The sequence below is a fragment of the Amycolatopsis minnesotensis genome, assembly GCF_039529815.1.
Lineage (GTDB): Bacteria > Actinomycetota > Actinomycetes > Mycobacteriales > Pseudonocardiaceae > Amycolatopsis > Amycolatopsis minnesotensis.
In genome coordinates this window covers 115,344-173,014 of the sequence record NZ_BAAANN010000015.1, presented here as the reverse complement: position 1 = coordinate 173,014, position 57,671 = coordinate 115,344, and the positions used below count along the sequence as shown (strand labels likewise).

At 70.8% G+C, this 57,671-nt stretch carries 39 protein-coding genes and 1 pseudogene (1 of these 40 only partly in view); 16 read left to right on the top strand and 24 right to left on the bottom strand.

Annotated features, from left to right (window positions below):
• Window positions 1-52 precede the first annotated feature (52 nt).
• Window positions 53-1,531 (bottom strand): aminotransferase-like domain-containing protein, encoded by a 1,479-nt coding sequence (locus tag ABD256_RS20440; protein WP_344420907.1) that lies wholly within the window; start codon window positions 1,529-1,531, stop codon window positions 53-55.
• Window positions 1,532-1,843: 312 nt separating this feature from the next.
• On the opposite strand from ABD256_RS20440, the pseudogene ABD256_RS20435 reads away from it, so the two are divergent.
• From ABD256_RS20435 to ABD256_RS20405, 7 genes and pseudogenes are all read left to right on the top strand, one after another.
• Window positions 1,844-10,918, top strand: a pseudogene (locus tag ABD256_RS20435) (amino acid adenylation domain-containing protein); the annotation flags it as partial.
• Window positions 10,915-11,127, top strand: a complete 213-nt coding sequence (locus ABD256_RS20430) for an MbtH family protein (RefSeq protein ID WP_344420901.1) — start codon at window positions 10,915-10,917, stop codon at window positions 11,125-11,127. The pseudogene ABD256_RS20435 and the gene ABD256_RS20430, both read left to right, overlap by 4 nt.
• A gap of 32 nt (window positions 11,128-11,159) precedes the next feature.
• On the top strand, window positions 11,160-12,782 hold the full coding sequence (locus tag ABD256_RS20425; protein WP_344420898.1) for an MFS transporter: 1,623 nt from the start codon (window positions 11,160-11,162) through the stop codon (window positions 12,780-12,782).
• Between the two features lie 28 nt (window positions 12,783-12,810).
• Complete coding sequence (locus tag ABD256_RS20420) at window positions 12,811-13,869, top strand: MupA/Atu3671 family FMN-dependent luciferase-like monooxygenase (protein WP_344420895.1); 1,059 nt, start codon at window positions 12,811-12,813, stop codon at window positions 13,867-13,869.
• Between the two features lie 521 nt (window positions 13,870-14,390).
• Window positions 14,391-15,278 (top strand): carbohydrate-binding protein, encoded by an 888-nt coding sequence (locus ABD256_RS20415; RefSeq protein ID WP_344420892.1) that lies wholly within the window; start codon window positions 14,391-14,393, stop codon window positions 15,276-15,278.
• Between the two features lie 75 nt (window positions 15,279-15,353).
• A complete protein-coding gene (locus ABD256_RS20410) occupies window positions 15,354-16,214 on the top strand; it encodes a p-hydroxycinnamoyl CoA hydratase/lyase (RefSeq protein ID WP_344420889.1) in 861 nt (286 codons plus the stop codon).
• Window positions 16,215-16,247: 33 nt separating this feature from the next.
• Window positions 16,248-17,744, top strand: coding sequence for an acyl-CoA synthetase (locus ABD256_RS20405; protein WP_344420886.1), 1,497 nt, complete (start codon window positions 16,248-16,250; stop codon window positions 17,742-17,744).
• 13 nt (window positions 17,745-17,757) lie between these two features.
• On the opposite strand, the gene ABD256_RS20400 is transcribed toward ABD256_RS20405, so the two are convergent.
• Both ABD256_RS20400 and ABD256_RS20395 read right to left on the bottom strand, forming a co-directional pair.
• Entirely contained in the window at window positions 17,758-18,252 is a 495-nt protein-coding gene (locus ABD256_RS20400; RefSeq protein WP_425546479.1) for a MarR family winged helix-turn-helix transcriptional regulator, read from the bottom strand.
• 27 nt (window positions 18,253-18,279) lie between these two features.
• Window positions 18,280-19,839, bottom strand: a complete 1,560-nt coding sequence (locus ABD256_RS20395) for a nitrilase-related carbon-nitrogen hydrolase (RefSeq protein ID WP_344420880.1) — start codon at window positions 19,837-19,839, stop codon at window positions 18,280-18,282.
• 109 nt (window positions 19,840-19,948) lie between these two features.
• Here ABD256_RS20395 and ABD256_RS20390 point away from each other — a divergent pair, with 109 nt between their 5' ends.
• Window positions 19,949-20,386 (top strand): MarR family winged helix-turn-helix transcriptional regulator, encoded by a 438-nt coding sequence (locus ABD256_RS20390; RefSeq protein ID WP_344420877.1) that lies wholly within the window; start codon window positions 19,949-19,951, stop codon window positions 20,384-20,386.
• Between the two features lie 29 nt (window positions 20,387-20,415).
• Here ABD256_RS20390 and ABD256_RS20385 read toward each other — a convergent pair whose 3' ends face one another.
• Window positions 20,416-22,854, bottom strand: a complete 2,439-nt coding sequence (locus tag ABD256_RS20385) for a phosphocholine-specific phospholipase C (protein ID WP_344420874.1) — start codon at window positions 22,852-22,854, stop codon at window positions 20,416-20,418.
• Window positions 22,855-23,231: 377 nt separating this feature from the next.
• Between ABD256_RS20385 and ABD256_RS20380 the strand changes: the two genes are divergently transcribed.
• The 5 genes from ABD256_RS20380 (at window position 23,232) to ABD256_RS20360 (ending at window position 29,450) form a co-directional block, all read left to right on the top strand.
• Entirely contained in the window at window positions 23,232-24,989 is a 1,758-nt protein-coding gene (locus ABD256_RS20380) for an RICIN domain-containing protein (RefSeq protein WP_344420871.1), read from the top strand.
• A 324-nt stretch (window positions 24,990-25,313) separates the two neighbouring features.
• Complete coding sequence (locus ABD256_RS20375) at window positions 25,314-27,125, top strand: APC family permease (RefSeq protein ID WP_344420868.1); 1,812 nt, start codon at window positions 25,314-25,316, stop codon at window positions 27,123-27,125.
• 42 nt (window positions 27,126-27,167) lie between these two features.
• Window positions 27,168-27,512, top strand: coding sequence for a PadR family transcriptional regulator (locus tag ABD256_RS20370; RefSeq protein ID WP_344420865.1), 345 nt, complete (start codon window positions 27,168-27,170; stop codon window positions 27,510-27,512).
• Window positions 27,509-28,483, top strand: a complete 975-nt coding sequence (locus ABD256_RS20365) for a hypothetical protein (RefSeq protein WP_344420863.1) — start codon at window positions 27,509-27,511, stop codon at window positions 28,481-28,483. The genes ABD256_RS20370 and ABD256_RS20365 overlap by 4 nt, the downstream gene beginning before the upstream one ends.
• A 70-nt stretch (window positions 28,484-28,553) precedes the next feature.
• Window positions 28,554-29,450: a hypothetical protein gene (locus ABD256_RS20360; protein WP_344420861.1), complete on the top strand. Its 897-nt coding sequence runs from the start codon at window positions 28,554-28,556 to the stop codon at window positions 29,448-29,450.
• Window positions 29,451-29,503: 53 nt separating this feature from the next.
• On the opposite strand, the gene ABD256_RS20355 is transcribed toward ABD256_RS20360, so the two are convergent.
• On the bottom strand, window positions 29,504-29,647 hold the full coding sequence (locus ABD256_RS20355; protein ID WP_344420858.1) for a hypothetical protein: 144 nt from the start codon (window positions 29,645-29,647) through the stop codon (window positions 29,504-29,506).
• Window positions 29,648-29,860: 213 nt separating this feature from the next.
• On the opposite strand from ABD256_RS20355, the gene ABD256_RS20350 reads away from it, so the two are divergent.
• Window positions 29,861-30,070 carry an RGCVC family protein gene (locus ABD256_RS20350; RefSeq protein WP_344420855.1) on the top strand — a complete coding sequence of 70 codons (210 nt, stop codon included), beginning with the start codon at window positions 29,861-29,863 and terminating at the stop codon, window positions 30,068-30,070.
• A gap of 32 nt (window positions 30,071-30,102) precedes the next feature.
• On the opposite strand, the gene ABD256_RS20345 is transcribed toward ABD256_RS20350, so the two are convergent.
• Entirely contained in the window at window positions 30,103-31,188 is a 1,086-nt protein-coding gene (locus tag ABD256_RS20345) for an HNH endonuclease signature motif containing protein (protein ID WP_344420853.1), read from the bottom strand.
• 368 nt (window positions 31,189-31,556) lie between these two features.
• Between ABD256_RS20345 and ABD256_RS20340 the strand changes: the two genes are divergently transcribed.
• Entirely contained in the window at window positions 31,557-32,174 is a 618-nt protein-coding gene (locus tag ABD256_RS20340) for an SMI1/KNR4 family protein (RefSeq protein WP_344420850.1), read from the top strand.
• A 4-nt stretch (window positions 32,175-32,178) separates the two neighbouring features.
• Here ABD256_RS20340 and ABD256_RS20335 read toward each other — a convergent pair whose 3' ends face one another.
• From ABD256_RS20335 to ABD256_RS20275, 13 genes are all read right to left on the bottom strand, one after another.
• Complete coding sequence (locus ABD256_RS20335) at window positions 32,179-32,817, bottom strand: hypothetical protein (protein WP_344420847.1); 639 nt, start codon at window positions 32,815-32,817, stop codon at window positions 32,179-32,181.
• A gap of 31 nt (window positions 32,818-32,848) precedes the next feature.
• Window positions 32,849-34,339, bottom strand: a complete 1,491-nt coding sequence (locus ABD256_RS20330) for an alpha/beta fold hydrolase (protein WP_344420844.1) — start codon at window positions 34,337-34,339, stop codon at window positions 32,849-32,851.
• A 141-nt stretch (window positions 34,340-34,480) separates the two neighbouring features.
• Window positions 34,481-35,620, bottom strand: a complete 1,140-nt coding sequence (locus ABD256_RS20325; RefSeq protein WP_344420841.1) for a mandelate racemase/muconate lactonizing enzyme family protein — start codon at window positions 35,618-35,620, stop codon at window positions 34,481-34,483.
• Entirely contained in the window at window positions 35,617-36,993 is a 1,377-nt protein-coding gene (locus tag ABD256_RS20320; protein ID WP_344420838.1) for an aldehyde dehydrogenase family protein, read from the bottom strand. Before ABD256_RS20320 ends, ABD256_RS20325 begins: the two co-directional genes overlap by 4 nt.
• On the bottom strand, window positions 36,990-37,544 hold the full coding sequence (locus ABD256_RS20315) for a thiamine pyrophosphate-dependent enzyme (protein WP_344420834.1): 555 nt from the start codon (window positions 37,542-37,544) through the stop codon (window positions 36,990-36,992). The genes ABD256_RS20320 and ABD256_RS20315 overlap by 4 nt, the downstream gene beginning before the upstream one ends.
• 3 nt (window positions 37,545-37,547) lie before the next feature.
• On the bottom strand, window positions 37,548-38,090 hold the full coding sequence (locus ABD256_RS20310; RefSeq protein ID WP_344420831.1) for a thiamine pyrophosphate-binding protein: 543 nt from the start codon (window positions 38,088-38,090) through the stop codon (window positions 37,548-37,550).
• A gap of 105 nt (window positions 38,091-38,195) precedes the next feature.
• Window positions 38,196-38,918, bottom strand: a complete 723-nt coding sequence (locus tag ABD256_RS20305; RefSeq protein ID WP_344420828.1) for a GntR family transcriptional regulator — start codon at window positions 38,916-38,918, stop codon at window positions 38,196-38,198.
• An 85-nt stretch (window positions 38,919-39,003) separates the two neighbouring features.
• On the bottom strand, window positions 39,004-40,332 hold the full coding sequence (locus tag ABD256_RS20300) for an MFS transporter (RefSeq protein ID WP_344420825.1): 1,329 nt from the start codon (window positions 40,330-40,332) through the stop codon (window positions 39,004-39,006).
• A gap of 241 nt (window positions 40,333-40,573) precedes the next feature.
• The gene (locus ABD256_RS20295; protein WP_344420822.1) at window positions 40,574-41,791 is read right to left on the bottom strand and encodes a cytochrome P450; all 1,218 of its coding nucleotides are present in this window, start codon (window positions 41,789-41,791) and stop codon (window positions 40,574-40,576) included.
• A gap of 173 nt (window positions 41,792-41,964) precedes the next feature.
• Window positions 41,965-42,531 (bottom strand): YciI family protein, encoded by a 567-nt coding sequence (locus tag ABD256_RS20290; RefSeq protein ID WP_344420819.1) that lies wholly within the window; start codon window positions 42,529-42,531, stop codon window positions 41,965-41,967.
• Window positions 42,532-42,576: 45 nt separating this feature from the next.
• The gene (locus ABD256_RS20285; RefSeq protein WP_344420816.1) at window positions 42,577-42,981 is read right to left on the bottom strand and encodes a type II toxin-antitoxin system VapC family toxin; all 405 of its coding nucleotides are present in this window, start codon (window positions 42,979-42,981) and stop codon (window positions 42,577-42,579) included.
• On the bottom strand, window positions 42,974-43,252 hold the full coding sequence (locus tag ABD256_RS20280; protein WP_344420813.1) for a type II toxin-antitoxin system Phd/YefM family antitoxin: 279 nt from the start codon (window positions 43,250-43,252) through the stop codon (window positions 42,974-42,976). Before ABD256_RS20280 ends, ABD256_RS20285 begins: the two co-directional genes overlap by 8 nt.
• A gap of 81 nt (window positions 43,253-43,333) precedes the next feature.
• Window positions 43,334-44,026 carry a TetR/AcrR family transcriptional regulator gene (locus ABD256_RS20275; RefSeq protein WP_425546480.1) on the bottom strand — a complete coding sequence of 231 codons (693 nt, stop codon included), beginning with the start codon at window positions 44,024-44,026 and terminating at the stop codon, window positions 43,334-43,336.
• 96 nt (window positions 44,027-44,122) lie between these two features.
• On the opposite strand from ABD256_RS20275, the gene ABD256_RS20270 reads away from it, so the two are divergent.
• Window positions 44,123-44,986 (top strand): NmrA family NAD(P)-binding protein, encoded by an 864-nt coding sequence (locus tag ABD256_RS20270; RefSeq protein ID WP_344420807.1) that lies wholly within the window; start codon window positions 44,123-44,125, stop codon window positions 44,984-44,986.
• Here the strand turns inward: ABD256_RS20270 and ABD256_RS20265 are convergent.
• The 5 genes in view from ABD256_RS20265 to ABD256_RS20245 are tightly spaced (at most 8 nt apart) and all read right to left on the bottom strand, a layout consistent with a single transcriptional unit that may run on beyond the window.
• Window positions 44,953-46,128: a glycosyltransferase gene (locus ABD256_RS20265; protein ID WP_344420804.1), complete on the bottom strand. Its 1,176-nt coding sequence runs from the start codon at window positions 46,126-46,128 to the stop codon at window positions 44,953-44,955. The genes ABD256_RS20270 and ABD256_RS20265 overlap by 34 nt on opposite strands.
• Window positions 46,129-46,941, bottom strand: a complete 813-nt coding sequence (locus tag ABD256_RS20260) for an alpha/beta fold hydrolase (RefSeq protein WP_344420801.1) — start codon at window positions 46,939-46,941, stop codon at window positions 46,129-46,131.
• Entirely contained in the window at window positions 46,938-47,267 is a 330-nt protein-coding gene (locus tag ABD256_RS20255; RefSeq protein ID WP_344420798.1) for an acyl carrier protein, read from the bottom strand. Before ABD256_RS20255 ends, ABD256_RS20260 begins: the two co-directional genes overlap by 4 nt.
• Window positions 47,264-51,622: a beta-ketoacyl synthase N-terminal-like domain-containing protein gene (locus tag ABD256_RS20250; RefSeq protein WP_344420795.1), complete on the bottom strand. Its 4,359-nt coding sequence runs from the start codon at window positions 51,620-51,622 to the stop codon at window positions 47,264-47,266. The genes ABD256_RS20255 and ABD256_RS20250 overlap by 4 nt, the downstream gene beginning before the upstream one ends.
• A gap of 8 nt (window positions 51,623-51,630) precedes the next feature.
• Window positions 51,631-57,671, bottom strand: partial view of an SDR family oxidoreductase gene (locus ABD256_RS20245; protein WP_344420792.1) — the 3' portion only. Its footprint extends 634 nt past the window's final position; only the last 6,041 of its 6,675 coding nucleotides appear in the window; the start codon falls outside the window, past its right edge — the gene reads right to left on this strand; its stop codon occupies window positions 51,631-51,633.

Genomic DNA, 57,671 nt, shown 5'->3' with positions numbered 1-57,671 from the left:
AAACGGCACGAGGCCGCCGCCCCGGCGCAGATACATCATCTTTTCACTATTTTCAGATGATCGGCTGCATTAGCCCGGTGGCGGGACCGTGCCGTTGCAGTTCCAGCCACGCCCTGCTCAGCCTGCCGACCAGCTCGGTCAGCACCTCGATCGGGAAACTGCACGGCAGGCGCACGTAGTTGTCGTGCGCCCCGGTCGGATCCGTCGACGATCCCGCGACGACCTCGACGCCGTGGCGCAGGGCGACCTGCGCGAAAACCTGCGCGTTGGTGTCCGGCAGCTCGACCCACAGCGCGGAACCGCCGTCGGGGCTACGCCACCGCCAGGACGGCAGGTGCTCGGTGAGCAGCTCGCGCAGGTGGTCCATCCGCGACTGCAGGATGCCGGCACGGGCGCGCGCGATTTCGCCGATGTCCGGGAGCAGGCGCGCGGCCAGTGCCTGGTCGAGCACCGGCGTGCCGAGATCGGCGCGGACCTTGTACCTGGCCAGCCGTTCGATGATCTCGCCAGGCCCGCGCGCCCAGCCGATGCGCAGCCCCGCCCACACCGCCTTGGCCAGCGAGCCGACGGTGAGCACCTCGGCGGCAGGCGGCGCGAACGCCGCGATCGGCGGCGGCACCGACCCGCCGCACGACGAGCTCGTGGCGTAGGCGTGGTCCTCCAGCAGTGACACGTTGAACCGCACGCACAGCTCGGCGACCCGCTTGCGCCGCGCCGCAGACATCAGCGTGCCGGTCGGGTTGTGGTAGGTCGGCATGACGTAGAGCAGCACCGGCTGGTGTTCCGCGAACGCCTGCGCGAGCAGGTCGGGGCGGATGCCCTCCTCGTCGAGGGGGACGCCGACGAGCCGGGCGCCCGCCGCGCGGAACAGGTCGAGGAAACCGGGCCAGCTCGGCGATTCGACGACCACCGCGCACCCCGGCCGCAGGTACATCTGCGCGACGAGGCCCATCACCTGCTGCGCGCCGGTGGTGACCAGCACCTGGTCCGCGGCGGTGGGTAGCTCGGCGGCCGTGTAGTAGTCGGCGACGGCCCGGCGCAGCGGCGGGAAGCCCCGCGGGTGGTACCCGATGTCGGCGAGCAGGTCCGGCAGATCGGTGCGGACGAGTTCGCGCACGGCGTCGCCGAGTTCCGGCACCGCGGGCTCGATGGTCATCGCCAGCGAGATCAGCTCGCTCGGCCCGTCGACCATGCGCTGGAAGATCGACGTGGCCCTGCCACCGGGAACCCTGCCGTCCGCGGCGAGCGTCCTCGGCCGGACCGCGGCGGTGACGCGCGTGCCGCTGCCCCGCTGGCTGTCGATCATCCCGCTGCCGCGCAGCTCGTCGTAGGCGGCGACGACCGTCGCCCTGCTGATCGCCAGCCGCTGCGCGAGCTCCCGCTCGGACGGCAGCCGTTCGCCCGCGCGCAGATCGCCGGCGCGGATCGCCCGTTCCAGCGCGCGGGCCAGCTTCCGGTACAGCGGCGCCCTCGACACGGTCCAGTCACCGAGCAGGTCCACCACGGCCCCGAGGTCACCAGAGCGGTCCACTTCATCGCCCCACTACGCGATTGGCCTGTCTCCATGGATGCGCGGCGCACCTCGCCGTCGCCATCCCCGTCCGCCAGAAGGTAGCGCCTTTTCCCGCGGTACCGGCCTTTTTCCCACCAGAAGCACCAACCCAGTCCACCTTCCCCGCCATTGGACCGGGACTGGCGGCGGTGCGGTGGGAAAGCATGAAGCGGTGCAACCAGTCCACACAGGGGTATGGACTGGTCCGCGACTGCTGGAGGATCTCGCATGGGGGCATCCGACGTGACCGGCCAGGACCTCGACCGGCTCATCGCCGACTGGAACGACACCGCGGCCGCCGTGCCCGGCACGACACTGCCGGACCTGTTCGCCGAACAGGTCGTGCGCACGCCACGAGCGCCCGCCGTCGTCTTCGAAGGCGAAGAGCTGACCTACGCGCAGCTCGCCCGCCGGGTCGGCGATCTCGCCGCGGCACTCCGCGCCCGCGGCGCGGGGCCCGGCCGGATCGTCGCCATCGCGGTGCCGCGCTCGCTCGAACTGATCGCCGGGCTGCTGGCGGTGCTGGAAACCGGTGCCGCGTACCTGCCGATCGACCCGGACTACCCGGCCGACCGGATCGCGTTCATGCTCGCCGACGCCGAGCCCGTGCTGGTGCTGAGCACCATGGCCGCCGGCGTGGTGTTGCCCGGCGGCACCGAAAAGATCCTGCTGGACCGGATCGACCTGACCGCGGCGCACCCGAACGGGCACCGGCACCGGCGGCCGACACCGCACGACGCGGCGTACGTGATCTACACCTCCGGTTCGACCGGGCGGCCGAAGGGCGTCGTCGTCTCGCATCGCGGCATCGTCAACCGCCTGCTGTGGATGCAGGCCGAGTACCGGCTCGGCGCGGACGACCGGGTGCTGCAGAAGACCCCGTCCAGCTTCGACGTTTCCGTGTGGGAGTTCTTCTGGCCGCTGATCGTCGGTGCCACCCTCGTGGTGGCCCGCCCGGACGGCCACCGCGACACGGCCTACCTCGCCGAGACGATCCAGTCCGCGGGGATCACCACGATCCACTTCGTCCCGTCCATGCTGCAGGTGTTCCTGACCGAGCCGGCGGCCGCGGCCTGCACCGGGCTCCGCCGGGTGATCTGCAGCGGCGAGGCGCTCCCGGCCGACCTCGCGCAACGGTTCCGCGACACGGTCGGCGTCGGCCTGCACAACCTGTACGGCCCGACCGAGGCATCGGTCGACGTCACCTACTGGGAGTGCGCCGAAGAGCCGGGGCAGACCTCGGTGCCGATCGGCCGTCCGGTGTGGAACACCCAGGTGCACGTGCTGGACGCGAACCTGCGCCCGGTCCCGGTCGGCGAGATCGGCGAGCTCCACCTCGGCGGTGTCCAGCTCGCGGACGGTTACCTGCGGCGAAGCGCGCTGACCGCGCAGCGGTTCGTGGCCAGCCCGTACGGACCGGCCGGTTCCCGGATGTACCGCACCGGTGACCTGGCGAGATGGCGCGAAGACGGCGTGCTCGACTACGCCGGCCGCGTCGACCACCAGGTGAAGATCCACGGCCAGCGGATCGAGCTCGGCGAGATCGAGGCGACGCTCGCCGACGATCCCGCGGTCGCGCAGGTCGCCGTGACACTGCGGGAAGACCGCGAGGGCAGTCACCGCCTCGTCGCCTACGTGGTCCCCGCGGCGGGCGACCCGGCCGAGTTCGACGTGGTGCGCCTTCGCCGCCACGCCGCCGATTCGCTGCCGGCGCACATGACTCCCGCGGCCGTCGTGGTGCTCGAAGCGTTCCCGCTGTCGCCGAGCGGCAAGCTGGACCGTGCGGCACTGCCCGCGCCGCCCAAGACCGCGCCGGAGCAAGGCCGTGCCGCGACCACCCCGGTCGAGCGGGCGCTCTGCGAACTCGTCGGCGAGGCGCTCGAAGTCACCGGAATCGGTGTGGACCACGACTTCTTCGACCTCGGCGGCGACAGCATCACCGCGATCCGCCTGGTGAGCGCCGCACGCAGGCGCGGGCTCGCGTTCACCCAGCGCGACGTCTTCGCACAGCGCACCGTCGAACGGCTCGCGCTGGTGGTTTCCCAGGCCGGAACCGGCGCACTCCCCCAACTGTCCTCTGTGGACAACGAGAGCACCGGAGGCCTACCGGACGGCACCGTCGCGTGGCCGCTCACGCCGCTGCAGGAAGGGCTGCTGTTCCACGCTTCCCTCGATTCGGACGCTCCCGACGTCTACACCATGCAGCTGACCTTCGAGCTGCACGGCGAGGTGGACACGGCCGTGCTGCGCGCTTCCGCGGAGGCGTTGCTGCACCGGCACCCGAACCTGCGCGCCGGGTTCCCGCACGACCGCTCCGACCGGCCCGTCCAGGTGATCGCGGAGCACGTCGACCTGCCGTGGACCGAAATCGACCTCACCGGGACACCCGAGGCCGAGCGCGACGCCGAGGCCGACCGCCTGGCCGAGGCCGACGCCGCCGTCCGGTTCGACCTCGCCGCGCCACCGCTGCTGCGGTTCACCCTGCTCCGGCTCGGCGCGCGGCGGTGGCGGGTGCTGGTCGCCCACCACCACATCCTGATCGACGGCTGGTCCACGCCGACGCTCGTGCGCGAATGGCTGTCCGGTGAAGCCACCGCGGGCGCCTCGCCGTACCAGCACTACCTCGGCTGGCTCGCCGGTCTCGACCGGCAGGCGGCCGAACGCGCCTGGTCCGAGACCCTCGACGGGATCGACGAGCCGACGCTGGTCGCCGCGCCCGGCAGCAGCCGCGAACCCGGCGAGACCGAGCATCTCGTCACCGCGCTGTCAGCGGAGTCGACTTCGGCGCTGAGCGCGGCCGCCCGCCGGCACGGGTTCACGATGAACACCGTCGTGCAGGCGGCATGGGCGATGCTGGTCGGGCAGCTCACCGGCCGCCAGGACGTCGTGTTCGGCACCACCGCCTCGGTGCGCCCGCCCGAGTTGCCCGGCGCCGGGTCGATGATCGGGTTCTTCCTCAACACCACGCCGGTGCGCGTCCGGCTGGACCCGGCCCGGTCGCTGGCGAACCTGCTCGCCGCGGTGCAGGACCAGCAGTCGAGGATGACCGAGCACCAGTGCCTCGGGCTGTCCGACCTGCACCGGCTCACCGGTCTGGACGAACTGTTCGACACGCTCACCGTGTTCGAGAACTTCCCAGCGGAGCCGGTCTCCCCCAGCGACGCGATCCGGGTCGGCGAGCTGAACACCACCTACCCGAGCAGTTACCCGCTCAGCCTGTACGCGATCCCCGGCCAATCGGGCGCCGTGGGGGGTGGTGGCCTGCGCCTGCGGTTGTGCTTCCGGCCGGAGGTGTTCGACCGCGCCGATGCGGAAGCGCTGGGCCTGCGGCTGCTGCGCGTGCTCGAGGCGTTCACCGAGGACGCGCACCAGCCGGTGGGCAGGCTGCGCCTGCTCGGCGAAGAAGACCTGGCGCTGGCGGTCTCCGGCCGCAACCAGACCGCCCACCCGCTGCCCGGCGGCGATCTCGTGGACCTGTTCGAACAGGCCGTGGCGGCGACGCCGGACAACGTCGCGGTGCTTTCCCCGGCGGAGAGCCACACCTACGCCGAGCTGAACGCGCGCGCCAACCGGCTGGCCCGCGTGCTGCTCGCCGAAGGCGCGGCACCGGACCGCTTCGTGGCGCTCGTCCTGCCCCGCACCCCGGACCTGGTGGTCGCGCTGCTCGCCGTGCTCAAGACGGGCGCAGCCTACCTGCCGATCGACCCCGACTACCCGGCCGACCGCGTGCGCTTCATGCTCGACGACGCCGATCCCGCGCTGGTGGTGACCACCACCGAACTCGCCGGCGACCTGCCCGGAAACGTGGTGGCGCTGGACGATCCGGCCACGGCGGCCAGGGTCCGGGAGTGCTCCGGTGCCGACCTCACCGACACCGAGCGCGGCCGTCTCCTGCCGGGCAGCGCCGCCTACGTGATCTACACGTCAGGCTCGACCGGGCGGCCCAAGGGCGTCGTCGTCCCCCGCTCGGCGTTCCTGAACTTCCTGCTGTGCATGCGCGAGCGCTTCCCGCTCGACGGCGCCGACCGGCTGCTTTCGGTCACCACCATCGCGTTCGACATCGCCGGGCTGGAAGTCTTCGTGCCGTTGCTGTCCGGTGCGGGCGTGGTGATCGCGCCCAAGGACACCGTGGTCGACCCGGAATCGCTCGCCGCGCTGATCCGCGGCACCGGGACGACGATCATGCAGGCCACGCCGTCGCTGTGGCAGTCGCTGGTCACCACCGTGCCGTCGAGCCTGGCCGGGTTGCGCGTGCTGGTCGGCGGCGAGGCGTTGCCCGCGAGCCTCGCCGCCGATATGCGCGAACTGGCGAGCCAGGTCACAAACCTGTACGGGCCAACGGAAACCACGGTGTGGTCGACCGCGGCCGTGCTCGGCCAAGACGGCACGCCCACCATCGGCGGGCCGATCTGGAACACACAGGTGTACGTGCTGGACGCCGCGCTGCGCCCGGTGCCCGCCGGTGTCACCGGTGAGCTGTACCTCGGCGGCGACGGGCTGTCCCGGGGCTACCTCGGCCGCCCCGGCCTGACCGCGGAGCGGTTCGTCGCGAGTCCGTACGGTGGACCGGCGGGCACCGCGGCGCAAAGCGCCTCCGTGGGGGGTGGTGGCCGGGCGACGGGTGGGCGGATGTACCGGACCGGCGACCTGGCGCGCTGGCGCGCCGACGGCAACCTCGACTTCCTCGGCCGGGTGGACCACCAGGTCAAGGTGCGCGGGTTCCGCATCGAACTCGGCGAGGTCGAGGCCACGATCGCCGGCCACGACGACGTGGCGCGCTGCGCGGTCGTGGTTCGCGAGGACCGGCCCGGCGACAAGCTGATCGTCGCCTACGTGACGGGCCGCGCCCCCGATCCGGCTGGACTGCGCGCGCTCGTCGCCGCTTCGCTGCCCGAATACATGGTGCCCGCCGCGGTCGTCGCGCTGGACGAGCTGCCGCTCACGCCGAACGGCAAGCTCGACCGCGCGGCGCTGCCCGCGCCGGATCTGCTGGCAGCGGGCGGCCCGGTGGCGTCGCGAGGAGCGCGCACGCCGCGCGAGGCGATCCTGTGCGAGCTGTTCGCGGAGGTGCTCGGCACGCCGCGAATCGGGGTGGATGACGACTTCTTCCGGGCAGGCGGCCATTCCCTGCTGGCGATCCGGCTGGTCAGCAGGGTACGCGCGGTGTTCAAGGCGGAGCTGCGGATCAAGACGGTGTTCGAGGCGCCGACGGTCGGCAAGCTGGCCGGGCTGATCGGCGGCTCGTCGGACGCACGGGCACCGCTGACCCGCTACGAACGCCCGGAGCGCGTTCCGCTGTCGTTCACCCAGCAGCGGTTGTGGTTCCTCAACCGCTTCGAAGGCCCGTCGCCGACCTACAACGTGCCGCTGGTGCTGCGCCTGTCCGGGACCGTCGACGTCGAAGCCCTGCGCGCCGCGCTGGACGACGTGGCGGGCAGGCACGAGGCGATGCGCACGGTGTTCGTCGCGGGGGACGGCGACCCGCACCAGGTCGTGCTGGACGCCACCCCCGCGCTCACGGTGTCCGAAGTGGACGAGCGCGATCTCGACGCGGCGCTGCTGGCCGCCGCGCGCACCGGGTTCGACCTCGGCGCCGATCTTCCCGTGCGCGCGCACCTGATGAGCACCGCGCCGGACCGGCACGTGCTGCTGCTCGTCCTGCACCACATCGCGGTGGACGGCTGGTCGCTGAGCCCGCTGGCGCGCGATCTCGCCACGGCCTACACCGCCCGGTGCGCCGGACGGGGTCCGGAATGGACACCGCTGCCGGTGCAGTACGTGGACTACACGCTGTGGCAGCACGAAATGCTGTCGGACTCCTCCGGCGGCGCGCTCGACGGGCAGCTCGACTTCTGGACGAAGACGCTCGCCGACGGGCCCGATCACCTCGAACTGCCCACCGACCGCCCCCGGCCGCCGGAGCTGAGCAACCGGGGCGGCACCGCCGCCGTCCACATCGGACCAGAGCTGCACGGCGCGATGGTCGCGCTGGCCAGGAAGTCCGGCGCGACGGTGTTCATGGTGCTCCAGGCCGGGCTGGCGGCGCTGCTGACCCGGCTGGGCGCGGGTACCGACATCCCCATCGGCACACCGGTCGCGGGACGCACCGACGACGCGCTCGACGATCTCGTCGGCATGTTCGTCAACACCCTCGTGCTGCGCACCGGAACCGCGGGCAATCCGACGTTCCGCGAGCTGGTCGAACGCGTCCGAGAGGTCGACGTCGCCGCGTTCGCCAACGCGGACACCCCGTTCGAGCGCCTCGTCGAACGCCTGCAGCCCGCGCGATCGCTGTCGCGGCATCCGCTGTTCCAGGTGATGCTGGTGTTCCAGAACGCCCTGCGCGAGAAGGTCGAACTGCCGGGGCTGGCCGCGTCGGTGGACACGCTCGACATCGGGGTCGCGAAGTTCGATCTGACCGTGGACCTCCACGAGCGCACCGGTGCGGACGGGACGCGCGACGGCATCGAAGGCAAGCTGGAGTACAGCACGGACCTGTTCGACCGGGCCACCGCCGAGCTGTTCGTGGAGCGGCTGGTGCGGCTGCTCACCGACGCGGCGAACGACCCCGCCACCCCCATCGGCGAGCTGGAAGTCCTGTCGGAGCCGGAAAAGCAGCGGCTGCTGCACGACTGGATGGGCCCGCGCGAAGACACCCCGCTCGCTCCCTTGCCGACGCTCGTCGAAGCCAGGGTGCGCGCCACGCCCGACGCCGTGGCCGTACGCTTCGACGGCGCGGAGTCGACCTACGCCGAACTCAACGAGCGCGCGAACCGGCTCGCCCACCACCTGGTGCGGCTGGGCATCGGGCCGGAAGACGTGGTGGCACTGGCCTTTCCGCGCTCCACCGAGATGATCGTCGCGTGGCTCGCCGTGCTCAAGGCGGGCGCGGCCTACCTGCCGATCGACCCCGGCTACCCCGCCGAGCGCATCGAATACATGCTCGTCGACGCCGAACCGGCACTCGCGCTGACCGTGCGCGCGGTCGCCGATCAGCTCGCCGGGCTCGGCGCGGACGTGCTGGCGATCGACGATCAGTCCACTGTGGACGCGCTGACCCGGTGCCCCGCGAGCGACGTGACCGACGCGGACCGGCGGCACGCGCTGTCGGTGGACAACGCCGCGTACGTCATCTACACCTCCGGCTCGACCGGCAAGCCCAAGGGTGTCACGGTGACCCACCGCGGGATCGGCAACGTCGCCGCCACGCACGTCGACCGGCTCGGCCTGGACGCCACCAGCCGGTTCCTGCTGGTCGTGTCGATCAGCTTCGACGTGTCCATGGCCGATATCGCGATGACGCTGCTCGCCGGCGCCACGCTGGTCGTGCCGCCGCCGGAGGCCCGTGCCGCCGGTGACGACCTCGCCGCGCTGATCGAGGGCAACGCGATCACGCACACCGACGTGGTCGCCTCGATGCTGGCCTCGATGCCGGAACGGGACCTGCCGACGCTGCGCGGGTTCGTGGTCGGCGGCGAGGCGTGCACGGCCGAGCTGGTCCGGAAGTGGGCGCCCGGCCGCACGATGATGCAGGTCTACGGACCGACGGAGACGACGGTCGTGGCCACCATGAGCGATCCGCTCGGCGGCCCGCTCGACGGCGACGCGCCGCCGATCGGCAGGCCGATCCCGAACGCGGTGGTACGGGTGCTCGGCGCGGACCTCCGCCCGGTGCCGCCGGGGGTGACCGGCGAGCTGTACATCACCGGCGCCGGCCTCGCGCGCGGCTATCGGCACCGCCGCGGCCTCACCGCCGAGCGGTTCGTCGCCGACCCGTACTGCGCGTCGGCAGACACAGCGGCGCGAAGCGGCTCCGTGGGGGGTGGTGGCTGGGTGACGGGAGACACAGCGGCGCGAAGCGCCTCGGTGGGGGGTGGCGGCCGGGTGACGGCAGACACAGCGGCGCGAAGCGCCTCCGTGGGGGGTGGTGGCTGGGCGACGGGCGGGCGGATGTACCGCACCGGCGATCTGGTGCGGTGGCGCGCCGACGGGAACCTGGAGTTCGTCGGCAGGGACGACAACCAGGTCAAGATCCGCGGGTTCCGCATCGAGCTGGGCGAGGTCGAGGCCGCGGTCTCCGGTCACGACGCCGTCCGGCAGGCCGTGGTGATCGCGCGGGAGGATCAGCCGGGGCTCAAGCGCTTGGTCGCCTACGTGGTCCCGGACGGCGGCGCGGCGCTGGATCCGGTGGACCTGCGCGCGCACGCGGCGGCCGTGCTCCCCGAGTACATGGTGCCGTCCGCGTTCGTCGTACTGGACGCGATCGCGTTGACCGCCAACGGAAAGGTCGACCGGCGCGCGCTGCCAGCCCCCGATCTCAGCGGTATCGTGTCCGGCCGCGCTCCCCGCACCGCTCGCGAGCAGGCGCTGGCCACCGTGTTCGCGGACGTGCTCGGCCTGCCGCGCGTCGGCATCGACGACAACTTCTTCGATCTCGGCGGGCATTCGCTGCTCGCGGCGAGGCTGATCGGACGGGTCCACGCGGCGCTCGGCGCCGAAATCGGCCTGCGCGCGCTGTTCGAGGCGCCCACGGTGGCGGCACTGGCCGACCGTCTGGGCACCGCTTCGGGCGGTGACCTCGACGTGCTGCTGCCCCTGCGCGGGACGGGCACGCGGACCCCGCTGTTCTGCGTGCATCCCGCCGTCGGGGTCGGCTGGGTGTACTCGGGCCTGCTGCGCCACCTCGGCCAGGACCGTCCGGTGTACGCGCTGCAAGCGAGCGGCCTGACCGATCCGGCCGGGTCGCCCGCCACCGTGGAGCAGATGGCCGGGCGGTACGTCGCGGCGATCCGGACGGTGGCGCCGCACGGGCCGTACCTGCTGCTCGGCTGGTCGTTCGGCGGGCACGTGGCGCACGCCATGGCAACACGCCTGCAAGCCGAAGGCGAGCGGGTCGACCTGCTCGCCGTGCTGGATGCCTACCCTGCCACCGAAAGCGGACCGGCAGGCGAACACGAGGTGCTCGCCGCGATCCTCGAATCGGTCGGGGTGAGCGCGGACGAGCCGCTCGACCCGGCCGCGTTCCTGGCCGCGCTGAACCAGGCGGGCAACCCGCTCGCCGGTGTCGCGGAGACCCACCTCGACGCGATGGCGTCGGTGTTCGCGGGCAACGCCGATCTCGCCTCCCGGTTCACGCCGGGCCGGTTCGCCGGTGACCTGGTGCATTTCCGCGCCACCGAAGGGAAATCGGCCGCGGACCCGGTACCGGCGGACTGGCACCCCTTCGTGACGGGCGCGGTGGACGTCGTCGAAGTGGCGTGCGCGCACGGCGAAATGACCCAGCCCGAACCCATCGCCCGAATCGGCGGCGAACTCGCCGCCCTGATCGACGCCCGGAGCGACGTCACCGAAGGAGCGCGACCGTGACCAACCCATTCGAAACCGCCGACGCCGAGTTCGTCGTACTCGTCAACGCCGAGAACCAGCATTCGATCTGGCCCGATTTCGTCGAGGTGCCCCAGGGCTGGGAAACCGTGTACGGCCCCGACGCGAGGCAGACCTGCCTCGACTACATCGAGGAGAACTGGACCGACATGCGCCCGCAGAGCCTGATCGACGCACAGCGGTCGTCCTGAAGCGCGGCGCGTCCATCGAGGAGGTCGGCCCTGTGAAGAAGTCACACAGCCCGTGGCTGGTGTTGAGCGTGCTCTGCCTGGGGCAGGCGGTCGCGCTGATGGACACCACCGTGGTCAACGTCGCCATCCCGGCGATGATGCACGGGCTCGACGCCAACCTCGACCAGATCCTGTGGGTGGTCAACGGGTACGTGCTGACCTACGCCGTGCTGCTGGTGACCTGCGGCCGCCTCGGCGACCTGTACGGGCAGAAGGCGACCTTCCTGGCCGGGCTCGGGGTGTTCACGATCAGCTCCGCGCTGTGCGGGCTCGCCCAGAACCCCACCCAGCTGATCATCGCGCGGCTGTTGCAGGGCATCGGCGGCGCGATGCTCACCCCGCAGTCGCTCGCCGTGGTGTCCAAGGTCTTCCCCGCGGAGAAGCGCGGCGCGGCGCTCGGTATCTGGGGCGCGTTCGCCGGGGGTGCGGCGGCGATCGGCCCGTCCTTGGGCGGGCTGATCGTCTCCTCCCTCGACTGGCGCTGGGTGTTCTTCATCAACGTGCCGATCGGGCTGGCCGCCATCGTGCTCGGCGCGATCGTCGTGCCGGACCTGCGCGGCGGGCCGCGCCGCAAGCTCGACCTGCTCGGCACCACGGTGCTCACCGCGGGCCTCACCCTGCTCGTGTTCGGGTTCATCGAAGGGCCGCCGCACCAGTGGGGGGCGTTGTGGGGCCCCATATCGGTTCCCGTGGTGCTGGTGCTCGGCGTCGTCGTGCTCGCGGTGTTCGCGGTGCTGGAAGGCAGGCGGCAGGGCCGGGATCCGCTGGTGCCGTTCGAAATCATCCGCCAGCGCAACTTCGCGCTGATGGCCGTGGTGGTCGTGGCGCTGCCGTGCGGGCTCGGCGCGATGCTGCTGCTGACCACGATCCACCTGCAGTCCGCGGTCGGCATGAGCCCGGTGGCCGCGGGGCTGACCATCGCCGTGGCACCACTGGTTTCCACCGCGTTCGCACCCTACGCTGGCCGCTGCATCGACCGGTTCGGCGGCAAGTACGTGATGTTCGCGGGCTTCGCCCTCTTCGCGGTGGGGATCGCCTACCTGGCGCTTGCCGCGCAACCGGACTCGACGTGGCTCAGCATGCTTCCCGGTCTCGTCGTCGTCGGCATCGGCATGGGCGTGGTGTTCTCACCGCCCGCCGCGATCGCCATGCACGACATCGAACCGTCCATGTCCGGGGCGGCGTCCGGCCTGTTCAACATGATGCGACTCTGCGGCAGCGTGCTGGGTGGCGCGCTGGTCGGCGCGCTGCTGCAGGCCAGGTTGGCGGTGTCGCTCGCCGACGCCGCACAGGGCGCGGCGGGCGTGCTGCCCGCGCAGTACCGCCAGCCGTTCATCGACGTGTTCACCGCCACGGCCAGCCCCGACCTGGCGGCCGCGCGCATCGAAACGACAGGCGCGTTCGCGGGCGCGCCGCGCGAACTACTGGATTCCGCGCGCGGCAAGGCCGTCCGCGAAGGCGTCACGGACGCGGTCCGGTTCAGCTACCTGCTGCCGGTGGGCGTCCTCTTCGCGGGTGCGCTCGGCACCCTCGCCGTGCGGGGGCACACGAAGCGCGGGCGCACGGCTTCGCCCGAATCCGCCCCGGAACTCGCCGACAAACCCGGCCGGTCCTGAGCCGCCGCCCTCGAATGGAGTGCACACCATGGATTTCAGCCTTTTCTACTTCGCCAACGGCGACGCGTCGGACCAGCAGCGGTACCGGCTGTTGCTCGACGGCGCCCGCTTCGCCGACGAGCACGGGTTCGCCGCGGTGTGGACGCCGGAGCGGCACTTCCACGAGTTCGGCGGGCTGTACCCGAACCCGGCCGTGACGAGCGCCGCGGTGGCCGCGGTGACCAGCCGCATCGGCATCCGCGCCGGCAGTGTGGTCGGGCCGCTGCACCACCCGGTGCGGATCGCCGAGGAATGGTCCGTTGTGGACAATCTGTCCGCGGGGCGGGTCGGGCTGTCGTTCGCCTCCGGCTGGCACGCGGTGGACTTCGTGCTGCGCCCGGAGAACTACGCCGACCGCCGCGACATCGTCCGCGACACGATCAAGACCGTGAAAAGCCTGTGGCGCGGCGAAACCGTGGAATTCCCCGACGGAACCGGTGAGCGGGCGGGGGTCCGCGTCTTCCCGTCCCCGGTGCGGGCGGACCTGCCGGTGTGGCTCACCAGCGCGGGCAGCCCGGAGACGTTCCGCGCCGCGGGGGAACTCGGCGTCGGCGTGCTCACCCACCTGCTCGGCCAGGACCTGGACGACCTGGCGAAGAAGATCGCCGAATACCGCCGCGCGTACGCCGAACACCACGTGGCCGACGGTGGAACCGGCCACGTGGCGCTGATGCTCCACACCTTTCTCGGCGACGATCGCGCGAAGGTCCGCGACATCGTGCACGACCCGTTCTGCGACTACCTGCGCAGCTCGATCGGGCTGATCGCCCGCGCCTCCGGCGACATCCTGCCCGACGTCAAGCCGGAGGACCTCGATCCCGAGGACGTGGAATTCCTGGTCGAGCACTCCTTCGACCGGTACTTCGACACCGGCGGGCTGTTCGGCACCGTCGACGACGGAATGCGCGTGCTGGACCGGCTCTCCGCCGTCGGCATCGACGACATCGCCTGCCTCATCGATTTCGTCGCCGACACCGATGCCGTCCTCGGCGGCCTCGACCACCTGGCCACCCTGCGCGACCGCTGGGAAGACGCCGGACACCGCTGAGCCCAGGTCCATGCCCCGAAGGCCACCTTCGGGGAATCTGACGCCGCGTTCTCGCCCCTCGTGGCGCGGGGCATCAGCAGCCCCGGAGCAGCGGAGGCCCCACGAAGGCCATTTTCGGGGCACGAGCGCGGAAACGAGAAAGAGACGCGAGCTGCGAAACCCCGGCACATGCCCGCAAGGACGCCTTCACGGCCCCTGACGCCACGTTCCCGGCCCTCACAGCGCAGTGCATGGTGCCGCGGATGCCCTGAAGGCCACCTTCGGGGAATGCGCAGCGGACCCCACCTTGGCCGCTACAGGAGCATCCTTCAGGGCATCAATTCCCCCAAGCACCCCCAAGTGCCCCCCAGGGCATGAACGCCGCCGCCGCGACCAAGGTAGGGCAATCCACTGATTCCCGCCGAAAGTCGGTGCCCCGCAACGGAAACCCCGCTCTACCATCGGTTTCCCCGCGGCCGGATGCTCTCCCCACTCCCCCACCGTCCGCGCGTTTCCTTCGCTGAGCACGAGGAGATGCCCCGATGCGGAAACTGTTCGCCGTACTCTGTGCCGCCCTGGTGGCCACGACCGTCGTCGTCGCCGGGGCCGCGCCCGCTTCCGCCGCACCGGCCGGGGTGGTACCCGGACTGACCGGCGACGCCGCGAAGGCCGCCGCGGGGCCCGCGGCCGACCGGTTCCTCCAGTTGCGCCGCGAACAGGCCGGAAAGGCCGCCGCGCCAAGGATCGCGGCGCAGAAGCACACCTTCTGGGGTCCCGAGCCACAGCTTTCCAGCGGCGCGGACGGCCTCGTCGTGACGCACAGCATCACCCCGAACCTGCGGATCTCGAACCAGGCCGACGTGGTGTACGCGCCAACCGTGAAGCCGACCGGGCATTCCTGCATCGAGGTCGTCACCGCGTACGGACTGGGCCAGGGCGCTCAGGTCTGGGCATGGGACTGGTGCAAATCGGTTTCGCCGGCCAAGGTCGTGCCGATCGACAGCTCGTTCCTCGCCGCCTACACCAGCACCGTGAACGGGCACCCCGCCTACACGGTGCAGGAGGTCCGGACCAATTCGTCGGCAAACGGCTGGACCGCGTCGCTCTACAACGTGAAGACCGGTTCGTGGGACACGCTGTTCACGCAGAGCGGCACCGACCAGAGCGCCCTCAGCGAGGGCTGGGACATCTTCGAGCTGTATTCGACGCGCAATCCCGCGACCGGCAACGCGTACTACTGCGCCGACGCGCGGGGCGCGGTGTTCGAGTCCAGTTCGCTGAAGCTGCGCATCGGCGGGCAGTGGTCGGCGGCGACGCCGTCGAACTCGCCGCTGCGGCCCACCGCGAACCCGCGCCCCGCCGACTACGACTGCTCGACATTGAAGTTCGAAGTGCCCTCGCCGAACAGCAACTGGCGGGTCACCGTCTGAGCCCCGCCGTTGACGTCCCGCCGCGCGCCTTGCTACAAGTAGATCAGGGTTCCTGATATCTACGTGAGGTGGCGGATGAGCGCAGCGGTCAGCGACGGCGCACCGGCGGAGCCCTGGGGCGACACGGTCCTGGTCGAGTTCGACGAGGGCATCGCCTGGGTGAGCCTGAACCGCCCGGACAAGCGCAACGCGATGAACCCGGCGCTCAACGACGAGATGGTCCGCGTGCTCGACCACCTCGAAGGCGACGAGCGGTGCCGGGTGCTGGTGCTCACCGGCGCGGGCGAGTCGTTCTCCGCCGGTATGGACCTCAAGGAGTACTTCCGGGAGGTCGACGCGACCGGCAGCACGGCGGTGCGGATCAAGGTGCGGCGCGCGAGCGCGGAATGGCAGTGGAAGCGGCTCGCGAACTGGAGCAAGCCGACCATCGCGATGGTCAACGGCTGGTGCTTCGGCGGGGCGTTCACCCCGCTGGTGGCGTGCGATCTGGCGTTCGCCGACGAGGAAGCGCGGTTCGGGCTGTCAGAGGTGAACTGGGGCATCCCGCCGGGCGGGGTGGTCAGCCGCGCGCTGGCGGCGACGGTCAGCCAGCGGGACGCGCTGTTCTTCATCATGACCGGAGAACCGTTCGACGGCCGCACGGCGGCGCGGATGCGGCTGGTCAACGAGGCCGTGCCCGCGGACCGGTTGCGGGCACGGACCAGGGAGGTGGCACTGAAGCTGGCGTCGATGAACCAGGTCGTGCTGCACTCGGCGAAGGTCGGGTACAAGATCGCCGCGGAAATGCCGTGGGACCAGGCCGAGGACTACCTCTACGCGAAGCTGGACCAGTCCCAGTTCGCCGACCAGGCGGGGTCACGGGCCAAGGGGCTGTCGCAGTTCCTCGACGAGAAGGCCTACCGCCCTGGTCTCGGCGCCTTCGATCCGGAAAGGTAGACCGCCGCCGAGGTCCGCGAAAGGTCGAAGCCGTTGCGCAACGAAGGTCTGGGGTCCTGGCCGGCCAGGCGGGCCAGGATGACCCCGCACGCGGTCGCCGTCCGGCACGACGGCCGCGCCCTCACCTACGCGCGGCTCCACGAGCGCGTGACCCGGCTGGCGCACGGTTTGTCCGCGACCGGGGTGCGCACCGGGGACCGCGTCGCGTACCTTGGCCCGAACCACCCCGTCTACCTGGAGGCGCTGTTCGCCTGCGGCGTGCTGGGCGCGGTGTTCGTCCCGGTCAGCTTCCGGCTCAGCGCACCGGAAATCGACCACGTGCTGACCGACTCCGGCGCCATCGTCCTGATCCACACCGAGGAGCACGGCACGACCGTCGGCGAACTCGCCGCGGGGCGGCACCTCCGGCGGATCGGGGTGGGCGACGGATACGAAGACCTGCTCGCTGTCGCGGCGCCAGAGGGCACCGACGCGCCGGTGGGACTCGAAGACCCGTGCCTGATCATGTACACCTCCGGCAGCACCGGCCGTCCCAAGGGGGCGGTGCTGACGCACGGCAACCTCACCTGGAACAGCGTCAACGTACTGGTGGAGAACGACATCCGCGCCGACGAACGCGCGCTGGTCGCGTCGCCGCTGTTCCACACCGCCGCACTGGGCATGATCTGCCTGCCCACCCTGCTCAAGGGCGGCACCGTCATCCTGCACTCCGCGTTCGACGCCGGCGCGGCGCTGGAGGCGATCGAACGGGACCGGGTGACGCTCATGTTCGGGGTACCGGCGATGTTCGACGCCATCGCCGCGCACGCGCGGTGGCCAGAGGCGGATCTGTCGAGCGTGCGGGCACTGCTGTGCGGCGGGGCGCCGGTACCGATCGGCACCATCCGCCGCTACCTCGATCGCGGCCTGAGTTTCGTGCAGGGCTACGGCATGACCGAAACCTCACCCGGCGCGCTGGTGCTCGACCGCGCGCACGCGCAGGCGAAGATCGGGTCCGCCGGGGTGCCCTCGTTCTTCACCGACGTGCGGGTCGTCTCCCCCGACGGCGAACGGGCGCCCGCCGGTGCGCACGGCGAGGTGATCGTCAGCGGGCCGAACGTGATGCGCGGCTACTGGGGCAAACCCGCCGAAACGACCGCGGTGCTGCGCGACGGCTGGTTCCATTCCGGCGATATCGCCACGGTCGACGACGACGGGTACTTCCACATCGTGGACCGCCTCAAGGACATGATCATTTCCGGTGGGGAGAACGTCTCCCCGGCCGAGGTCGAGCACGAGCTTTCCGCGTTCCCCGGGGTCGAGTCCTGCGCGGTGATCGGTGTCCCCGACGAAAAATGGGGCGAGGTGGGCAAAGCAGTGGTCGTCGCTGGGGCCGGCGCCGAGATCGGCGAGGAGGAACTGCTGGCGTTCCTGCGCCGCCGCCTGGCCGGGTACAAGGTCCCCAGGTCGGTGCGGTTCGTCGACGCCCTGCCGAGGACCGGATCGGGCAAGCTCCGGAAAGCCGAGATCCGCAAGCTCTACGGCGAATAGCAGAAGCGCTGCGCTAGCGGCGAGTGTCGGTTTCGGTGCGGCGGGTCTCGGAAAGGGTTGCCAGCGCGGAGATCCCGTGTTGCAGGCTCTTGCGGAACGCGGCTCGCCGCCCGGGACCGATTTCGTCGAGCAGCGCGCCCTCCAGTTCCAGGACCGCGGGGGCACACCTGGCGAGCAGCTCGGCCCCGCCCCCGGTCAGGCTGGCCAGCATGGCGCGCTTGTTGCCTTCCTTGACCTCGCGGACGATCAGCCCGCGCCGTTCCAGGGTCAGGACCATCTCGTGCATCGTCTGCGGCCGCAGGAACGATCGCCGCGCCAGCTGCGCCGAGGTGAGCGGGCCGCTGGTCTGCAACACCGTCAGCGCGGTGTACTGCAGCGTCGTCAGGCCGAGCTCGCGCAGCGCGTCGTCCATGAGCGCGCGGATCGCCAGCTCCAGCCGCTTGACCAGGTACAGCGTCAGCGGCGTCTCGGCGCCGGGCGGCTGTTCGTCGGTGCTCACGGCCGCCATCCTGTCACCTCGCCGCGTTCGAGGTGGTCACCGACGGGGTGCCGGGCGACGGACGATGGCGCCGAAGCCGATCAGGGCCAGCGTGCCCGCCAGGCACAGCCAGGCGAAGACGTCCCCGACGAGGCGGTAGGTCGTCGCGGTGCCCCTCGTCGGCACGTCGAGGATCCACAGGTCGTGGTCGACCGTGCTGTCCTGGGTCCCGAGCGTGCGTCCCTGGTAGTCGAATCCGGCCGACCAGCCGCTGAAGTCCTGCCGGACCAGCGAGTAGCCGTTCTCGATCGCGCGCAGGCTCGACATCTCGGTGTGCACCCGGCCGAACCGCGGCCAGTCGCCTCCCGGCACCAGCACGATGTCGGCGTTCACGTGCATCATGCCGGGGAAGTCGGCGTCGTAGCAGATCACGTTGGCGATTCGGCCGTAAGGCGTGCTCACCACGGGCACTACCCCGTCACCGGGCGGATAGCTCTCCAGTCCGGGAATCGGATGGGCCTTCTCGTAGGTCCACGCGATCGTGCCATCCGGGGTGATGAGATGCGTCTCGTCCAGGCCGTAGCCGGGGTCCGGTAGGTGGACGTTGTCCGCGACGAGCAGGTAGACGCGCTCCTGCCGGGCGACGGTCTGCGCGGTGGACAGGAACGCGGGTTTGCCCGCCGCGGAGACCCTGGCCGCGTTCTCCGACCATACGACGATCTTCGCGCCGGCCCTGGCCGCTCGCCGGGTGTTGTCGAACAGACCGTCGATCACCGCGGTCGATTCCACCCGCACGGTGTCCGGGTCGAACCGCGGGACGGCGGTGGGATCGAAACCGGGCAGGCCGAGTGCCCTCATCTCGGCACCAAGGGTGACCATGCTCGGGTTGAGACCGGCGATCCGCACCGTTTGGGTTGTGGGCGCCGGGAAGAACGCCAGTCGCGCCGAGCCACCTCCGATGACGACGGCGAGCACGGCCGCGTAGACCGCGAGCACGCGAGCCGTGCGCCTGGATCGCGGACGCTGCCACGCGTGGTTCACCGCGGTGGCGAGGGCGCCGATGAAGAACCCGATGGCGTAGGGACCCGTCAACGAGATCATCTGCAGCAGCGCCGGGTTGCTCTGCTGGGTGTCGGCGAGCAGGCCGTACGCCGTGCCGAACGGACCGAACCTGCCCAGCAGGAATTCGCAGGCGGTCAACGCCATCGGGAACAGCAGCAGGCCCGCGGCCACCCCCAGCCGCGGCGCGAGCAGCCGGTCCACCAGGTAGGGCACGGCCAGCACCGTGCCGAACGCGAGGCCGCCCAGCGCCACCAGGCCCGTCAGCGGGACGGCCACCTGCCACATCCAGAACAGGACCGTCCCCACGGAGACCAGCCAGACCAGGCCGATCCCGGCGACCGGACGGCTGGTCCGGGAGAAGCGCAGGAGAAAGATCGAGAAAAGCCATGCGGCCAACGGGATTCCCCATGGGCCGTTCACCGCGAACAGCGAGAGGGCCGCGCCGAGGACCAGCCAGAGGTAGCGCCGCCGATCAGCCGCCCGCGTACCCGATACCGGTTCCTCCGGAGCGGGATCAGCACTGTCCGGCTGGCGCGTGCCGGCGTCCGTGGTCATCGAGGTCTCCTGGGCCGGTCTCGCAGATACTTGGACTTTCAAACTGTTTGTAGCCTCACCCAAATACTTTGAGTTGTCAAGTATTGGATAGTCCAAGTAATATGCGGGCATGGCAGAGCGCGCGGATGCGGACGAGTCCCTCGTCTACGAAGTCCTGGACCTGGTTTTCACCTTGACCGATCAGACCAACGCCCTGCTCGCCGACACCCTCGGCGATTTGGAGCTGACCTCTGTGCAGGCGAAAGCGCTGTGGCAGATCGAGCCGTCCGCTGCCCCGACCATGCGCCGGCTCGCCGCCAGCCTGCACTGCGATCCGTCCACGGTGACCTTCATCGCCGATCGCCTCCAGGACAAGGACCTGATCACCAGGGAGAGCGATCCCGCGAACCGCCGGGCCAAGATCGTGACCCTCACCGAACGCGGACTCGCGACACGGCGCCGGCTCGCCACGGCCATGGTCACCAAATCGCAGGTCAGCCAGCTCAGTCCGGCCGAACAGCGCCAGCTCAAACGGTTGCTGGCCAAGGCCGTGCACACCACGGGGTGACGGCCTTCGGGGACGCGCACCTCAGGGATTCACCAGCCGACGGGGATCACCTCGGCCGCGGTCGCCCACGGCCTCCCACCGTCCACTACGGACAGCGCGCGCAACCGGACGTACCTGGCCCGCGTCGGCGCGCAGGGGATCATTCCCGCACGGGTGCCTCCGGCGAAGGCGCCGGTGGCAGGCGCCGGCCACGTGCGGCCGTCGGTGGAGAAGGACAGCTCGTAGCCCCCGCCGGCGCCGTCCTGACGAGACGGGTAGCGCACTCCCGTGACGGTGCGGACGGACCCGAGGTCCAGCCGGATCTCCTGCGGGGAAGCCGCGGCCGTGGCGGACCTGGCGACGGTGCTCGACAGGTCGCGGGAGCCGATGGCCGGGTCCGTGGTGTTCTCCGCGCCGTTTTCCCCGTGCCCCGCGAAATGGCGGGTGAAGCCGTCGGCGGTGTCCGCGGTCGCGGTGAGGTCGTACCAGCCGTCGAGCGCGCCACCGACGTCAAACGAGTCCGATGTGGACTTCCCAGGGGCCAGTTCGTACCGCCACGGCCCGTCGGCCCGGTTGCCCGCGGCGACCGTGATCGTGCAGACCCTGTCACCGTCGTTCCGCATGGCGAGCGAGACGGTCCGGGTGTCCGCGGTGTAGGTCAGCGTCACCTCGGGATTCGCGTTGCCCGAGGTGGTGGCCGTGATCCGGTTGCCGCTGAAGCGGCGGACGAACCCGTTCGGCCCCAGCACGTTCAGGTCGTAGGCCCCGTCGGGATCGCCGACCTTCCAGTAGTCCGAAAGCGACTTCCCCTGCTCGACGGTGTACCGCCAGGGCCCGTCTGACCGGAATGCCTTCGCGTAGACGTAGAAGTGCGCACCGGCGGAACCCTGGTTCGCGAAGTCGAGGAGGAGCTGCTCGGGGGTGACCCTCGCCGAAACCGCGAGGTCGTAGGGCAGCGGGCGGGCCGTACGGACACCGGGTTCCTGCACCGGCATCCGCTGGTCCGAGGGCGGCTTCGGATCGGTGCTGTCGGGTCCCGTGGTCGGGACGGGATCCGGGAGGTCCGGATACGTGCCGGTGGACCCGAAGTCGAATGCGCTCGTGAGATCCCCGCAGACGGCGCGGCGCCACGGCGAGATGTTCGGCTCCGCCACGCCCGTCCAGGTCTCCAGCAACCGGAGCACGGACGTGTGGTCGAACACCTGCGAGCAGACCTTCCCGCCGCGGCTCCACGGCGAGACGACGATCATCGGGACGCGGTTGCCGAGCCCGATCGGGATGCCGTCGGCCATCTCCACCTCGACGTCCACAGTGGACTTTCCGTCGTCGCTCGTGACCGGGGGAACCGGCGGCGGGACGTGATCGAAGAAGCCGTCGTTCTCGTCGTAGGTCAGCAGGAAGAGCGTCTTGTTCCAAACGGACACGTCGGAGGCGAGCGCGTCGAGGATGTCCTTGACCAGGTCCGCGCCCGTGTTCGGCCCCCACTGCGGGTGCTCGCACTGCTTTTCCGGTGCCACGATCCAGGAAACGGCGGGCAGCCTGCCCGCCGCGACGTCGGCGCGGAACGACGGGGCGAGCTGGTCCGGTGCCACCCTGGCCAGCGCCCGGTCGTAGATCCGGCGCTCGGCGCCGGTCAGGCTCCGCACGCCCTGGTCCAGTTGCGCGAGCAGGGTCTTCCGCCGGTCGGCGTCCGCGGCCAGCACGTCGTAGTAGAAGTATTCGACCTTGGTGTAGGGCTTCCCCGCGTCGTCGACGGTCTTCGCGAGCGCCTTCTTGCCGACGGCCATGATCGAGGTGAAGTAGTCGAGCGAGTTGTCGCCGTAGTTGTCCCATTCCTGGTACACCTGCCAGGACTTCCCGGCCGCCTCCAGCCGTTCGGCGTAGGTCGTCCACGAGTAGCCGGGATGCTTGGGGTTCTGCCAGGAGTCGTTGCCCACCGCGCGTTTTCCGGTCAGCGGCTCGTCTCCGAGCATGCCGGAGAACAGGTAGAACCGGTTCGGGTTGGTCGGCCCGAGTTCGGAGCAGTGGTAGGCGTCGCAGAGGGTGAACGCATCGGCCAGTGCGTGGTAGAAGGGCAGCGAGGCCCGGTCGAGGTAGGTCATGGTCCGTGCGGACTTCTGCCCGACCCAGTCGTCGTAGCGGCCGTTGTGCCACGCCGCGTGCCCGGTTTCCCGGTCGTGCGGCGTCCCCGTCATGAACTGGTCGTCGACGCGGTAGGGCAGCACGTACGACGAGCCGTCGGGCTGGCGGAACACCGGCTCACCGCCGGGCAGGGTGATCGCGGCCGGATCGCTGAACCCGCGAGTCCCGCGGTAGGTGCCGAAGTAGTGGTCGAAGGCGCGGTTCTCCTGCATGAAGATCACCACGTGTTCGATCCCGTCGAGCCCGCCCTCCGGCATGGCCAGTGCCAGCGCGTCGCGCACGCTTACCGGGAGCAGCGCGACCCCGGACAGCGCCGCGGCGCCCTTCAACAGGTCACGTCGCTTCATGCCGCCTCCCAGGCTGCGGATCGGGCTTTCGCCGGATGATTGGCCCCTGCTGCTCGAAAGTCAATCCATTCGAGCACAACCGCCTACAAAAGTCGTACCTTCGCGCAGATTTCCACCAGTGGGCGCACCCCCGAGTCGACGAGCGCGGGTCGTGTGCGCGGGTCGTGTGCACAGGTCGTGTGCACTCTGAAGGATGCTCCTGCAGAGGTCGCCCGCGTTCCCCGGACGGGGGCCGTGGAGGGAATCTGACGCCGCAAAGGCGCCCCTCAGGGATTAACCACAACTGTTCGATCATGTTCACAAGTGTTGACTTTCGAGCAACTTCTGTCAGATAGTGACTCTGTCCCGGTTCGACCACGCGAAGGGGCGGATCAGCCGTGCCACGTTCGAGCAAGACCCTCGTCGCCGCCGTCGTCGCGGCCGCCTTCCTGGCACCGGCCACCGCCTCGGCGGCCGAGTCCCCCTATTCGATCTCGATCGGGTCCACGGCGCCGTACGCGCATCCCACCGACACCCCGGCGGGAGCGTTCGTCGACAAGGACGGCACCTTCTACTTCCAGCAGTCCGCCGCCCTCTACGGCGCCGACCAGCCGCGGGAGTGGGAGTTCTACACCGGGGCCGACTTCGACTCGGCGAAGCGCTCGAGCGAGCTGAGCGACGCGGTGAACCCGGCCGAACCGCGCGACCGCAACAACGACACCACCTGGCGGTGCAACACCAGTCCCACCGGCAAGGAGGCGACCCCGCCGCCTGCGGGCTCCGGCTACTCGCAGAAGAACTTCTGCGACCTCGTCGGCACCTGGGTCGATCCGGACACCGGCGACTGGCACGGCCTGGTGCACAACGAGTTCACGCCAGAGCCGTTCGGCAAGCCGTCGTTCTCCCACTACGACTCGATCGACTGGGCCGTTTCCACCGACCAAGGCCACACCTGGACCATCGAGGGCCACGCGATCACGTCGCCGTACCGCACGAAGCGGGGCGACACCGCCGCGTTCCCGAACCAGACCTTCGACTACGGCGACGGCGATCCGCGGCTGTTCGCCGATCCGGCCTCCGGCTACTTCTACCTCTACTACGGTTCGCGGATCGTCCCGAAGGAGGGCACCGGCGGCAGCGCGGGCGGCCTCGCGCACGTGGCGCGGGCGCCGATGTCGGGCAAGCTCGCCGGTGGCACCTGGTCGAAGTGGTACGACGGCGCCTGGTCCCAGCCCGGCCTCGGCGGCAAGGAAAGCAACCTGGTCCCGGTGACCACGGCCGATCCCGGCGGCTACACGAAACCGGCCGACGACTACGACCCCGCGAACACCGGCAGCGTCGACCAGCAGGTCGCGGCGGGCGAACTACCCGCGAAATCGGACCTGTTCGTGATGAACATCGCCTACGACGCCCACCTCGGGCTCTACCTCGGCGAACCCGAGGTCGTGTCCGGGACGCAGCCGCAGAAGTTCTACGTGACCGACGACCTCGCCACGCAGAAGTGGCGCCTCATCGGCGACTCGGGCGCCTACAGGTCCGGCTCCTGGTACCGCTGGTTCCTCGACGGTGCCAACAAGACCGGTTCCACCATCGTCGGCAAGACCTTCCGCTCGTACTGCTCCATCGCCTGCGCCGGCTCCGACGGCGAGTACGCGAACGTCACCGTCACCTCCAGCACCCCGGCGCCCGCACCGGTCGATCCGGCGCGGGCCTACCGGATCGGCACCGAAGCGGGACGCGTACTGGCCCAGGTGCCCGGTACCAGGGAAACGACCTCGACCGCGAAGGGCGTTCTCGACGGCTGGAAGTTCTCCGCGAACGGGGACGGCTCGTTCCGGATCACCAACGCCCGTACCGGACAGGCCCTCGGCGTGGGAACGTCGACGACGAACCGCGCGTGGGGCACCCGGCCCACGGTGTCCACACCGGACACCACCGCGGGCCAGCAGTGGTTCGTGGTGTCAGTCAAGGGAACCCACGGCGGGTTCCGGCTGATCAACCGCTACAGCGGCCTCGCGCTGGGCCTGTCCGCCACCGCGGGCCGCCTCGCCGAAACCACGCCGGTCCGGAGCTGGACCGACGGTTCCGGCAGCGCGGTCGGCGGCTCCCGCACGGCGGCCGAACAGACCGTCAGCTTCACCCCGGCCCGGCGGTAGCGCCGGTCTCAAGCCGCTGCGGCGGCTCAATAACGATGAAGGTAGGTGGTACCCGGCGAAACCGGATACGCCCGCTGGTACGTCGAACTGGAAGAACAGCACCATCTGCCGCAGGAGCACCGTATCGCTCGACGGGTCCAGTGGGTTTCAGCGCCCATCCGAAGCTGCCGGGTCAAAGACACATCAAGGTTTCCGGTCCTGCCGTCGTGACGGCGGTAAGAAACGGTCACGTCCCTGTGCGCGACGGTGCACTGGACGCGTGCGGATGACCGAACCACCCAGCGCCCCGAAAACTCCACAGTGGACATTCACGGTGCGCGTGCCGTGACCACCACGATCCACCCTCCCGAGTCCGAAGCACCGGCGCGGGCGAGTCGCGGTGAGCGGCACCGGCTGACGGTCGTCGGCGGGCTCGCCGCGCTGTCGCTCGACGCGATGGCATCCGTCGCGTACGGCCCCGAGGCGATCGTGCTGGTGCTCGCGCTGGCAGGCGGCACCGGTCTCGGGTTCACGCTGCCGGTCACGCTCTCCATCGCGACGCTGCTCGTCGTGCTCACCGCGTCCTACCGGCAGGTGATCGCCGCGTTCCCCGATGGCGGTGGCGCGTACGGCGTGGCACGGCGCTACCTCGGCAGGCGCGCATCGCTCGCGGCGGGAGCCTCGCTGATCATCGACTACGTGCTCAACGTCGCGGTGTCCGTCGCGGCAGGCGTGGCCGCGCTGACCTCCGCCTTTCCCGTGCTGCTCCCCGGCACGGTGTGGCTGTGCCTCGGCGTGCTGGCCGTGCTCACCGCGATCAACCTGCGCGGCATCGCGCACAGCGCGCGGGCGTTCGTGCTGCCCACCGTCGTCTACGTCGGCGCGATCGTCGTGGTCGTGCTCGCCGGGCTGGTCCGCAGCGAGCCCGCGATCGATCCGAACACCGCCGCCCAGCAGGCAGGCACGCTGCAGAGCGTCGGGATCCTGTTGCTGCTCAAGGCGTTCGCCAACGGCTGCGCCGCGCTGACCGGGGTCGAGGCGATCGCCAACGCGGTGCCCTCGTTCCGGAAACCGCGGGTGCGCCGGGCACAGACCGCGGAGCTGGTGCTCGGCGGCCTGCTCGCGGTGATGCTGATCGGGATCGCCGCGCTGATCGAGAAGTTCGCGATCCGCCCGGTGCCGGGTGTCACCGTGCTGTCGCAGGTCACCGAGGCGTCGCTCGGCGACGGGTTCGGCTACTACCTCGTCCAGTTCGCCACCGTCGTGCTGCTGGCGCTGGCGGCCAACACCTCGTTCGGCGGGCTGCCCGTGCTCGCCCAGCTACTCGCGAAGGACAACAACCTGCCGCACGCGTTCGCCCTGCGCGCCGACCGCTCGGTGCACCGCCACGGCATCGCGTTCCTCACCGTCACCTCCGCCGCGCTGCTGGTGCTCGCCGACGGCCAGATGAACTCGCTGGTGCCGCTGTTCGCGATCGGGGTGTTCGTCGGGTTCACGCTGTCCCAGGTCGGGATGGTGCGCCACTGGATCGCCGACCGGCCCCGCGGTTGGGTGGGCAAGACCGCGCTCAACGGGTTCGGTGCGCTGCTCACCGGGATCGCCGCGATCGTGGTCACCGCGTCCAAGTTCGGTGAGGGCGGCTGGCTGATCGCGGTGGCGCTGCCGGTGCTCGTCCTGCTGATGGAGGCGGTGCACCGCTCCTACCAGCACATCGGCACCCGGCTCGAGCTCGGCCACCGGCCGACCCCGCCGCGCCCGGTCAAATCGCTCGTGGTGGTCCCGGTCGCGACGGTCTCCCGCCTCACCCGCGACGCGATCGCCGCCGGGCTGTCGCTCGGCGGCAAGGTGATCGCCGTGCACGTCGGCCACCCCGACGACGCGGAGCAGGCCGCGTTCCTCTCCGCGTGGGAGGACTGGGACCCCGGCGTCCCGATGGTCCGCCTCCACGACGAACGGCACCGGCTGGCGGCGCCGCTCGTCGAGTATCTCCAGGCGGTGCGCGATCTGCAGGTGTTCGTCCTCATCCCCGAGGTCGAGCCGGACCACGCGTGGCAGCGGGTGCTGCAGAACCAGCGCGGCGCGATCCTCGCGCACGCGCTGCGGCGACGCACGAACGTGATCGTCTGCCGGATGCGGTTCCGCACCCGTTCGACATAGCCAGGTTTGCCCAATATATTGGCTGCCATTATATTAGGTGACATGACTGATCGTGCGATGACCGAGCAGGCGTTCTTCGTGCTGACCGCGCTCGTCGACGGTCCGCGGCACGGTTACGGCATCGTCGGGGAGGTGGCGGAGCTGTCCGATGGCCGGGTTCCGCTCAAGGTCGGCACCCTGTACGGCGTGCTGGACCGGCTGGTCGGCGACGGGCTGGTGGCGCCGGACCGGGAAGAGGTGACCAACGGCAGGCTCCGGCGTTACTTCCGGCTGACCGAGCAGGGGCGGAACCGGCTGGCGCTGGAGGCGCAGCGGCTGCAGGCCAACGCTCGCGCGGCATCGGCCCGGTTGAAGGCATGGCGCGCGGCGGAAGCGGGGCCCGCATGAGCCGCATCGAAACCCGGTATCGCCGCCTGCTGCGGGTGCTGCCCGCCTACTACCGGCAGCAGTGGGAAGAGGACATGGTCGCCACCTTCCTCGACTCGGTCGCGCCCGGCGAGCGGGAGGACGAGCAGATCGTCGCCGAGTACGGGTGGCCGAGCGCGGCGGAGGCGCGGAGCGTGCTGGCCCTGGCCGCGCGGTTGCGGTTCGGCGGGACGGGCGCCCCGCGGCGTTACGCGCTCAGCGGCGCCGTGGTCCGGCGGTTCGCGCTGGCCGGGATGCTGTTCCACGCCGCGACGGCCATGACGACCCTGGTGCTCCGGCTCGCGTGGCCGCCGGAGGTGGTCAGGACCGCGCCGCCGGTGGAGATGGTGCTGAGGTTCCTGTGGCTACCGGCTTTCCTGGCGCTGGTGACCGGACGTCTCCGCGTCACCGCGACGGCGGCCGGGCTGGCGACGGCCGCCGCGGTGGTGGCGGCACTGACCACGACCGGACGTGGTTTCACCGCGCCGGAACTGGGTTTGCTCGTACTGGACGTGCTCCTCGTCGCCGCGGTCGCCGCGTTCCACCGTGACGCGCCGCCCGTGCGGCCCCGGCCGTGGCTGATCGCGCTGCCCGTGACAGCGGTGTGCGCGTTCGCGGTCGAGTACGCGGGCCTGCTCGGCGACGCCGGAGTCGCGAGCGCGCTCGTCTCCGCGGTGGGAGTGGCGTTCCTGTGCACGCGCCGCGTCTTCGCCTGGCGGCACGACCAAGCGGGATGGGCGCTCACGCTGGCGGTGCTGGCCCTGGCCGCACTCGGACTTCGCGTTCTCGCGCTGCCGCAGCTGGAGACCGCGGTGCCGGCGCGGTCCGCCCTGCTCACCGCCGGATACGGCGAAACCGTCGTCGCGTTCGTCGTCGCGGTGGTGCTGGCCGTCGTCGCGTACCGGTCGGTGGCAGGCCCGCGCGCGGTCACGTCCGGAACCTCGCCTGCCTGATCGGTGATCATCGGGATTTCATCGGCCCTCGCTACCCTCGCGCCGAGTCCATCGTCGAGAGGGAGACATCGTGGGTCCGAAATTCACCCCGCCCGCCTGGTTGCTGAAGGTGGCGGGTATCGCGGTCATCGCGACGACCGTGATCGCGCCCGCCGCGGCGCACGCCACGCCGCACGAGGCGTCGAGCGGAACGAGCGCCGAACCGGGCAAGCGCGTGTTCAACTCCATGCAGATCCTCTTCATCCCGGACCGCCCCGACATCTTCTGCACGATCGGCGCCGTCGGCACCGACAAGCAGGCGCGGAAGATCGCCATCTCGGCGGGGCACTGCATACAGGACAAGAGGTACGCCGACCGGGACCTGCCGGAGAACGTCCAGCCGGTCTACGACCGCAACGACGTCGGTTTCGGCCCCATCGGGTACGTGCGGTACTTCAAGGACCCGGAAGGGTCGACGGTGGGCCACGCGACCAAGGACTACATGATCATCGAGCTGGTGCCCGCGGTGACGCCGTCGTCGCAGGGGCCGTGGCTGAAGGAAGCGGGCCAGCTGGAGGTTCCCGACGGCCAGCCAAGCCCGAACGCGCTGAACCCGCCGCTGAACAACGAACGCCTGCTCGGCGCGGCGGCGAACAACAACAACGAGCTGGTGGTGTCGGGGCAGCTCGGTGTCTGGTACGGCCGGATCACCGCCAACACCAGCGGTATCTACCAGTCCTGGGCCAAGCACGAGGGCGGTGACTCCGGCGGCCCGGCGATCTGGCACGTGCCGGGCAGCGACTACCCCTCGGAGGGCAACGGCTTCAAGGCGACCGGCCCGTGGACCGGCATCACCAAGGCCAGGGCGCTGGGTGTCCCGCCGTACGTCTACACCAGCTCGGCGAACATCCTCGCTGACCTGCGTGCCCGCGACGCCGCGCACCCCGGCGTCTACGGCGCCGGCTTCCAGGTGACCGCCAACCCGTGAGAAGTGTCCACTTCGGACCCGGTTCGACATCGCCGGGTCCGAAGTGGACGATGTCAGTGCGGTTCCCCGGCAGCCTGATCCGGAACGTGGTGTGCGCGATCGCGTTGCCGCCGGGTCCAGCGCGCGCAGGTCGTGCCGTGCGTCCGCGGTTCCAGCCCCCGTTCGTCGAGCTGCGCCAGCAGCAGCGGATCGTCCACCGGCCCGGTCCCGGCGCTCTGCGCGAGGGCGAGCAGGTGCCCCCGCCACGCGGCCGACCTTCCCAGGACGCGCCTCCGCTTTTCCGCTTCCCCCTGGCCGGGTTTTCCGCGCGTCTTGCACGGCGTAGGGTTCGGGGAGCGCCCCAGACCTCGGCGTGCACCGGATGGTCAGCGGTCACGCACCTCCGGTGAGCCGTCGACGGAGGAGCTGAAATGGCGAAGATCGAAACGGAGCAGGAAAGCACCAACACCGAACCCGGCGCGGTCTGCGTGGTGTGCGGCCACGGCCTCGACTCGCACGACACCATCGCGCACCGGTTCTGCACCGCAACCGCGGCCGGTGGCTTCCGCCGAGGCTGTGTCTGCGTCAGCCCGTCCCCCACCACAGGGGAACCGGTGACCCGATCGTCTACTGTGGACTAATCAGGGCATGACACATGCCACTCGCGTGGCAGCTATGCGAAACCGGTGGGATCTTCGGTGTAGCTGCGGCCGTTCGGGGTGGTGACGGTGAGGGTGCCGGTGTCGTTGGTGGTGAAGGTCCAGCCCGGTTCGCCGCGCAGCACGTGGTGGACCCGGCACAGCGGCCGGAGATTCACTTTGTCGGTTCCGCCGCCGTCTTTCCAGGCGGTGGCGTGGTCGAGGTCGGTGTACTGGGCAGGCCGGTTGCAGCCGGGCATGCTGCATGTCCGATGCGCTACCTGGAGGTACTTCCGCATCGCGCTCGGCGGCCGGTAGTTTTCCCGGCCGAGGTCGATGGGCAGGCCGGTCATGGGTTCGTCGATGATCCGGTTCCAGACCGAGTCGGCGTCGAACGCGATCGCCCGCGCCATCTCCGGTGAGATGTCACCACACCCCGTCAGCTCGCCCGGATTGTCCCGCAGTCCCAGCAGGGTTGGCAGGTCGATGTGCACGAAGATCTGCGCCTTCGGCTTCCCCGCACACCCATGGCCACCCAGACACCGCTCGACCAGCGCATCGAGCCGGAGCTGATCCATGGTGCGCTTATCACCTTGCCGTTTCTTGGCGAGCGCGTCCCGGTCACAGGCGGCGTAGAGTGCCTGCGCCCGATCCGACGGCAACTCCGCGAACAGGGTGGACGATCCGTGATCCCCATGCCGGATCTCCAACCGGCGCGCCGCCATCTTCTCCTGACGCCGCCGCTCATACCCCTCAGGATCCACCCGCATCAGCAACGAGTTGACCAACCTCCGCAGTGCGGGCGGATTCCGATTCTCGAACCTCCCCGCCAACAGCGAGTCAACCTCAGCAGCCACATCTTCGGATACACATGCGGTCGCCTCGAACACCCGGGAAGCCGCATACTCATTGATGAGCCCAGCCTCCATCGCGGCCAGCGTGCACGGCAGGTATGAGGTCAACGCGACAGCGAGCGCCACCTTCCGCTCCGCCGCGGCCTGCGTCAAATTCGACAGCAACGCAATCTCCCCGGCCACCGATCTTCGCGAGGACACCCGCACCATCTGAGAGATATTTCGCAACGCAAAAGCCTGCGCCCGCCACTCCACAAGATTGGCCAACGCCACAGAATCAGCAAACAAGGAACGCCCAGAACCTGCACTTCTGATAGACACCCCACAATTCTAGCAACCAGCAAACCAAATCCCGACACCCAATCGGGTACACAAAAGATCACAGCTTGCCACAACGGGTCCACAACACAACGGAAGCCAAAAAGCTAACGGGACCGACAATGCGTCGGGAACGGCACACCAAGGTGACCAAAGAGATCCGTTCCGTGGGGAACTGTCGCCTGGTGACCAACGACGCGACCCGCACCGCGAGGCGACAGTTCCCCACGGCGCGCCGCAGGCGCGCTTGAAACCTTCACCGAGACACCAAAACACGCGAGCTAAACTCAAGGGCAAAACAAGAAACTGGGGACCCCATGGACACCGAAGTAACCCGACTATGGCACCAGATCATGACCGTGCTCCGCGACCAAGCCCCCATCACCGCGCAAGCAATCCGCCCCCCAGCACCGAGCGAGGACGTCGAACACCTGCAACACCTGATCGGCCTTGACTTCCCCGCCGATCTCCGCGCCTGGTGGACACTCATGGACGGAATCGACGATCAAGGGGAGAACCGCACCGGAAACCGGGTCGGGCACCTGCTACCGAAGGGTTTCGTCCCCCTCTCCGTCGCACAGGCCGAGAAGGAGTACACCCATCAGTTGAACTACCCAGCCCACGACTGCTGCACCCCGGACGGAACGCACCGCGAGAAGGCGGGAGCCACCGGCTTTCCGTTCTGCTCGGCGCTGGTCCCGCTCTGCCGCAACATCCTCGGGGGCTTGCTCTGCGTCGATCTGCGGCCCGGCGACGACCACGGCTGCATCGTGGAGTGGTATGCGGCCGAAGGCTTCTACCCGTCCGACTGGGCCGACGTGACCGACCTGCTCAACGAGGTTTCCGAAGGCCTGGAAGACTACTCCCAAGGACTCGAACTCTCGCCCTACGAAACACGACCCTTCGTGCACGAGGGCATGCTGAAGTGGCCGTAGGCGCTCACCGGCACGGCGGCTGGTAGCCGTCGATGGGCAGGCCGCGGAAGTCGAGGGTGTTCGGGGTCTTGCCGACGAAGACCAGCCCGCGCGCCTCGCCCAGCGCCGAAGCGAACGAGTACGACGGCTTGCCCAGCTCGGGCAGCCAGGTCCACGCGTCGGGCGAAAGGCTGAAGAACCGCTTCACGAGCTTCCCGCCCGTCGACGGCACCAGCGTGAGCCACTTGTCGCCACCGCTCCAGTGCGAGGCGGGGCGCAACTGGACGTAGAGGTCGTCGGTGGCGCTGTAGGTCAGCCAGAACCCGGACGATTTCGACAGATCGGCCTGCGCCTCGAACTGGTTCCCGAGCCACACCACGATCACGTGCCATTCCGCGTTGACGAACCGCACCTTGGCCGCGTACCCGTCACCCTCGCGGACGAGCAGGCTGCCGCTGGCCGGGACCGTGGTGCCCTCACCGCTGGCCAGCCACTGCCGCAGCCCGTCGATCGACGGACCCGCGCACTCGCAACGCGGCGCTGTGCCGGACGCGGACGCGGCCGGATGGGCCAGTGCCGCTGGGCTGAACAGCGAAACCACCAGCACCGCGAGTGCACTGGCGATGGCGACCTTCGTACGACCGTGCGCCGAACCTGTTCGCATGGCCGGAAAGATAGCATGTCTAGACCACTACTTATGGCCGGTCTGGGATGGTGGGAACGATCTCGGCCGGGCAATGGGTTCCGCGCTCGGGCAGCGTGCCCTCGACCAGGTACCGGTTCACCGTGGTGCGAAGGCAGGAATCTTCCCGACGTCCGCCGAGGAGCAGGTACGCGGCATGCCCGTCGCCGTTGCGCAGTATCCGGCCACCGGGGAACTGGTGAGCGACGTGGTCCGCGCCGAGCCGGTTGGTGTTGTTGTCGAGATCCCCGACGCCGACCAGGACCGGCGGGACGCCCGTCGCGCGCAGCGGGTGCGGCGGATAGGCGGGCCCGGATCCGATGCCGAGGCAGCGGCCTAGCTCGTACCGGCCCTGCATCCAGCCGACGCGCGGTGCCAGCCGCTTGAGCACGGTTTCGATGCCGCGGAATTCGGCGTAGCCCGGCACCACGGGCATGAAGTCGTGGCACAGCGACGCCCGGCTCGGGCTGCTCGGCGCGCCGGGCGGATCGTCACGCGGGTGCAGGGCGGGATCGGTGAGCAGCCTGCCCGCGTCCCCGTTCTTCGCTTCGGCAAGCGCTTGCGCCAGCTTGGGCCAGTACGGCACGTTGAGACCTTCCCGCACCGTCGCGACGAGCATGTCGGCATCTACGGTGCTGCCGGCCCCGGCACCCGGCGCGGGCAGCGGCGCGCGCCGGACGCGGTTCAGCAACTCGTCGTAGACCGGCCCCACGCCGTCGTCGTGGAGGAAGCAGTTCACGCGCTGAGCGCACCACTCGGCGAACCGGTCGAGCTGTTGTTCGTCGGTGCGCGCGTAGTTGGCGAGCCAGTCGATCAACCGCGGCTGCGTGTGATCGGCGACGCCTTCGAGGTACATGCGATCGATGCGGCTGCCGAACAGTTCCGCATAGGCCTGTCCGTAGACGGTGCCGTAGGAGTTGCCGAAGTACCGCAGCTTGGCGTCGCCGAGCGCGACGCGAAGGCTTTCCAGGTCGTGCGCGATCTGCCAGGACGTGTAGCCCCGGTAGGTGTCGCCACCGGCCTCGCGGCAGCCCCGGTCGTAAGCGGCGTTGCGCTCGGCGTAGGCATTCCACGCCCGCTCGTCGGTGGCCTGGGTGAGGCCGAAGATGTGCGGTGCGGGCGGACCGCAGGGGTTGGGCGTCGCGCTGTCCTTGTCACCGAACCCGCGCGGGTCGATCAGGATCATGTCGAACCAGGTCGTCAGCTGGGTGAGCACGGCAGGCTGCGCGCGCACGGACTGGATCGTCGTGCTCGGCCCGCCGGTGTTCACCACGAGGTCGCCGACCTTGGTTGCGGGCACCCTGGCCGGCAGCTTCGCCAGGTCGACGGTGGTCTTCGGCCCGGTGGGATCCGCCCAGTCGACCGGCACGACCAGCTTGGCGCACTCCATGCCGTCGCCGCAGGCACGCCAGTCCAGCCCCCGGCGCGGCGCGGCACTGACCGGTTGGACGCAGACGGCGGCGATCGCCAGCACGGTCAGGAACACGCCTGCCACCCGTGACACGGGCTGTACTCCACAATGCACTGCCGATCGCCACCCCGTCGTCTGCTTCGGACCGCTTGAGTCCGGACATCCTCCCGCACCAGCGGTCCGCCGTCGAGGCCATCGCGGCCTCAGCGAGTGTCGCGCTTGGACACCCGCTGGTCAGTTCGCGATTTCGAACTTGGTCACCGCGTCCTCGTCGAGCTCGACACCGAGCCCAGGGCGTTCCGGTACGAGCACTCGGCCGTCCCGGTGCCGCAGCCGCGTCTCGGGGGTGAGCAGCAGTTCGAAGTTGTAGATCCCCTTCTCCAGCGCGAAGAACTCGACCACCAGGGTGTTGGTGACCGCGGCGGTGAGATGCACGTGCAGGTTGTGGTGCCAGTGCGGCGCCATCTGCAGTCCGAAGCTGTCCGCGGTGTGCGCGACGCGAAGCCATTCGCCGACGCCGCCGACCACCCCGGCATCGGTCTGCAGGATCGCCGCGGCACCGGCTTCGATCAGGCTCCTGAACTCCCACCGGGTCTGGTGGATCTCCCCGGTGGCGACCGGTGTCCTGATCCGCGCGGCGAGTTCGCCGTGCCCTCGGATCGCCTCCGGTGACAGCGGTTCCTCGAACCACCACAGTGGACAGTCCCCGGCCGCCCGTTCGAACGCCTCGATGGCGGTCTGCGCTTCGTGGACCGAGTGGTAGGCGTTGTTGGCGTCGAGCGCCAGTCTGCCACCACCGCCGCCGATCGCGTCCACGGCGGCGGCCACCCGGCGCGCGTCCTCGGCGACGGACAGGCCACCGACCTTGATCTTGTGGTCGGTGAAGCCCTGGCCGCGGTTGAACGCGATCTCGCGCCGGATCGCGTCGCACCAGTCGCCTTCGTCCTGCTGGTAGTAGCCACCGGAGGCGTAGGCGTACTGGGGTGCCGTGGATCCGCCGAGAAGGCGCGCGAGCGGCTGGCCCGCGCGCTTCGCTTTCAGATCCCACAGCGCGATGTCCACTGCGGACAGTGCGCGGATGACCGCGCCGCGACGGCCTGCCAGCAACGCCTCCTGGTAAGCACGGCCCCACAGGCCGTACACGTCGTCCGCGTCCGCACCGAGGTAGACCGGGGCGAGCAGGTCGTCGACCGCCGTCTTGGTGAGCGATCCGCCCGCGGTGCCGGCGTAGGTGTAGCCGATGCCGGTGCGTCCGTCGGAATCGGCGACTTCGACGAGCATGTAGTGCCGGTCCGCGAGCTCCCGGTTCGACATCCGGGTCGGCTTGGCGACCGGGACCGCGACGGCGCGGGCGCTGATGCTGGCGATGGTCATGTGGTCTCCCGGGTGGTGGCACTGGTGCGGACGGTCTGGATGTTGGCGAACTCGAGTGCGCCGTACCGGCCGAGTTCGCGGCCGTGCCCGCTGGCCTTGACGCCGCCGACGGGCAGGCGCGGGTCCGACTCGGAGATCCGGTTGACGAACACCGAGCCGGTTTCGATCTCCGTGGTGAGCGCCAGCGCCCGCGGGATGTCCCGTGTCCACAACGAACAACTGAGCCCGTAGCGGGAATCGTTGGCCACGCCGATGGCCTCGGCCGCCGACGAAACCGCGATCAGCGCGCCGAGCGGGCCGAAGGTCTCTTCCGTGAAGGCCGTGCTCGCACCGCCGTCGACCTCGACCAGCGCGGGCGGGAACCACGCACCCGGCCGTTCGTCGGGCCGCCCGCCGAAGAGCAGCCGCGCGCCGTCGGCGAGCGTCGCGTCGAGTTGCCTGCGCAGCTCGTCGCGCAGGTCGATCCGCGCCATCGGGCCGAGATCGGTGGCTGGCGCGGTCGGATCGCCGAGCACGAGACCGTCGAGTTCGGCGAGCACGTGGTCGACGAACTCGGCCCGTACCGGCCGTTCGACGATCAACCGCTTCGCCGCGATGCAGCTCTGGCCGGTGTTGAGGAAGCGGGACCGGACCGCGGCGCGGGCGGCGGCCTCGACGTCGGCGTCGGCCAGCACGACGAACGGGTCCGAACCGCCGAGTTCGAGCACGGACTTCTTCGCCGCGGCACCGGCGCGGGCGCCGATCAGCGCGCCGACCCTGTTGCTCCCGGTGAACGCGACGGCGGCGATCCGGGGATCGTCGATCAGCGGGCCGATCCGCTCCGGCGGCAGCACGACCGTGGTGAGCACGCCGTGGCCGAACACGTCGTCGAAGAGCTCCTGGACGAGAAGGGCGCTTCCGGTCACGTTGTCGGCGTGCTTGAGCACCACCGCGCCGCCGAGCGCGATCGCCGGGATGGTCGCGCGGAAGACCTGCCAGAACGGGTAGTTCCACGGCATCACGGCGAGGACGACGCCGAGCGGCAGGATCTGCACGTACCCGGTGTCGGGTGCCACGTGGACCGGCCGCGGCGCGCTCAGCTCCGCGATGTGGTCGGCGTAGTACTCGCACGCGAGCGCGCACTTCTCGATCTCCGCGTGCGCCTGCCCGAGCGGCTTGCCCATTTCGGTGGTGATCGCCAGCGCGAACCGCGGTGACCCGGTCCGCAGGCGCGCGGCCATCAGCCGAAGCCGGTCCTCGCGGACCGAAGGTGGTTCGCGACGCCTCCGCCGGACGGACGCGACCGCGTCGTCGAGCACGGTGTCGGTGTCCACAGTGGATTCGTAGCGCGCGATTTCCGCGCCAGTGGCCGGATTGACGGTCGTGACGGTCATCGCGTCGCCAGCCAGCCCTGGAAACGGCGGCCGAGCACCACCGGGTCTTCCAGCAGCTTCGGCACGTCCGAAGCGTTCCCCGGTTCGATGCGCGCGTGCAGGAACACCGGGCCGTCCAGTTCGAGACCGCTGGCGAAGCTCGCGCGCAGCCCGGCTTCGTCGTCGGCACGGAGAACGGACCAGCCCGACGCCGACGCGAGCGCGCCGAGATCGAGGTTCCCGGCGTAGGTCGGCAGATCGGCCGTGGCGCCGTAGACACCGTTGTCCAGCAACACGAGCAGCAGCTTCGGCGGGGCGAGGAACCCACCCGTCGGCAGCACGTTCGGATTCATCAGCAGCGAGCCGTCGCCCTCGATGGCGACGACGGGTCGTCCGTCGAGCGCGAGGCCGGTGGCGACCGAGCCGGCCAGCCCCATCGCGTCGAGGAGGTACAGGTGGTTCGGCCGGTCGGCGACCGCGGCGAGTTCGCGGCTGGAGGCCGCGCAGGTCACCACGACCGGCAGCCCGGCCGTCAGGGAGGCAAGCACTTCGAGAGCTTCGATGCGTTTCACGACTCAGGCCGCCTTTCCGTCCGTGGCCCAGAAATGCGCCAGTACGACGACCGGGCGGAAGGTCATCCGCGCGTGCGTGCCCGCCTCGGCGACGACGGCTTCCCAGTCGCCGGGCGTGCTCCGCCGGTCGAGTTCGAACACCCGGACACCGATCCGCGCCAGGATCGACGGCACGTGCTGGCACAGGGAATGGATCATCGAGTTGTACTCGCCGAGCCCGCCGCGGGTGTTCGCGACGATGAGCAGCGGCAGGTGGTAGGCGAGCGAAAACGTGGTCAGCGCGGTGAGCGCGTTGCCGAACCCGTTGTCCTGCATGACGATCGCGCCGAACCGGCCGTCGAGCGGCAGCGCGCCGAGCACGCCGACCGCTTCTTCTTCGCGGGACAGCGGGAACACCCGTCGCGAACGCCCGCCGTCGCCGCCGTCGGATTCGACCAGCGCGGTGATCACCGGTGCGACGCTGACCGACGGCACGTAACCGATCCGGTCGGCGCCGGCGGCCCACAGTCCTTTCGCGACGGATGTCGCATAGCTGGGAGATGCCATCCGGGTAGTCCTTTCGCACGATGACAAGATTTGTAACGTACTACTCTAATCAAGTTGCATGCAACTAGTGGGCAGTGTGAGCCCCTGCACGTCCCGGCGGCCGGGTCAGAAGGTGAGCTGCTCCCCGGAGGGCATCGCGACGTCGATCCAGCGGCGCCATTCGCCGACCAGGCCGCGGTTGTCCTCACTGGTGTTCGCGACCAGGAGGTCCGCGGACCGGATGAGGTGCTTGCGCATGGCCCGTTCGGCCGCGACACCGTCCCGTTTGCGCAGCGCTTCGACGATGTCGCCATGGTCCCGCAGCGCGGTTTCCACCGGCTGGTACCTCGGCACGCTGAGCCTGCCGTCGAGCGCGAGCGTCTGGCGCAGCTCGGCGACGAACTTCGCGAGTCGCAGGTTCCCGCTGGCGCGCAGGATCAGGTCGTGTAGCCGCTCGTCGGCGGCGAAGTACTCGGGCCCGGCGTCCGCGCGCTCCCGCATGATCGCGAGCTCGGCGGCGAGCAGGTCGTCGTCGCGGCTGGTCATCACCGCGGCCGCGCTGCGGCACGCCGGCGGTTCGAGCAGCAGGCGCAGGCTGCACAGTTCGACGACCCCGCGCCCGTCCGGACCGAGCACCCGCGCACCGCGGTTGCGTTCGATCTTGACCAGACCCAGATCGGCGAGCCGCAGCAGGGCCTCCCGCACCGGCGTCCTCGACGCACCGAACCGCTCCCCCAGTTCGCGTGAGGAGTACAGCACTCCGCGCTGGAGCTGCCCGGTCCGGATCGCATCCCTGATCTCGGCCGCGATCTGCTCGGACTTGCTCTCGGCTGATGCGTCTGACGTCAACAGGATCCCCGGTACCGGCCGAACGCGAAGCGGTCTCGACCCCGGCCCGCTCGGCATCCGGCCGGAGTCCGGCCAGCATAACCGGCTAACCCGCCGGACCCGGCTCGGCGGCGCGCCGCCGCCGTCCGGTGCGCCACAGCGCGCCGATCACCGCCATGGCCAGCAGGTTCGCGAGGATCATCACCGTCATCGAGAGCCCGTCGTTTCCACCGGAGGCGTCCTGGATCCAGCCCACCGCGAACGGGCTGATGAACCCGGCGGCGTTGCCGAGCGAGTTGATCAGCGCGATCCCGCTGGCGGCACCGGCACCGGCGAGGAAGGCCGTCGGCAACGTCCAAAACAGCGGTTTCGCGGTCTGCGCGGCCATGGTCGCGATCGTGATCACCAGGAATGCCAGCGCGGGCGTACCGAGGCTGACCGCGGTGAGCGCGAACGTCACCACGGAGATCCCGAGCGCGATCATCACCGGCTTCGACGACCGGTCACCGCGCACCATGCGCCCGGCAAGGTACATGCACACCGCGGCCATCAGCGACGGCACCGCGGAGAGCCAGCCGATCTCGACGCTGGTCAGCGCCGTGCCGATGTCCTTCATCACCGACGGCATCCAGTAGGTCAGGGGGTACGCGCCGCACTGCAGCAGGAAGTAGACGGCGGTGAGGGCGAGCACCTTCTTGTTGCCGAGCGTCGCCCGGTGCCCGGCGGGTGCGGTGACCGCGCGCTCGCGTTCTTCTTCTGCCAGCGTCGAAACCAGCCACTCGCGCTGCTCGGCGCTGAGCCATTTCGCCTCGGCGGGGCGTTCGGTGACCGTGGTGTAGAAGAGGATGCCGAGCAGCACGGCGGGCACCCCGCCGAGGATGAACAGCCAGCGCCAGCCGTCCAGCCCGCCGACGCCGTCGAACGCCGAGACGATCCACCCGTTGAGCGGGCCGCCGACGACCCCGGCGAGCGGGATCGAGACCATCACGGTCGAAACGACCTTCGTGCGGTCCGCGTTCGGGTACCAGTGCGTGAGGTACACGAGGATGCCGGGGAAGAAGCCCGCTTCGGCGACGCCGAGCACGAACCGCATCACGTAGAGCAGTTCGACGTTCGGCACGACCGCGGTCAGCGCCGCGATGATTCCCCAGGTCACCATGATCCTGGTCAGCCAGACCCTGGCGCCGACCCTGGCCATGATGATGTTGCTCGGCACTTCGGCGAGCACGTAGCCGACGAAGAAGATCCCCGCCGCGAAGCCGTATTCGGCCGCGCTCATGCCGAAGGACTCCTCGAGCCCGAACTTGGCGAAGCTGATGTTGATCCGGTCGAGGTAGCTGACGAGGTAGCCGAGCATGAGCACCGGGACGATCCGGCGCGTCAGCCGCCGGATCGTGCTCGCCCGCACCGGCTCGTCCCGGGTTCTCCCGCGCACGCCCACCATGGTGAACCTCCTGTCGACGATGACGAAGAAGCCTGGCCGTCCACCTCGAAGTGTGGTGCGCCAGTTCGATGGTGTGGCATGCTACTTAACGACAAGGGGTGGCACAAGACACCCGCATGCTGATCCGCGCGGGTGGTCAGGATGCCCCGAAGGATGCTCCCGCAGGGGCCAAGGCGAGGGCCGCCGCGCGGTCCCCGAAGGGCACCGTCAATGCATGAGCAGCCTCACCCGGTCAGTTCGTGTCGACCGGCAGGGAGGTATAGCCGTGCAACGCCAGCCCTGGACGGAAAACCGGGACGCCCGCGAGTGCGAGCCGCGGGAAACGCGACAGCAGCATGGGAAACGCGACCTGGGCCTCCAGCCTGGCCAGCGGCGCGCCGAGGCAGTAATGCGCGCCACCGCCGAAGGAAAGCGGCGGCTCCTCGGCGCGGTCCAGTATCAGCCGGTCGGGTTCGCGGAACACCGCCGGATCGCGGTTGGCCGCGCCGAGCAGGGCGACGACGCGCTGCCCTCCGGCGAAGTCGATGCCCGCGATCGTGAGATCGTCGGGCGCGCTCCGGCTGGACAGCAGTTGTACCGGCGAGTCGTAGCGAAGCAGCTCTTCCACCGCGGGCGTGGCGAGTCCCGGTTCGGCGCGCAGCCTGGCCGCTTGCCCGGGCTCCTCCAGCAACGCGAGCAACCCGTTCGCGAGCAGTCCTGTCGTGGTTTCGAAACCGGCGGCCAGCAGCAGCGCCGCCATGGCCACCAGTTCCTCGGCGTCCAGCGCTTCCGCACCGCCCCTTGCCGCCGCCAGCGCGGAGATCAGGTCGTCGGCCGGTTCGGCGCGCCGGGTCTCGGCCAGTTCGGCGAGGTAGTCGCGGATGATGACCGCGGCCGCGTCGGCGCGGTCGACCACGGCGGGCGTCAGCTCGTCGAGCACCATCGTCCAGTCCCGCACCAGGGTTTGGAACATCGGCCGGTCCGCGGACGGCACGCCGAGCAACTCTCCGATCACGGTGACCGGCAAGGGAAACGCGAACTCGGTGACGAAATCCATGGCCCCGTCAAGGCGTTCGCACAGTTCCCCGGTGATGCGCTCGACGGCGGGGCGCAGATCGGCGATCCTGCGTGCGGTGAACGCGGAGGAGACCAGCCGGCGCAACCGGGTGTGCGCGGGCGCGTTCAGCATCAGGATGCTGGTGTACATCAGCCGCAGCGAAGGCCGTTCCCGCCAATCGTGGTGCCCGGCCGCGAGCAGGACCTGTTCCGGCCGCTTCTGCAGCCGGTGATCGCGCACGAACGCCGAACACAGCCGGTACCCGGTGAGCATCAGCATCCCGTCCGGGGCGGTCACCGCGGGGCCGAGCGACCGCAGCCGCGCGTAGTGCGGGTACGGATCGACCCTGCCCGCAGCCGTGCCCAGCGCCGCGAGCGCCTCGGCGGCGACGTCCCGATCCAGCCCGCTGGTCATGGCGCTCCCCTCCGGTGACCGTCCCAGGATGCCGTGGGTATCTGGCTGCGGCTACCGCCGATCGCGGGAGCGGTGACAACTCGGGTGACTTTCGCGGCGCGGGGCAACGATCTTGGCCGGCGCGGGGGCGCGTTGGCCAAGGGATTGCGTCGAACTCGACCGGGCGGGCCGGTTCAGCGCCGCCCGTCGAACTCCCAGTCGTGGACCTCGATGGCGGTGTGCTCCGCCGCGCCGAGGGCGGCGCGCGCGGTGTCCGGGTCCGGCGCCATGAGCAGCGCCGCCGTACCCAGCCAGGTGGTGCCGTCGTCGGACAGCAGTGGCCCGTAGGCGATCAGCTCGTCCTTTTCGGACGGCGCGGAGAAGTCGTCCTCGGCGGGCTTCGGCTCACCCAGACCGAGCACGAGGTACCGGTTGCCCCCGGTCCGGCCGCCAGGGAACTCCCACATCGTGCGCCCCAGTTCGTTGCGCCACCGGCGAATCAGCACATCCCGGTACGCACCGGCCTGGTAACCCGGCTCGTCGAAGGCGAACGCACGAGCGGCCGCGGGATCCGGCAGAGCGACGATGTGCACGCTGCCGGTGAGCGTCTCCCCGTCGAACGTCGGCCCGCGCGCGATCAGCTCGGCGCCGTACCGGTCCAGGTAGGACCAGTGCTCCTCCCCCAGCTCTTCGCGCAGGGCAAGGGAACCGGGCCGATCACGGTGGTAGCAGAAGAACTCCATGCCCCCAGTCTTCACCACGGCGCACGAGCCTCCCCGAGACCAGCCGACTGTCCGCCGGACGACTCAGACCGCGACGATCTCGACCATGTTCTCCAGGCCTTTGAAATCGCCTTCGTTGCGAGTGAAGAGCGGCAGGCCGTGCACCGACGCGATCGCGGCGATCATCAAGTCCAGCCGTCGCGACCGCGGATCGCGCTCCGCCTGAAGGGTAAGGGCGACCAGCGTGCCAAAGCGCGTGGCCGCCTCACTGTCGAACGGCAACGCATCGAACTCAGCGATGGCCGCACCCAAGATCTCGGTACGCGCGGCCCTGGTGATCGCATCCTTGGCCATCGCAACGCCCTGATGCAGCTCGGCCATGGTGACCGCGGTGATCTCCGGGGTCACCGGCAAGGCCGCAGCGTCCACCTGGCCAAGATCGATGTAGACGCAAGTGTCGATGACGCCGGATTCGGGGCGTTCAGCCACGACGACGCTCCCACACGTCGTCGTCACCGACGCGATCCTCGGTACCGAAGAATTCATCGGCCTCGTGCCGCATGCCCACGGGATCGACCCGCGGCAGCTTCCGATGCCGTTCGACCAGCTCTTCGGCCGTCAGACGCCGTTTAGGTGCGACAGGACGCAGCTCCGCGACTTCGACGCCGTTACGAGTGATGTGGTACGTCTCGCCCGCTTCCACCGCATCCATGACAGCCGCGGAGTTGTTGCGGAACTCCCGCTGAGTAATCACCTTCACGAAGAACAATGTAGCGCGCTGTAGCTCAGCGGGCTACAGCGCGGGTTATCCGAGGCAATCGTCGTTCCGACATCGAGCCGGTTACCTCGTGATGCGGTCGAGCCATTCGGCCATCAGGGCGTTCTCGCCGGTGGTGAGCGCGTCGATCCGGGGTAGCGAGGTACGCAGTGCCGCCGCAGCGGAGACCGGACCCGGTTCGCGTCCGGCCGGGGGGTCGGTGCTGATCGCCGCGATGACGGCTTCTCGGGCGGCGACCGAGAGGGCCGGGTCCCGCTCGTCCTCGGGCGTGGCGATCAGGCTGAGCGTGACGCCGGAACCGGAGGCGTGCACGAGCGAGGCGGCGAGGCCCTCGGCGACGCGGAGGCGGCCCGCTTCGGCGATGCGCTCGATGTGGCCTGCCAGCACACGGAACGCCTCGGCACCGGCCGGTGACGCGGCGCCAGTGCGCGGCCGCCCGTACATCAGGAGGAACAGGGCGGGATTGGCAAGGCCGAACTCGACGTGGACGTCCCATCCCGCGCGAAGGTCGCGCACCGGGTCGTCCGAGTGCGGGCTGGCGGTCTTGGTCGCGAGGTAGTCCGAGAACCCTTTGGCCGCAACGGCGTCGAGCAGCCCGTCCTTGTCCCCGAAGAAACGGTAGAGGGTCGGGGGCTGCACTCCGGCCGCCGCGCTGACCGCTCGCGTCGAGACCGCGTCCTGCCCGTCTCTGGCCAGCAGCTCCAACGCCGCGTCGATGATGCGTGCCCGCGGCGATCCGTCGTCACTCTCCACGATATCAACGATAACACAGGCTTGCTTTCAGCGATATTTCCAGTGATACAGTCATAGCGATTCCATCGATAATCGCCTTTTGACCAGGGAGAACAAATCATGATCATGGTGACCGGGGCGAGTGGCCAGCTTGGCCGTGCGGTCGTGGACAACCTGCTCGACCGCGTTCCCGCCGAGCAGATCGCCGTCAGCGTCCGCGACACGGGCAAGCTCGCCGATCTGCGGCAGCGCGGCGTGCGAGTCCGGCACGGCGACTTCGGCGACCCCAAGACGCTCGATACGGCGTTCGAGGGCGCATCGACCGTGCTGATCGTCTCCGTGAACAAGCTCGGCGACGAAGCGGTGCGCAACCACCGCGACGCGATCGCCGCCGCCACGGCGGCGGGCGCGAAACGCCTCTTCTACACCAGCCACCGGGGAATGAACCCGGCGTCCGCGTTCCCCCCGTGCGTCAACCACGCCGCCACCGAGGATGTCCTGAAGGAGTCCGGAACTGCCTTTACCGCCCTGCGCAACGGTTTCTACGCCTCCACCGTCCCGATGCTCCTGAGGCAGGCCCTCGCCACCGGGGAGCTGCGCGTGCCCGAAGACGGCGCCGTCGCCTGGACGGCCCATGCCGATCTCGCCGAGGCCGCGGCGAGCCTTCTGATCGACGGCGGCTTCGACGAGGCCACCCCGCCGCTGACCGGGCCCGCGGCAGTCGCCATGCACGAGGTGGCCGCCATCGCCTCGGACATCACGGGCCGGACCATCCGGCGCGTGGTCGTCTCCGACGACGAGTACCGGGAAACCCTGCTCGCCGCCGGCGTGCCGGCGGCGCGGGCCGACATGCTGGTCGGCATGTTCACGGCGAGCAGGCACGGGGACTTCGGACCGGCCGGCCCCGCGCTGGCGACGGTGCTCGGCCGTCCCGCGACCTCGATCGAGGACTACCTTCGCGAGGCGCTGCCCGCGGCGGGCTGAGGAAGCGCCGCTTCGAGGCGGGCCGCCGCGGCAGCACTGCCCCCGGCGGCCCGGAAGGACCGCCCGACGCGCTCGGCCGCGCGCCGGTACCCGTCGCCGGTCAGCACCTCGTCCACCGCCGCCGCGATCTTCGCCGGGCCGGACCGGCCGAACCGCACCCGCACCCCGGCCCCGGCCGCTACGACCTGCCCGGCGACGATCGGCTGGTCGTCCCTGATCGGCGCCACCACCATCGGCACGCCGTGCCACAACGACTCGGCGACCGTGTTGTGCCCGCCGTGGCAGACGACGGCGTCGACCCGTTCCAGCAAGGGAAGCTGGGGAACGTGCGAGCGCACCAGCACGTTCTCCCCGACCTCGCCGAGCACGCCACCGGGATCGGCGACGACGGCGCGCACCGGCATCCCGGCGAGCCCTTCCGCCGCCGCGGCCAGGAATCTCGCGCTCGCGTCGAGGTTCGCGGTGCCGAGGGTGACCAGCACGGTCCGCGCCGTCGTGGCGAGCCATTCCCACGGGAAGTCCGAAGAGGACGGACGGGCGGCGATGGAGGGGCCGACCAGCCAGACGTTGTCCGGCAACGGGTGCGGTCCCAGCAGTTCGCGCGTGGTGAAGGCGAGCACCCCGTGCGGGGACATCCTCGGATCAGCCGAACCGCGACCGCCCGCGATCCGGCCGCGCAGCTCGTGCAGCAGGGTTTCCAGCCAGGCCGCCACTTTCGGCAGTTCCCGGAACGGGTCGGCCAGTTCCGCCGACGTCGTCGCCGAAGTGATCCACCTGGCCCCGAGCGCTTCGGCGACGAGTCCACCCGCGACGGTCTGCTGATCGGCCACCACGACATCGGGGCGGAACTCACCGATCGCCTCGTGCACCCCCGTGGCCATCCGATCCGCGAGCGGAATGAGGAAGTCCTCCCACAGGAACTGCAGCGCGCCCGGCCCGCGCAGATCGGCCGTCCGGCTCAGACCGCCTTCGGGCATGGCGCATTCGTACACCGGTGCGCCCGCGCCCGCGAGGGACCGCACGATCTCCCCCACCCCGGCCCAGGCGACCTCGTGCCCGCGCGCGCCGAGCGCACCGGCCACTCCCACCAGCGGATTGACGTGCCCGGTCAGCGGCGGCACCACGAAGAGGAACCGGCCCACCTACCCCGCCTCCTCCAGTTCGGCGGCGGCGTTCCGCCGGACCCAGCCGAGCACGAGGTCGACGATCTCGCCCGGCCGTTCGACCAGCACGGAATGCCCCTGCTCTTCGAGCACCACGACCTCGCAGCGCCCTAGGCCGCTCTCCAGCTCTTCGCGCTGTCCCGCCAGCCCGCTTTCGTCACCGAACACGGCGAGCACCGGGCAGCGCACGTCCACCAGGCTCGGGTCGATGGTGCGGCTGCGCGGCAGGTCCTCGGCGATCGTGGTGACGCGCAGGATCTTGGCCGCCGTCTTGGTCAGCCTCCCGACGTGCGCGCCGTGCTCGCGCTTGACCCACTCGATCGCCTCCGGCGCGGCCAGTTTCGCCTTGGCCTCGGCCATGCCGGTGCCGATGTGCTCGGCCCAGCGCGGGATCGGCGGCTCGCACTCCATCGCGATGATGCTCGCGACCCGGTCCGGCCGGACCGCCGCGTGGCCGAAGGCGATGGTGCCGCCGAAGCAGTTGCCGACCAGGTGGACGGGCCCGGTCACCCCGGCCGCGTCGAGCAGCGCGTCGAGATCGTCCACGAAGTGTTCGAGCCGGTATCCCTCGGCCGGCCTGCTGGTCCGGCCGTGCCCGCGCAGGTCGTACATGAGCACGCCGATCCCCGCCTCCGCGAGCGCGGGGGCCACCGTGAAGTAGTAGCTGGCGAGGCTGTCGTAGAGCAGGCCGTGCACGAAGACCACGGTCGGCGGCGGCCGGTCGCCCTCTTCGCCGGACGGCGGCAGCCATTGCAGGTGCACGTCCAGCTCGCCGACCTTGAGCACGGTCATGCGCCGCTCTTCCCCTTGGCGTTCAGCGAAGTGACGACGAAGTCGACGAGTTCGCCGACGGTGAGCGCCATGATCTGGCCGAGTTCCAGGTCGGCGACGAACGAGGCGAAGTTGATCGCCTCGCCGTACTTCTCGCGCAGCTGGGCGGACATCGCGACCAGGTCGATGCTCTCCAGTTCGAGATCGTCGTGGAACGTGGTGTCCCTGGTGATCTCGATGTCGTCGGGCTCGTAGTCCTCGAGCAGCGCTCGCAGTATCCCGGTGAGATCGGCGAGCACCGCCGCCTCGTCCGCGATCACCGGGCTCGTGGTCTCTTCGACGCTCAATTCCTGTCTCCTTCGCTTTCGCCGTGTTCCGTCCAGGCCACGACGTACTCCCGTGCGGGCAGCCCCGGCGGATTGGCAACGTCCTGTGTGGACACCCGATGGTGCCGGCCGAGCGCGCGGACGATCAGCGACGTACCGTCGACGAACACGACCTCCGCGTCCCGCGCCTCGCTTCCGCTCGCCTTCGCCGCGGCTTCCTTCGCGGCACGGAACCGGGCGAACCACCGGTCTTCCGTCGCCGTGCCGTCACGAACGGCCGCGGCCAGCAACACCCGTTCCACCGCACCGAGCGCGGTGCCGTTCGCGGACACCACCTCGTCGAGGTGGATCCCGCACCTGCCCCGGCGCGCCATGGCCACCCCGGCTTCGGCGCAGTGCGCGAGCGAAACCGTCAGCTCCGGCAATCGCCGTCCGAACGCACCGGCCGCCCGCGGCCCGCCCGCCTCGTCGTGGATCCGGACTTCGGCGGGGAAAACCCCGTCCTCACCGCGTTCCCACAGCAGGCGGCGCACCGCGTCCTTCGCGGCGATCCGGCCGAGCAGCCACTGGCGCCTGCCGCGTGGCGGATGGTTCGCGTACTGCTCGCGCTCGGCCCCGGCGAGGACGTTGCGCATGATCAGCTCGCGCGTGGCGAGGTCCGGCCACCGCTCGTGGACCAGCTCCCACCCGCCGGGCCGCGCGTCCGACAGGGTGTTGCGCTCCGGCTCGCGCGCCATCCTCTCGATCGAAGCGTCGCTGTCGAAGCGGCGGTCCCGCCACCCGGTGACCTCGGCCCATACCCGCCCGTCGCGCACGAACTGCACGTCGGCGACCAGTTCGGCATCGGTGACCTCGGTGACGCGCACCAGGCAGTCCAGCTTCTCCCCCGGCACCGGATGCGGGCCGTGGAACCGGATTTCGCCCATGCCGACCGGGAACACCGTGGTGCGCGAGGGCAGCCTGGACATGATCCAGTAGCCGAGGAGCTGGCCCGCGTTGTCGAGCAGCGCGCCGGGGGCGTCCGGCGTGGTCAGCACTCCCCGCACGTGCGCGTCCCCGATCGCGGTCAGCTCGGTGACGCCCTGGAACCGGGGGCCGTGGAACATCCAGCGCTCGCGGTAGAGGTCCGCGGCGGTCATCCCCGGTTCGCGCTCGTCGTCGGCGATCGTCCATGGCTCGGGCGGGCGCGGGTAGCCCGATGCCAGCTCGACGACGGCGCGCGCGTGTTCACCGAGGGCCGCGCTCACCCGGTTCGCGCCTTCGGGGTCGATCGACACGGTGAGTTCCGTGGCCGGGATCGCGGTGATCCACTTGCCGAGCCGGACGTCGCGCACGGTCACCGCGTGCCGCCCGGGAGCCGCCTGCCCGGCGAAGTCCATCAGGTGCGCGATCACCGTGGTACCGGGGAGCACCGGCCAGGAATCGGCGGGATCGGCACCGGCGGGCTGTTTGAAGAAGCAGTGGTCGAGCAGGTACGGCATGGTTTCCGTGCTGACCCGCAAGGTGGTGCGCACGGCTGCCGGTGGCACCGGTTCGCGGGGCAGGGGCCGGGTTCCCCGTGATGCCGGGGATCGCCGCGCGGCGAGTGCGCCGACGGCCAGCTCGGCGGTGTCCTTCAGCAACGCGGAAAGTTCGGCGGCGACCGGCGAGCGCTCCCCGAAGCTGTCCAGCGCGGGGAAAGCGGCCTCCGCCGACGGCCTCCTCGAAGCGCCGATCTCCGCGCGGATGCCCTCGCCGAGGGAGACGAGCGGGCTGCCGAGGTCGAGCCGGACCGGCCTGCGCGTGGCCACCGAGGGCAGCGGCGAGGCATCCGGTTCCGCGCCGTCGGCCCACAGCGCGGTGACCACCCGGCGCAGCTGGGCGAGACCGGATCGGTGCGCGGAATGCGCCGACACCGCCAAATGCGCCTCGCCGTGCAGGGTGTCGCCGACGAGCGAGCCGAGCTTGCCCGCACCGAGCTGCACGAACGCGCGGAACCCCGCCGCGTGCATGGCCTCGATCATCGGGCGGAACCGCACGGGTTCCAGGAGGTGGCGCACGAACAGCGCGCGCACGTCCTCCGGCGCGGACGGGTAGGGAGCCGTGGTGGTGGCCGACCACACCGGCAGCCGCGCGGGGTGCAGCGAGTACCGGTCGGCCGCCGCCACGATCGGGCCGAGGTAGGGCTCCAGCATCGGAGTGTGGAAACCGGACCGGAACGGCAGGACCTGCGCGATCACCGCACGGTCCCGGAACAGGCCCACCACTTCGGCGACCCCGTCCTCGGTGCCGCAGATCATCGCCTGCCGCGGGGCGTTGTCGTGGGAGAGCACGACATCCGGCCGATCGGCGAGTACGCCGAGCACCTCCTCGGCCGGGGCGCCGACGGCCGCGAACACCAGGCCCGGCACCACCAGCTCGTCGGGGTCGAACCCGGCGAGGAACTCTTCGACCTCCGCCTCGGCGTGGATACCGGCGGCGGCCATGGCGGTCCATTCGCCGAGGCTGTGCCCGGCGAGCGCGTCCGGTGCCACGTTCATCCGGCGCAACGCCGTGTCGAGCAGCCGCCCGAGTTCGAAGACCCCCTTGCCCCGCCGGCCGACGTCCGCCTCGTGAACGTCCTCTGTGGACGGCAGGGGCAGGCCGAAGCGCCTGGCGACATCGACCGGGTAGTGCGGGGATTCGGCTTCCAGGCCAGGGAAGACGAACGCGAGCTTGCCGCCGCCCTGCCCGAGCAGTGGCCGCGGCACGAACCAGACGTCGTTGCGCCCGCGCCAGCCCCTGCCCTTCGCGACGGCCTTGCGGGCGAGCGCGAGCCGTTTCGGGGTGGGATCGACGATACCGAGCCGGACCGGGCCAGCGGTGTCCTTTTCGGACCCTTTGGCCAGCACTTCGGTGTCTTCGGCGTCGAGCAGGGCGGCCAGCGCTTCGGGGCTCGGCGCGGCGAGCTTCAAGACGCGCTCGGGTTCGCGGACCTCGATCGCGGGACGCGTCGTGGCCTGCTCCAGCACGACGTGCGCGTTCACACCGCCGAAGCCGAACGCGTTGACCCCGGCGCGGCGGACGGGCTCGCCGGTGCTCTCCCACGGCCGTGCCTCGGCCAGCGGCGCGAACCTGGTCCGGCCCAGCGCCGGGTTCGGCTCGGCGCAGTGCAACGTCGGCAGCAGCATCCCGTGGTACACCGCGAGCGCCGCCTTGACCAGCCCCGCCACCCCCGCCGCAGGCATGGTGTGTCCGATCATCGACTTCACCGACCCGATCACCGCGCGCGGTTCCGCCGGGTCCTCCGGCTGCCCGAACACCTCGGCGATGGTGGCCAGTTCGGCGCCGTCGCCAGCGGGCGTCGCCGTGCCGTGCGCTTCGAGCAGGCCGATGCGATCGGTCGCCGGGTCGAGCCCCGCCGCTTCCCACGCCTGGCGGATCGCCCGCGCCTGCCCGCCCGAATCCGGGTTGACCAGGCTCGCCGTCCTGCCGTCGCTCGAAATCCCGGTCCCGGTGATGACGGCGTAGATCCGGTCGCCGTCGCGCTCGGCGTCGGCGAGCCGCTTCAGCACGACGACTCCGGTCCCCTCGCCGATCAGCAGACCGTCGGCGCGAGCGTCGAACGGGCGAATGCGCTGGCTCGGTGACAGCGCGCCGAGCTGGGAGAACACGCTCCAGAACGTGATGTCGTGGCAGTGGTGCGTGCCCCCGGCCAGCATGAGATCGCACCGGCCGCTTTCCAGCTCCCGCACCGCGTGGTCGACCGCGACCAGCGATGAGGCGCAGGCCGCGTCCACCGTGTACGCCGGGCCACGCAGGTCGAGCCGGTTGGCGAGGCGGGACGCGGCGAGATTGGGCACCAGCCCGATCGCCGATTCCGGGGTCTCCGGCCCGAGTTCGTCGCTGAACGCCTGCCGGACCCGGTCGAGCTGGTCCGCGCCGAGTTCGGGCATCAGCTCGCCGAGCGTGCGCACGAGCTGGGTGGCGGTACGGACGCGCTGGTCCAGCCGGACGAGGCCGGGTGTGAGGTACCCGCCCCTGCCGAGCACGACACCGGCCCGCTGCCGGTCACCCGGCAGTCGGTCGTCCCCGCCGGCGTCGGCGATCGCCTTCGCCGCCACGTGCAACGCGATCAGCTGGTCGGGTTCGGTGCCGGGGACCGAACTCGGCATGATGCCGAGCCCCGTGATGTCCACTTCGGCCTGATCGTCGACGAAACCACCGCGGTTGCAGGCGATCCGATCCGCGCGCGGCGTGGCGCCCGGTGCGTAGTAGTCGCCGCCCCACCGTCCACTCGGGACGTCGGTGATCGCGTCGAACCCGGCCACGAGGTTCCGCCAGTAGGTGGCCAGGTCCGGCGCGCCGGGCAGCAGCACCTCCATCCCCACGATGGCGATAGGGGTCGATCGTGGCATCCGCTCGCTCACCACCCCGAAGCGCTGTAAACCACCGCGGTGTCCTCCGCTGCTCCCCAGGCGAGCTCGCGGAGCAGGCTCAACGCGCCTTCCTCCGGATCGATCAGCTCGATCCCCTTGGCCGCGTAGTGGCGCACGAGTTCGGGGGTGACCATGCCGTTGTTGGTCCCGTCCGGCGCCCACGGTCCCCAGTGGACGGTCAGGCCCCTGCTGCCGGTCGCTTCGGCCCACCGGCTGCCGAGCGCTTCGAGCGCGTCGTTGGCCGCGGCGTAGTCGGCTTGGCCCCGGTTGCCCAGCGCGGCCGCGACGCTGCCGAACAGGGTCAGGAAGCGCGGTGGCTCCCTGAGGTCGCCGAGCGCGTCGAGCACCACCTGGGCGCCGTCCACCTTCGTGGCGAAGACGCGGGCGAACGATTCCGCCGACTTCTCGCGGACGAGCTTGTCCTCGATCACACCCGCCGCGTAGACCACCCCGTCGATCCGGCCGTGCTCGACGTGGATCTCCTTGATCGCGCGGTGCACGGCCTCCTCGTCGCGCACGTCGACCGGGTGGTAGCGGACCGAGGCGCCGAGTTCGGTCAGCCGCCGCACGGTGCCCTCGACCTCACGGCCTGCCTGGATCCGGCCGATTTCCCGTTCGATCTCCGCGGGCACCCGAAGCCCGCTTTCGATGAGCGCCGCCCGCAATTCGTCAGCGGTACGCGCGGCGGCGACGACGGCCTGCTCACCGGCCGGCAGCGGCGTGCGGCCGAAGAGTTCGAGGCGGCAGCGGGCGGTTTTCGCCAGTACTTCGGCGAAATGAGCCGTGATCCCCCTGGCGCCGCCGATCAGCAGCACCACCGAGTCCCGCTGGAGCCCGATCGCGCCCGCTTCGGCCGCGCCGTCCGAGGCCGGGCCGGCACCGGTACTGCCGAGCAGGCCGAGATCGCGCTCGACCGGCCGTACCCCGCGACGGGCCCGTCCCGACCTCAGCACCACCGGCTCGCGGTCCACTTCGGACAGTTCGGAGACGAGCGCGGCGGCGATCTCCTCCGGGGAGGAACCCGGTTCGGGCTCCACGACCCTGGCGACGGTGTCCGGGTACTCCCTGGAGACCGAGCGGAAGAAGCCGCGCAGCCCGTCGGCGCGGCCACCGGTGATCAGCCAGCGCGGCGCGGTGGCGAGCACGGACTGGTAAGCCGGGAACGCCGCGGGCAGTGGCGGCTCGTCGTGCAGGAAGAACACCCCGTCGAACCGCTCGCCCGGTGGTGGTTCCTCGACGACGACGGCTTCCGCCTCGCACATCCGCAGCTTCCCCGCCACCGTCTCCGCGACCGCACCCGCGCCGACGACCAGGAACCGGTGCCCCGCAAGCGATGCCGGATCGACCGCCGCCGGGGCGAGGTCGACCGCCCGCATGATCATCCGCGTCGGCGCGGTCCGCACCGCCTCGGCCGTGGGCTTGCCCTCATCCGCCGCGGTCCCGGCCGCGCCGGGCACGGCGTCGCCGGTGCCCGTGATCGCCGCGGTGATCTCGGCGGCCGTCCTCAGCGTGGCCAGTTCCTCGGCGTCGACCCCGTCCGCCACCAGGTTCAGCCTGGTGGCCAGCTCGCCGGCGATCTCCGCGCGCTTGATCGAATCGACGCTGAGATCGGCCTCGAGGTCGAGATCCGGTTCGATCATGTCCGTCGGGTAGCCGGTCCGCTCCGCGATCACCGCCAGCACCACCGCCCCGACCGGTTCGTCCCGCCGCGCTTCCGGCACCGGCGGCGCGGGCTCGATGAGGTTCGGCACGGCCGGTTCGGCGACAGCGCGGGTCAGCGACTCCAGCACGGGTGGCGCCTGCGGGCGGGCACCGGGGTCCGCGCCGAGGTAGCCGAGCAGCACGTCGCGCTGCGCGGCGACCATCTCCCTGCTGGTGCGCAGGAAGTCGGCGACGAGCGCCTCGGCGCCGTCCTGCCCGGAGGCGGGCGTCGTGCCGGTCATGAGGGCCTCCGTGATCCGTGCGGCCGGGTGCAGTGCGGTGGCGGGGATGGCACCGTCGGCGGTGCGCAGCAGGTGCCCGTCCAGGGTCCACCCGGCGCGCCGCGGCCGGGTGGCACTGGCCGCGTCCACGGCGTCGCGACCATGGAAGAGCCATCCCGTGCGGACATCGGCACCGGCGACCGCCAGCTCGGCCAGTGCGGTCAGCAGCCCGGCGAGCCCGGTGCGCCGTCCTGCCTCCATTGTGACCGTCTGATGTGGACGCTCGCCGAGCGTGGCCGACACCAGCTTGGTCAGCGTGGCACCGGGGCCCGCTTCGACGAACACCCTGATCCCCTCGGCGTACATCGTCTCGATCTGCTCGGCGAACCTGACCGGCGCGCCGAGCTGGCCGGCGAGTTCCGCGCGGACCCGATCCGGCTCGGCGGGGTAGGGCGCCGCCGTGCGGTTCGCCGACACCGGGACCTCCGGCGCCGACACCGGCACCGTCGCGAGCGCCTCCGCGAACGCCTCCCCCGCGCCGGCGACCAGCGGACTGTGGAAGGCACAGGCCACCGGGATCCGCTTGGCCCCCAGTCCCGTGCCCCGCAGCCCCGCGACCGCGGCCTCGACCGCGCCGGTCGGCCCGGAGATCACGGTCTGCTCCGGCGAGTTGTGGTTCGCGATGACCACCGACGGGTCCGAGCCCGTCTCGCGCAGCGCCGCTTCGACCCGCGCGTCGCCGGCCGACACCGCCGCCATCGCGCCGGGGTCCCCGCCAGCCACGGCCGCGAGGATCGCCTGTGCCCTGGCGGCGCTGACGCGCGGCAGGTCGTCGGGGTCGAGCGCCCCGGCAACGGTCAGCGCGACCAGTTCGCCGTAGCTGTGCCCCGCCACCATCGCCGGGCCGACCCCGGCCTTGCCGAGCAGCTTGGCCGCCGCGAGCCCGGTGACTCCCAGCGCGGGCTGGGCGAAGGTGGTGTCGGTGAGCCGCGCCCGCTGCCGGTCGCGGTCCGCCGCGTCGAACGCCGCGGCCGGGTACAACGCGCCCGCGACCGGTTCACCGAGCCGCGCGCCCGTGCGAAGCCAGGGGAACCGCACGAAGAGTTCGGCGAACATCCCGGTCCGCTGGCTTCCCTGCCCCGGGAACAGGAACGCGACCTCGCCTGAGTCCGCCCGTTCGCCGTTCGCGGCGAAGACCCCTCGCGCTGGCGCGTGCTCCCCGCGTGCCGCGAGCCGCAGCCGGTCCGCCAGTTCGTCCACAGTGGACGCGAGCAGCGCGATCCACGGGCGCTGGCCGCGTGCGGCGGCGGACTCCGCGCGCCGCGACGCCGCCAGCGCGAAGTCGCGCAGGCGCCATGGCACGCCCTGTCCCGGATCGGCGTCGACGAGGGCGAGCAGGTCCCGCACCGCGGCTGCCGCGGCCTCGCGGTCGGCGCCGCGGAAGGTGAACAGTTCGACCGGCCAGTCGTCCGCGGTGTGCGCGGGCGGCGCACCGTTCGCGTGCGCGGCGAGCACGACGTGGTAGTTGGTGCCCCCGAATCCGAACGCGCTCACCCCGGCGAGCCGGTCGGCTGGCGCGGCGGACCACGGCCTCGCTTCGGTGTGGAAGGCGAACGGGCTGGTCCCGGGCTCCCATGCCCGGTTCGGCCGCGTCAGGTGCAGTGTCGGCGGTTTGACCCCGGTGTGCAGGGCGAGCGCGGTCTTGATCAGCCCGGCCACGCCCGCGGCGCACTTGGTGTGCCCGATCTGCGATTTCACCGATCCCAGCGCGCACGCGCCCGGCGCGGAACCCGCCTCCGCGAAGACCTTCGCCAGCGTGCCGAGTTCGATCCGGTCACCGACCACCGTGCCCGTGCCGTGTGCCTCGACGAGGCCGATTTCGGCGGGTGACACCCCGGCGTTGCGGTAGGCCCTGGTGAGCGCGTTGTACTGCCCTTCGGGGCGGGGCGCGGTCAGGCCGAGCGCCCTGCCGTCGCTGGCACTGCCGATGCCCTTGATCACCGCGTAGACCCGGTCGCCGTCGCGTTCGGCGTCGCTCAGCCGTTTCAGCGCGAGGCAGCCGATCCCCTCGCCGAGCGCGATGCCGTCGGCGGTGTCGTCGAACGTCGCGGACCGGCCCGATGGCGAAAGCGCTTGCACCGAAGCGAACATGAGGTAGTCGTGGATGCCGTTGTGCAGATCGGCGCCACCGCACAGGACGAGATCGCTGGTGCCGCCGACGAGTTCCTTGCAGGCCGCGTCGACCGCGGCGAGCGAGGACGCGCAGGCCGCGTCGACGGTGAAGTTCGCCCCGCCGAGGTCGAGCCGGTTGGCGATCCGGCCCGCGATGACGTTCGCCAGCATCCCGGGGAAGGAATCCTCGGTCAGCCGGGGCAGCTTGGCTTCCAGCGGTGCCGGGATCTCGCCGAGGTAGCCGGGGAGCACCGTGCGCAAGGTCGTCGCGTTCGCGAGGTCGCTGCCCGCTTCGGCGCCGAACACCACCGAGGCGCGCGAGCGGTCGAAGTCCCGCTTCGCGTATCCCGCGTCGGCGAGCGCGCGTGCGGCGGCTTCCAGTGCGAGCAGTTGCACCGGCTCGATGCTGGACAGCGAGGCGGGCGGGATCCCGTAGCGCAGCGGATCGAACGGGATCTCGGGCAGGAACCCGCCCCAGCGCGACGGCGTGCTGTCCGGCCCGCCGTTTTCGCGGTAGTAGACGGACCGGTCCCAGCGCTGGGCGGGCACCTCGGTGACCGAGTCCACCCCACCGACCACATTGGACCAGAACGTGGCGAGGTCGGGAGATTCGGGGAACATGCAGGCCATCCCGACGATGGCGACGTCGAGCGGTTCCGGCGCGGGCCGCGGCCGGGGTGCGGCGAAGGCGAGCTCGGCGACGCGCCGGTCCAAAAAGGACTGGGCACGGGCGCCGACCGAAGCGTGCAGCTCGGCGATCGTGGTGACCGCCGAACGCAGCACCGCCACCTCGCCTGCCATGAACATCCCGGCGTCGAGCTGCCGTTCCACCCCGACGGTGCGCAGCTCGTCGCCTTCGCGCTCGACGGCCTTGCTGGCCACGCGGAGCCTGCCGACGTTCAGCCGCTCCAGCAGTTCCCACGCGTCCCTGTCCGGCACCCGGCGTTCGGCGAGATCCCGTTTGACGGCGGCGAACTCCTCGGTGAACGGGCTGCGCACGCAGCGCGTGGCGTGCCCAGGCGCGGTCTCCAGCAGATCGGTCCGCTCGGCTTCGAGCACCTGGCGCTGGAACACCGGCGACACCGCACCCGCCCGGACGGCTTCCTCGGTGAACAGATACGCGGTGCCCATCAGCAGCCCGGCCGCGCACCCGCGCGCGCTCATCGGCGAGGCCATCGCGGCCACCATCGCCGCCGACCGCTCGTCGTGCACCCCGCCCGCGAACAGGACCTGGATCTCCTCCGCAGTCCCGGCGGGCGCGGTGGCGAGGAAGTCCTCCAGCACACCGAGCTGGGCCTCCCAGAGCGGGAAGCTGCCGCGCGGGCCGACGTGCCCGCCGCACTCAGCGCCCTCGAAGACGAACTTGCGGGCGCCAGCGGCGAGGAACTGACCGAGCAGCCCCGGCGAGGGCACGTGCAGGAACGTCGAGATGCCGAGCTCTTCCAGCGCCGCCGCCTGCGCGGGGCGGCCACCCGCGATGATCACGTGCGTCGGCCGGAGCTCGCGGACGACCGCGAGCTGCGCGTTCCGGACTTCCTCGGCGGCGAAACCGAGCACGCCGACGCCCCACGGCGAATCGCCGACGGACCGGCTCGTCTCTTCGAGGACCTGGCGGGTCTGCTCCGGGCCGGACAGCGCGAGGGCGATGAACGGCAGCGCCCCTTCGTTCGCGACCGCGGTCGCGAACGAAGCCTGATCGCTCACCCGTGTCATGGGGCCCTGCGCGACCGGAAGCGCCGTGCCCAGCGCCCGGCTTCCCGGCGTGCCACCGCCGAGCACCGGCGCGGGCGCGCGCAGGGCGGCGGCGATGTCGTCCCGCATCCCGCGAACCGCCGCGGCCACGGTGCCCCACCGGTCCCGGAAGCGGCAGGCGAGGAACCCGTCCTGGCCGACCGGGATCGGCGCACCGGCTCCCGCGCCCCGGTGGCGGAGTA

Coding starts and splice junctions, on each gene's coding strand:
- ABD256_RS20420 (WP_344420895.1), top strand. CDS start 12,811: ATGGATTTCAGCCTTTTCTACTTCGCCAACGGCGACGCGTCGGACCAG.
- ABD256_RS20415 (WP_344420892.1), top strand. CDS start 14,391: ATGCGGAAACTGTTCGCCGTACTCTGTGCCGCCCTGGTGGCCACGACC.
- ABD256_RS20410 (WP_344420889.1), top strand. CDS start 15,354: ATGAGCGCAGCGGTCAGCGACGGCGCACCGGCGGAGCCCTGGGGCGAC.
- ABD256_RS20400 (WP_425546479.1), bottom strand. CDS start 18,252: ATGGCGGCCGTGAGCACCGACGAACAGCCGCCCGGCGCCGAGACGCCG.
- ABD256_RS20395 (WP_344420880.1), bottom strand. CDS start 19,839: ATGACCACGGACGCCGGCACGCGCCAGCCGGACAGTGCTGATCCCGCT.
- ABD256_RS20390 (WP_344420877.1), top strand. CDS start 19,949: ATGGCAGAGCGCGCGGATGCGGACGAGTCCCTCGTCTACGAAGTCCTG.
- ABD256_RS20385 (WP_344420874.1), bottom strand. CDS start 22,854: ATGAAGCGACGTGACCTGTTGAAGGGCGCCGCGGCGCTGTCCGGGGTC.
- ABD256_RS20370 (WP_344420865.1), top strand. CDS start 27,168: ATGACTGATCGTGCGATGACCGAGCAGGCGTTCTTCGTGCTGACCGCG.
- ABD256_RS20365 (WP_344420863.1), top strand. CDS start 27,509: ATGAGCCGCATCGAAACCCGGTATCGCCGCCTGCTGCGGGTGCTGCCC.
- ABD256_RS20350 (WP_344420855.1), top strand. CDS start 29,861: ATGGCGAAGATCGAAACGGAGCAGGAAAGCACCAACACCGAACCCGGC.
- ABD256_RS20340 (WP_344420850.1), top strand. CDS start 31,557: ATGGACACCGAAGTAACCCGACTATGGCACCAGATCATGACCGTGCTC.
- ABD256_RS20335 (WP_344420847.1), bottom strand. CDS start 32,817: ATGCGAACAGGTTCGGCGCACGGTCGTACGAAGGTCGCCATCGCCAGT.
- ABD256_RS20325 (WP_344420841.1), bottom strand. CDS start 35,620: ATGACCATCGCCAGCATCAGCGCCCGCGCCGTCGCGGTCCCGGTCGCC.
- ABD256_RS20320 (WP_344420838.1), bottom strand. CDS start 36,993: ATGACCGTCACGACCGTCAATCCGGCCACTGGCGCGGAAATCGCGCGC.
- ABD256_RS20310 (WP_344420831.1), bottom strand. CDS start 38,090: ATGGCATCTCCCAGCTATGCGACATCCGTCGCGAAAGGACTGTGGGCC.
- ABD256_RS20295 (WP_344420822.1), bottom strand. CDS start 41,791: ATGACCAGCGGGCTGGATCGGGACGTCGCCGCCGAGGCGCTCGCGGCG.
- ABD256_RS20270 (WP_344420807.1), top strand. CDS start 44,123: ATGATCATGGTGACCGGGGCGAGTGGCCAGCTTGGCCGTGCGGTCGTG.
- ABD256_RS20260 (WP_344420801.1), bottom strand. CDS start 46,941: ATGACCGTGCTCAAGGTCGGCGAGCTGGACGTGCACCTGCAATGGCTG.
- ABD256_RS20250 (WP_344420795.1), bottom strand. CDS start 51,622: ATGCCACGATCGACCCCTATCGCCATCGTGGGGATGGAGGTGCTGCTG.